Annotated in this window: 49 protein-coding genes, 4 tRNA genes and 1 pseudogene (1 of these 54 running past the window's edge); 48 read left to right on the forward strand and 6 right to left on the reverse strand. The window is 30.5% G+C overall.

The window, feature by feature from the left end:
• Positions 1-35: 35 nt before the first annotated feature.
• The 24 genes and pseudogenes from KQI30_RS09015 to KQI30_RS09125 all read left to right on the forward strand — a co-directional run bounded on the left by KQI30_RS09015 (position 36) and on the right by KQI30_RS09125 (position 21,918).
• Positions 36-119 (forward strand) — tRNA-Leu (locus KQI30_RS09015).
• A 33-nt stretch (positions 120-152) separates the two neighbouring features.
• A tRNA-Gly gene (locus KQI30_RS09020) sits at positions 153-226 on the forward strand.
• 38 nt (positions 227-264) lie between these two features.
• Positions 265-338, forward strand: a tRNA-Gly gene (locus tag KQI30_RS09025).
• Between the two features lie 41 nt (positions 339-379).
• Positions 380-456: transfer RNA gene (locus KQI30_RS09030), tRNA-Arg, on the forward strand.
• A 187-nt stretch (positions 457-643) separates the two neighbouring features.
• Entirely contained in the window at positions 644-1,309 is a 666-nt protein-coding gene (locus KQI30_RS09035) for a leucine-rich repeat domain-containing protein (protein WP_216462975.1), read from the forward strand.
• Positions 1,310-1,615: 306 nt separating this feature from the next.
• Positions 1,616-2,533: pseudogene (gene pyrB / locus KQI30_RS09040) on the forward strand (aspartate carbamoyltransferase); the annotation flags it as partial.
• A gap of 45 nt (positions 2,534-2,578) precedes the next feature.
• Positions 2,579-2,713, forward strand: coding sequence for a hypothetical protein (locus KQI30_RS17350; protein ID WP_294357966.1), 135 nt, complete (start codon positions 2,579-2,581; stop codon positions 2,711-2,713).
• Positions 2,714-2,873: 160 nt separating this feature from the next.
• Positions 2,874-4,061, forward strand: coding sequence for a dihydroorotase (locus KQI30_RS09045; RefSeq protein ID WP_216462977.1), 1,188 nt, complete (start codon positions 2,874-2,876; stop codon positions 4,059-4,061).
• An 18-nt stretch (positions 4,062-4,079) separates the two neighbouring features.
• Positions 4,080-4,943: an orotidine-5'-phosphate decarboxylase gene (pyrF, locus tag KQI30_RS09050; RefSeq protein WP_216462978.1), complete on the forward strand. Its 864-nt coding sequence runs from the start codon at positions 4,080-4,082 to the stop codon at positions 4,941-4,943.
• Positions 4,943-5,674, forward strand: coding sequence for a dihydroorotate dehydrogenase electron transfer subunit (locus KQI30_RS09055; RefSeq protein WP_216462979.1), 732 nt, complete (start codon positions 4,943-4,945; stop codon positions 5,672-5,674). The genes pyrF and KQI30_RS09055 overlap by 1 nt, the downstream gene beginning before the upstream one ends.
• A 1-nt stretch (position 5,675) precedes the next feature.
• Positions 5,676-6,575 carry a dihydroorotate dehydrogenase gene (locus KQI30_RS09060; RefSeq protein WP_216462980.1) on the forward strand — a complete coding sequence of 300 codons (900 nt, stop codon included), beginning with the start codon at positions 5,676-5,678 and terminating at the stop codon, positions 6,573-6,575.
• Between the two features lie 23 nt (positions 6,576-6,598).
• Complete coding sequence (gene pyrE, locus KQI30_RS09065) at positions 6,599-7,174, forward strand: orotate phosphoribosyltransferase (RefSeq protein WP_216462981.1); 576 nt, start codon at positions 6,599-6,601, stop codon at positions 7,172-7,174.
• 206 nt (positions 7,175-7,380) lie between these two features.
• Positions 7,381-8,445 (forward strand): glutamine-hydrolyzing carbamoyl-phosphate synthase small subunit, encoded by a 1,065-nt coding sequence (gene carA / locus KQI30_RS09070; protein WP_216462982.1) that lies wholly within the window; start codon positions 7,381-7,383, stop codon positions 8,443-8,445.
• Positions 8,446-8,464: 19 nt separating this feature from the next.
• Positions 8,465-11,656 carry a carbamoyl-phosphate synthase (glutamine-hydrolyzing) large subunit gene (gene carB / locus KQI30_RS09075; protein ID WP_216462983.1) on the forward strand — a complete coding sequence of 1,064 codons (3,192 nt, stop codon included), beginning with the start codon at positions 8,465-8,467 and terminating at the stop codon, positions 11,654-11,656.
• A gap of 230 nt (positions 11,657-11,886) precedes the next feature.
• The gene (locus tag KQI30_RS09080; protein ID WP_216462984.1) at positions 11,887-12,687 is read left to right on the forward strand and encodes a hypothetical protein; all 801 of its coding nucleotides are present in this window, start codon (positions 11,887-11,889) and stop codon (positions 12,685-12,687) included.
• Between the two features lie 4 nt (positions 12,688-12,691).
• Positions 12,692-13,501 carry a sugar phosphate isomerase/epimerase family protein gene (locus KQI30_RS09085; RefSeq protein WP_216462985.1) on the forward strand — a complete coding sequence of 270 codons (810 nt, stop codon included), beginning with the start codon at positions 12,692-12,694 and terminating at the stop codon, positions 13,499-13,501.
• Positions 13,502-13,577: 76 nt separating this feature from the next.
• Complete coding sequence (gene tig / locus KQI30_RS09090) at positions 13,578-14,864, forward strand: trigger factor (protein ID WP_216462986.1); 1,287 nt, start codon at positions 13,578-13,580, stop codon at positions 14,862-14,864.
• Between the two features lie 158 nt (positions 14,865-15,022).
• Positions 15,023-15,601 (forward strand): ATP-dependent Clp endopeptidase proteolytic subunit ClpP, encoded by a 579-nt coding sequence (gene clpP / locus KQI30_RS09095; protein ID WP_044039035.1) that lies wholly within the window; start codon positions 15,023-15,025, stop codon positions 15,599-15,601.
• Between the two features lie 20 nt (positions 15,602-15,621).
• Entirely contained in the window at positions 15,622-16,899 is a 1,278-nt protein-coding gene (gene clpX / locus KQI30_RS09100; protein ID WP_216462987.1) for an ATP-dependent Clp protease ATP-binding subunit ClpX, read from the forward strand.
• A 190-nt stretch (positions 16,900-17,089) separates the two neighbouring features.
• Positions 17,090-19,408 (forward strand): endopeptidase La, encoded by a 2,319-nt coding sequence (gene lon, locus KQI30_RS09105; RefSeq protein ID WP_216462988.1) that lies wholly within the window; start codon positions 17,090-17,092, stop codon positions 19,406-19,408.
• A gap of 2 nt (positions 19,409-19,410) precedes the next feature.
• Positions 19,411-20,001 (forward strand): ribosome biogenesis GTP-binding protein YihA/YsxC, encoded by a 591-nt coding sequence (yihA, locus tag KQI30_RS09110; protein ID WP_216462989.1) that lies wholly within the window; start codon positions 19,411-19,413, stop codon positions 19,999-20,001.
• Positions 20,002-20,571: 570 nt separating this feature from the next.
• Positions 20,572-20,712, forward strand: a complete 141-nt coding sequence (locus KQI30_RS09115) for a hypothetical protein (protein ID WP_216462990.1) — start codon at positions 20,572-20,574, stop codon at positions 20,710-20,712.
• 205 nt (positions 20,713-20,917) lie between these two features.
• On the forward strand, positions 20,918-21,127 hold the full coding sequence (locus KQI30_RS09120) for a hypothetical protein (protein ID WP_216462991.1): 210 nt from the start codon (positions 20,918-20,920) through the stop codon (positions 21,125-21,127).
• Positions 21,128-21,171: 44 nt separating this feature from the next.
• Entirely contained in the window at positions 21,172-21,918 is a 747-nt protein-coding gene (locus tag KQI30_RS09125; protein ID WP_216462992.1) for a hypothetical protein, read from the forward strand.
• 139 nt (positions 21,919-22,057) lie between these two features.
• Here the strand turns inward: KQI30_RS09125 and KQI30_RS09130 are convergent, their stop codons facing one another.
• Positions 22,058-22,969, reverse strand: coding sequence for a hypothetical protein (locus KQI30_RS09130; protein ID WP_216462993.1), 912 nt, complete (start codon positions 22,967-22,969; stop codon positions 22,058-22,060).
• Positions 22,970-23,039: 70 nt separating this feature from the next.
• Entirely contained in the window at positions 23,040-23,447 is a 408-nt protein-coding gene (locus KQI30_RS09135) for a Fur family transcriptional regulator (RefSeq protein ID WP_216462994.1), read from the reverse strand.
• A 253-nt stretch (positions 23,448-23,700) separates the two neighbouring features.
• Between KQI30_RS09135 and KQI30_RS09140 the strand changes: the two genes are divergently transcribed.
• Entirely contained in the window at positions 23,701-24,573 is an 873-nt protein-coding gene (locus tag KQI30_RS09140; RefSeq protein WP_216462995.1) for a sulfide/dihydroorotate dehydrogenase-like FAD/NAD-binding protein, read from the forward strand.
• 11 nt (positions 24,574-24,584) lie between these two features.
• Positions 24,585-25,958 carry an NADPH-dependent glutamate synthase gene (gltA, locus tag KQI30_RS09145; RefSeq protein WP_216462996.1) on the forward strand — a complete coding sequence of 458 codons (1,374 nt, stop codon included), beginning with the start codon at positions 24,585-24,587 and terminating at the stop codon, positions 25,956-25,958.
• Between the two features lie 599 nt (positions 25,959-26,557).
• Here gltA and KQI30_RS09150 read toward each other — a convergent pair.
• The gene (locus tag KQI30_RS09150) at positions 26,558-27,775 is read right to left on the reverse strand and encodes a 6-phosphofructokinase (RefSeq protein WP_216462997.1); all 1,218 of its coding nucleotides are present in this window, start codon (positions 27,773-27,775) and stop codon (positions 26,558-26,560) included.
• Between the two features lie 216 nt (positions 27,776-27,991).
• On the opposite strand from KQI30_RS09150, the gene KQI30_RS09155 reads away from it, so the two are divergent.
• The 17 genes from KQI30_RS09155 to KQI30_RS09235 all read left to right on the forward strand — a co-directional run bounded on the left by KQI30_RS09155 (position 27,992) and on the right by KQI30_RS09235 (position 49,717).
• The gene (locus KQI30_RS09155; RefSeq protein WP_253287451.1) at positions 27,992-28,651 is read left to right on the forward strand and encodes a deoxynucleoside kinase; all 660 of its coding nucleotides are present in this window, start codon (positions 27,992-27,994) and stop codon (positions 28,649-28,651) included.
• A 149-nt stretch (positions 28,652-28,800) separates the two neighbouring features.
• Positions 28,801-30,579: a M3 family oligoendopeptidase gene (locus KQI30_RS09160; RefSeq protein WP_216462998.1), complete on the forward strand. Its 1,779-nt coding sequence runs from the start codon at positions 28,801-28,803 to the stop codon at positions 30,577-30,579.
• Between the two features lie 32 nt (positions 30,580-30,611).
• On the forward strand, positions 30,612-31,571 hold the full coding sequence (gene dapF, locus KQI30_RS09165) for a diaminopimelate epimerase (protein ID WP_216462999.1): 960 nt from the start codon (positions 30,612-30,614) through the stop codon (positions 31,569-31,571).
• A 286-nt stretch (positions 31,572-31,857) separates the two neighbouring features.
• Positions 31,858-35,619: a phosphoribosylformylglycinamidine synthase gene (locus tag KQI30_RS09170; RefSeq protein ID WP_216463000.1), complete on the forward strand. Its 3,762-nt coding sequence runs from the start codon at positions 31,858-31,860 to the stop codon at positions 35,617-35,619.
• A 261-nt stretch (positions 35,620-35,880) separates the two neighbouring features.
• Positions 35,881-36,249, forward strand: coding sequence for a four helix bundle protein (locus KQI30_RS09175; RefSeq protein WP_216463001.1), 369 nt, complete (start codon positions 35,881-35,883; stop codon positions 36,247-36,249).
• A gap of 53 nt (positions 36,250-36,302) precedes the next feature.
• Complete coding sequence (gene purE / locus KQI30_RS09180; RefSeq protein ID WP_216463002.1) at positions 36,303-36,782, forward strand: 5-(carboxyamino)imidazole ribonucleotide mutase; 480 nt, start codon at positions 36,303-36,305, stop codon at positions 36,780-36,782.
• A 1-nt stretch (position 36,783) separates the two neighbouring features.
• A complete protein-coding gene (gene purC, locus KQI30_RS09185; protein ID WP_216463003.1) occupies positions 36,784-37,497 on the forward strand; it encodes a phosphoribosylaminoimidazolesuccinocarboxamide synthase in 714 nt (237 codons plus the stop codon).
• A 1-nt stretch (position 37,498) separates the two neighbouring features.
• Positions 37,499-38,905, forward strand: coding sequence for an amidophosphoribosyltransferase (gene purF, locus KQI30_RS09190; RefSeq protein WP_216463004.1), 1,407 nt, complete (start codon positions 37,499-37,501; stop codon positions 38,903-38,905).
• Between the two features lie 24 nt (positions 38,906-38,929).
• Positions 38,930-39,934, forward strand: a complete 1,005-nt coding sequence (gene purM, locus KQI30_RS09195; RefSeq protein WP_216463005.1) for a phosphoribosylformylglycinamidine cyclo-ligase — start codon at positions 38,930-38,932, stop codon at positions 39,932-39,934.
• Positions 39,922-40,533 (forward strand): phosphoribosylglycinamide formyltransferase, encoded by a 612-nt coding sequence (gene purN / locus KQI30_RS09200; protein ID WP_216463006.1) that lies wholly within the window; start codon positions 39,922-39,924, stop codon positions 40,531-40,533. Before purM ends, purN begins: the two co-directional genes overlap by 13 nt.
• 308 nt (positions 40,534-40,841) lie before the next feature.
• Positions 40,842-41,198 (forward strand): four helix bundle protein, encoded by a 357-nt coding sequence (locus KQI30_RS09205; protein ID WP_216463007.1) that lies wholly within the window; start codon positions 40,842-40,844, stop codon positions 41,196-41,198.
• Positions 41,199-41,402: 204 nt separating this feature from the next.
• Entirely contained in the window at positions 41,403-42,896 is a 1,494-nt protein-coding gene (purH, locus tag KQI30_RS09210) for a bifunctional phosphoribosylaminoimidazolecarboxamide formyltransferase/IMP cyclohydrolase (protein WP_216463008.1), read from the forward strand.
• 22 nt (positions 42,897-42,918) lie between these two features.
• Entirely contained in the window at positions 42,919-44,169 is a 1,251-nt protein-coding gene (purD, locus tag KQI30_RS09215) for a phosphoribosylamine--glycine ligase (RefSeq protein WP_216463009.1), read from the forward strand.
• 274 nt (positions 44,170-44,443) lie between these two features.
• Complete coding sequence (locus KQI30_RS09220) at positions 44,444-45,928, forward strand: methyl-accepting chemotaxis protein (RefSeq protein ID WP_216463010.1); 1,485 nt, start codon at positions 44,444-44,446, stop codon at positions 45,926-45,928.
• A gap of 39 nt (positions 45,929-45,967) precedes the next feature.
• A complete protein-coding gene (locus KQI30_RS09225) occupies positions 45,968-47,440 on the forward strand; it encodes a methyl-accepting chemotaxis protein (RefSeq protein WP_216463011.1) in 1,473 nt (490 codons plus the stop codon).
• A gap of 35 nt (positions 47,441-47,475) precedes the next feature.
• Positions 47,476-48,963: a methyl-accepting chemotaxis protein gene (locus tag KQI30_RS17550; protein ID WP_216463012.1), complete on the forward strand. Its 1,488-nt coding sequence runs from the start codon at positions 47,476-47,478 to the stop codon at positions 48,961-48,963.
• Between the two features lie 79 nt (positions 48,964-49,042).
• Positions 49,043-49,717, forward strand: a complete 675-nt coding sequence (locus KQI30_RS09235; protein WP_216463013.1) for a uracil-DNA glycosylase — start codon at positions 49,043-49,045, stop codon at positions 49,715-49,717.
• Positions 49,718-49,919: 202 nt separating this feature from the next.
• Here KQI30_RS09235 and KQI30_RS09240 read toward each other — a convergent pair whose 3' ends face one another.
• Positions 49,920-50,126, reverse strand: a complete 207-nt coding sequence (locus KQI30_RS09240; protein ID WP_216463014.1) for a hypothetical protein — start codon at positions 50,124-50,126, stop codon at positions 49,920-49,922.
• A gap of 160 nt (positions 50,127-50,286) precedes the next feature.
• On the opposite strand from KQI30_RS09240, the gene KQI30_RS09245 reads away from it, so the two are divergent.
• Positions 50,287-52,071, forward strand: a complete 1,785-nt coding sequence (locus KQI30_RS09245; protein ID WP_216463015.1) for a bifunctional homocysteine S-methyltransferase/methylenetetrahydrofolate reductase — start codon at positions 50,287-50,289, stop codon at positions 52,069-52,071.
• Positions 52,072-52,141: 70 nt separating this feature from the next.
• Here the strand turns inward: KQI30_RS09245 and dapB are convergent, their stop codons facing one another.
• Both dapB and dapA read right to left on the reverse strand, forming a co-directional pair.
• Positions 52,142-52,897: a 4-hydroxy-tetrahydrodipicolinate reductase gene (gene dapB / locus KQI30_RS09250; RefSeq protein WP_216463016.1), complete on the reverse strand. Its 756-nt coding sequence runs from the start codon at positions 52,895-52,897 to the stop codon at positions 52,142-52,144.
• A gap of 16 nt (positions 52,898-52,913) precedes the next feature.
• Positions 52,914-53,792 (reverse strand): 4-hydroxy-tetrahydrodipicolinate synthase, encoded by an 879-nt coding sequence (gene dapA / locus KQI30_RS09255; protein WP_216463017.1) that lies wholly within the window; start codon positions 53,790-53,792, stop codon positions 52,914-52,916.
• Positions 53,793-54,130: 338 nt separating this feature from the next.
• Here dapA and KQI30_RS09260 point away from each other — a divergent pair, with 338 nt between their 5' ends.
• The 4 genes in view from KQI30_RS09260 to KQI30_RS09275 are tightly spaced (at most 15 nt apart) and all read left to right on the forward strand, a layout consistent with a single transcriptional unit that may run on beyond the window.
• Positions 54,131-55,057, forward strand: coding sequence for an ABC transporter permease (locus tag KQI30_RS09260; protein ID WP_216463018.1), 927 nt, complete (start codon positions 54,131-54,133; stop codon positions 55,055-55,057).
• A 14-nt stretch (positions 55,058-55,071) separates the two neighbouring features.
• Entirely contained in the window at positions 55,072-56,016 is a 945-nt protein-coding gene (locus tag KQI30_RS09265) for an ABC transporter permease (RefSeq protein ID WP_216463019.1), read from the forward strand.
• A 15-nt stretch (positions 56,017-56,031) separates the two neighbouring features.
• Entirely contained in the window at positions 56,032-57,087 is a 1,056-nt protein-coding gene (locus KQI30_RS09270) for an ABC transporter ATP-binding protein (RefSeq protein ID WP_216463020.1), read from the forward strand.
• Positions 57,077-57,671 carry the 5' portion of an ABC transporter ATP-binding protein gene (locus KQI30_RS09275; RefSeq protein ID WP_216463021.1) on the forward strand. It continues 398 nt past the right edge of the window, so the window shows 595 of its 993 coding nt (coding positions 1-595); the start codon lies at positions 57,077-57,079; the stop codon falls past the right edge of the window. Before KQI30_RS09270 ends, KQI30_RS09275 begins: the two co-directional genes overlap by 11 nt.

Below are 57,671 nucleotides of genomic sequence, written 5' to 3' on the forward strand. Positions count from 1 at the left end.
TCCGGGGTTCGATTCCCCGGTGAGCCACCAAATAAGCAGGTGTGGCGGAATTGGCAGACGCACTAGACTTAGGATCTAGCGCCTTTGGCGTGGGGGTTCGACTCCCTTCACCTGCACCATTTATGGTTAAAAAGAAATAAAAAATACATTATGCGGGCATTGCATAGTGGTAGTGCTTCAGCCTTCCAAGCTGATAGTGCGGGTTCGATTCCCGCTGCCCGCTCCATTTTAAGTTTTTTATTTCTTTAGTATAATATGCACTGTGCGGGCATTGCATAGTGGTAGTGCTTCAGCCTTCCAAGCTGATAGTGCGGGTTCGATTCCCGCTGCCCGCTCCAATTTTAACTTAAAAATAGGAAACAAAAAACTATGGGCATTAGCGCTCATAGCTCAGTCGGATAGAGCGTCAGACTCCGGATCTGAAGGTCGTGGGTTCAACTCCCGCTGAGCGCACCAAATAAGGCATTACGTAAAATTAACATAAATCACTAACTTTAGACCTTGAGTTCCCCTCAAGGTTTTTTTTATTTATATTTGTAATTGTTTTCGAAGATAAGAATATAAATATAATAAATCAATAAAAAAGTCACCTTTAAGAGAGTAGTACATATTATATTAGTAAAACAATAATGGGGGGACTCGTATGCTTGAACTTTTTGATAAAACTGACACATATCTTATAGAAGGAGTAAGGTTTAAAAGTTACCATTTATATAAGACGGTTTTAAAAGCAATGAAAGAAAATAATCAGAGTTTAAATAGATTAGAAAAGTTATATTTATATAATGTAAAAATTGATGATTTTTATGAAGTATTAAAGATTCCAAATTTGAAAGCTTTAAGAATGAGAAAATGTAATATAAAAAATATAGACTTCTTATCATTGATGACAAATTTAACTTATTTAGATTTGGGGGAGAATAGTATAGATGATTTAAGGCCTATAGAAAACTTATCTAAATTAGAAAGATTATTTTTAGATGATAATAATATAAAAGATATTAATCCGCTAAAATCATTAAAAGAGTTATATGACTTAGATTTATCGATGAATTTTCTTAAGGGTGAAATCGATTTAAAAATGTTTAGTAATATAGAGTTTTTGAATCTTAGTGACAATCAAATATCTAAATTAACAGGATTTGATAAGCTGTACTATATAGATGAATTAGATATATCTAATAACTTTTTAGAAGATATATTGTTTTTAAAAGATATACCATCAATTACTTACTTATGTCTTTCTAGTAATCCTATTAGTGATTATTCTACTTTAGATAATCTGGAAGTTTATGATTTAGAAGTCTAATTTATTATGGGCTGTAGTTACTTACATTTATTAATAGTTTTAAAATATATCTAAATATAATTAATTTATACATTATTGACAAAGCAGCTTCAGTGTGTTAGTATTTCTTTAATAAATAGAATAGACCTTTAAAGCTAGTCCAGAGAGGCTAGAAAGGGTAGGTAAATAGCAATAAATATGCATTTTTTTGCATACAATTTTAACAGGATAACTATGCCTTCCCTTAGGGAAGGCTTTTTTTATTACCAAAGATATTAATAAAGTATTACTTTTATTGAGAAAAGGTGTCTCAAAAGGAGGAACATTATGTTAAAAGGTAAAGATTTAATTGATCCAAAAGACCTTTCACTAGAAGAATATGAAGAGATATTTAAGTTAGCGGAAGATATGATGGAGAATCGTGAAAAGTATTCAGAGATAGCAAAAGGAAAAATTCTAGCGACGTTATTCTTTGAACCAAGTACTAGAACGAGATTATCTTTTGAAAGTGCTATGCTTAGATTAGGGGGAGGCATTTTAGGATTTTCAGAGGCAGCATCATCATCAGCATCTAAAGGAGAAAGTCTTGGAGATACTATAAAAGTAGTATCTGCTTATGGAGATATTATAGCAATGAGACATCCTAAGGAAGGAGCTGCTTATTTAGCATCAAAGTTTTCAAGATCTCCAGTAATAAATGCTGGTGATGGAGGACACCAACATCCAACTCAAACTTTAACAGATTTACTTACAATAAGAAGAAAATTAGGAAGACTTAAAAATTTAAGAATAGGCTTTTGTGGTGATCTTAAGTTTGGAAGAACAGTTCATTCATTAATAAAAGCACTAGCGAGATATGAAGGTAATTCATTTGTTATGATATCTCCAAAGGAATTAGATATCCCAATGTACATAAAAGAAGAGTTAGACAGAATAGGTAATGTAGAATATATTGAAACAACATCTTTAGAAGAGTATATAGGAGATTTAGATATCCTTTATATGACTAGAATCCAAAGAGAGCGTTTTGTGGATAAAGATGAGTATGAAAGATTAAAAGATAGTTATATATTAACTGTAGATAAATTAGAAAATGCAAAAGATGATATGATAATATTACATCCTCTTCCAAGAGTAAATGAAATAGATTACCATGTTGATGAGGATAAAAGAGCAGCATATTTTGATCAAGCAGAGTATGGAATATATGCAAGAATGGCATTAATAGCTCTTATATTAGGAGTCGCTTCAGATAATGGAGCTAGATGTGAAAAAAGCGATAAAAAAGTAATAGTTAATAAAGAAGTAAAATGTAACAATGAAAATTGTATAACAAATGCTGAAACACAACCGTTTAAAAGAATTTATAAAATTGAAGGAGAAGAGTTTTATAGATGTGGATATTGTGATAAGGCAATATTATAACAATTCAAGCAATTCACAATTCAGATAATTCACAATAAAAACAGTGCACAGTGAAGGAAGAAATTCCAGTGGAATTTCTCTAAAATAGATTTTTCTGTAGGAAAAATTACGAAAACTGTGAACTGATAATTGTGCACTGTGCACTGAAAAAGGAGGATTTATGGATTTATTAATTAAGAATGTAAAGATAGTGGATTACAGTGGGGATTTTTATGGTGATGTTTACATAAAAGACGGTAAGATAAGTGAGATTGGATTAGATATAGAGAAATCTTGTGATGTCATAGATGGAAATGGAAAGACTTTAATGCCTGCTTTTGTGGATTTACATTGTCACTTTAGGGATCCTGGTCTTACTCATAAGGAGGATATTGAGACAGGTAGTAGAGCTGCGGTTAAAGGGGGATATACTACTGTAAATTTAATGGGCAATACTAAGCCAACTGCATCTACTATGGATGTTTATAACTATGTAGTTAATAAAGGAAAAGAAGTTGGGCTTTGTGATTTAAATCAATGTATAACAGTTACAGAGAATTTAGATGGAAAGACATTAAGCCACTTAGATAGTATAGAGCCTAAGGTTAAGTTTTTAACTGATGATGGTAGAGGGGTTCAAAATAATAAAGTCATGTATGAAGCTATGATAAAGGCAAAAGAAATTGGGGTTGGAATTATGTCTCATGCTGAGGATGATGAGATATTACCAATAAGCCATACTTTAGCTGAAAATCTTATGACAATAAGAGATATAGAACTTGCTAAATACACAGGAGCACATTTGCATTTATGTCATGTATCTACAAAGGAAGCGTTAGATTATATAATGAATGCAAAGGATGAAGGTTACGACAATATTACCTGTGAGGTTACACCTCATCATATAGCTTTAAATGATGAAATAAAATATAGAGTAAATCCTCCTCTTAGAAGCGAAGAAGATAGAATGATGGTTATTGAAGCTATTAAAATGGGATATATTGATGGAATAGGAACAGATCATGCACCTCATACGGCAGAAGATAAGGCTAATGGTGCACCGGGAATTTCCGGTATAGAGGTAGCTTTCTCAATGTGTTATAGTGCTTTAGTAAAAGCAGGGCATATAAATCTTAGTGAGCTTTCAGAACTTATGTCAAAGAAGCCATCGGAGCTGATGAAAATTAATAAAGGAGCTATAAAACCAGGATTTGATGGTGATGTAGTTCTTATTGATGAAGATAAGGAAATTACTATAGATAGTTCAAAATTTGAATCAAAAGGTAAAAATACACCTCTTAATGGAATGAAATATTTTGGTGAAGTACTAATGACAGTTAAGGGTGGAAAAATAGTATATAAAAAATAAACTAGTGAGGTATTTATTATGATAATTGATAAATTATATAAAAGAGTTGAAGAATTAGGTCATGTTTGTTTAGGATTAGATACAGATTTAAGTTATATACCAGAAGATATTATAAATGAATCTTCAAGTAATAGAGAAGCTATTGTTAAGTTCAATAAAGGAATAATAGATGCAACATTAGATGTAGTATCAACATATAAGGTGCAAATAGCTTACTATGAAGCTTTAGGAATAGAAGGATTACTTGCTTATAAGGATACTTTAGAGTATTTAAGAGAAAAGGATGCAATAATCATAGCAGATATAAAAAGAGGAGATATAGCTAAAACTGCAGAAATGTATGCAAAGGCACATTTTACAGGAGATTTTGAAGCTGACTTTATTACATTAAATCCATATATGGGAATGGATACAATAGAGCCATTTATGGAATACCTAGAAAAGTATGATAAAGGAATCTTCACATTAGTAAGAACATCAAATCCAGGAGCTAAGGATGTTGAGTATATAGAAACATCTAGTGGAGAAAAAGTTTATGAAGAAGTTGGAGCAATGGTTCAAGAATTAGGTAAGAGAGTAACTGGTACTTGTGGATATTCTTCAATCGGTGCTGTTATGGGATGTACTCATGTTGATGAAGCTGTAAAGATGAGAGAAGCATTAGGAAATACTTTCTTCTTAATACCAGGGTATGGAGCACAAGGAGGAACTGCTAAAGAAGTTGCTTTATATCTAAAGAATGGAAATGGTGGAGTAGTAAATTCATCAAGAGGAATTTTACTAGCATATAGAAAAGATAAATATAAAGGAATGTCATATGCAGAAGCTGCAAGAGCAGAATCTATTGCAATGAGAGATGATATTCTAGGGTGGTGTAAGTAATGGATACGGGGTATTATGAAATATTAGAAAATAGTAAAGTAGCTGAAGGAATATTTAAAATGGTGGTTAAAGGGGATTTTAACTGCAAAGCTGGTCAGTTTTATATGTTAAAGAAAGAAGGGGCTTCTGTATTATTACCAAGGGCTATATCAATTAATGATGTTTCAGAAGAAGGAATAACTTTTCTTTATCATGTAGCTGGAAAGGGAACAGAAGAATTCTCACATATGAGACCAGAAGATAAAATACAGCTAACAGGACCTCTTGGTAACGGATTTAACTTAGAAGAGTTAAAGGGAAAGAAAGTAGGAATTGTAACAGGGGGAATAGGTATAGCACCAATGGTGTATGTATCTAAAAAAATAGAAGGGGCAGCAAAGGTAGATTTCTTTGCTGGCTTCAGAGATGAAGTTTATTATATAGATGAAGTAAAAAAATACGTAGACGAAGTTAAAGTATCTACAGAATCAGGATCACAAGGACATAAAGGATTTGTAACAGAAATATTTAATCCAGAAGATTATGATGTTATTCTTTGTTGTGGACCAGAGGTAATGATGAGAGCTGTAATGGCTATTTGTAAGGAGAAAAACACAAAGATATATGTATCATTAGAAAATAAGATGGCTTGTGGTATTGGCGGATGTTTAGTATGTACTTGTAAGACTAAAGATGGAAACAAAAGAACTTGTAAAGATGGTCCAGTATTCCTTGGGGAGGAGCTAGTGTAGTATGATGAATGTTAACATAAATGGAGTAGAATTTAAAAATCCTATAATAGCTGCATCAGGTACTTTTGGATTTGGAGAAGAATTTAGCAATTTCTATGATGTAGGAAAGCTAGGGGGAATTTCTTCAAAAGGATTAACTATAAATCCTAAAGCAGGAAATGACGGATTAAGAATGTGGGAAACACCAAGTGGTATGATGAACTCAGTAGGACTTCAAAACCCAGGGGTAGAGGCATTTATTGAAAGAGAGTTACCACATATGAAGAGTTATGGCAATGTTGTTATTGCTAATCTTGGTGGTGGAACTATTGATGATTATATAAGAGGTACTGAATCATTAACAAAAACTGATGTTGATATAATAGAATTAAACATATCATGCCCTAATGTAAAGCATGGAGGTATGGCATTTGGTACTAAGAGTGATGTAGCCTATGAAGTAGTTAAAGCTGTTAAGGAGGTTTGCACAAAGCCATTAATGGTTAAATTATCACCAAATGCTGAAAATATTCAAGATATGGCGATAAAGTGTGTGGAAGCTGGGGCTGATTCATTATCTTTGGTAAATACATTTAAAGCAATGGCTATAGATATATATAAGAAAAAACCAGTATTTAATAATGTGACAGCAGGGCTTTCAGGTCCAGCAATAAAGCCAATAGCTCTTAGAATGGTTCATGAAGTGTGTAATGTTGTTGATGTTCCAGTAGTAGGTCTTGGTGGAATAAGCAACTGGATGGATGTAATAGAATTTATAATGGCAGGGGCAACTGCTGTGCAAATAGGTACTGCTAACTTCTTGAAGCCAGATATTGCTTTAGATATAATTAAAGGTGTAGAAGATTACATGGAAAATCAGGGAATAAATGATTTAAGTGAAATCAGAGGAATAATTAAATAATTTATATAATGGAGGATTTTAAAATGGAAAACAAACAAGTTATCGAGACATTAAAGGAAGTTGATGCATTATTAGAAGGACATTTCTTATTATCATCAGGAAAGCATTCTAATAGATATTGCCAATGTGCAAAGTTATTACAATATCCTGATAAGGCAGCACCAGTAGTTAAGGTTATAGCTGATAAAATAAAGGATATTGATTTTGATATAGTTGTTGGTCCAGCAATGGGTGGTGTTGTTGTTGCTTATGAACTTGCAAGACAAGTAGGAAAACCAGGTATATTTGCTGAAAGAGTAGATGGAGTAATGACTATAAGAAGAGGATTTGAAATAACTAAAGGAATGAAATGTATAATTTCTGAAGATGTTGTTACTACAGGAAAGTCTTTTAAAGAAGTTGCTAAAGTTTTAGAAGAATTAGGAGCAGAAGTTGTAGGTGTAACTTGTATCGTAGATAGAAGAGTACCGAATGCTGAAATACCATATCCATTATATAGTGCAGTACAATTAGAAGTTGAAACTTATGATAAAGATGAATGTCCACTTTGCAAAGCAGGGGTTGAATATGTAAAGCCAGGTAGTAGAAATATTAAATAAAGTTTACAAAAATTAGGTTGACACAAGCGCTTTAAGGTGATAAGATATAATAAAATTTGCTTACCTTTAAGTACAGTCCAGAGAGGCTGAGAAGGTATTTGGGAAATACGGTAAACAATATAGACCTTCTGCGGCGCAGGAGGTCTTTTTATAAGCTGTATAAATATTCCAAATACTCTAGAAATTCGATTTAAGAGGTGGATTAAATGAATGGAATATTATATTTAGAAGACGGAAGAAAATATGAAGGAACTGCTTTTGGAACAGTAGGAACCTTTGTAGGAGAAATAGTCTTTAATACATCCATGACAGGATATCAGGAAATTCTTACAGACCCTTCATACGCGGGACAAATAATAACAATGACTTATCCTTTGATAGGTAACTATGGGGTTTCATCATTATTTCAAGAAAGTAGAGGAATTTTTGCAAAGGGATTTGTAGTAAAAAGCCTTTGTACGGATCCATCAAATTGGACTAATGAAAAAGATTTAGATCAATATCTAAAAGAGCAAGGAGTAATAGGTCTTTCTGGAATTGATACAAGAAGTATTACAAGAGAGATAAGAGATAAAGGTGCTATGAAGGCACTTATTACTTCAGAAAATTTAACTGACGAAGAATTAAAAGATATATTAGAGAATACTAAAATAGATACAAAAGTAGTAAAAGAAGTATCTAGAAAAGAAGTTGAATATATTTATGGACCAGGGAAAACCGTTGCAGTTTTAGATTATGGTATAAAGAATAATATATTAGAAAACCTTAAAGCAAGAGGATGCAACTTAAAAGTATATCCTTATAATACAAGTGCAGAAGAAATATTAAAAGATAATCCAGACGGAATATTCTTATCAAACGGACCAGGGGATCCAGAAGAAGTTCCAGAAGCTATCGAGACCGTTAAAAAGCTTATTGGAAAGAAGCCTATTTTTGGTATATGTTTAGGACATCAAATAATAGCATTAGCTATAGGAGCTGAAACATATAAGTTAAAGTATGGTCATAGAGGGGGTAACCATGGTGTATATGATATAGATAGAGATAGAGCTTATATAACATCACAAAATCATGGTTACGCAGTAAAAGATGAATCTCTTGAAGGTAAGGGTATGGTAATTACTCATAGAAATCTAAATGATAATACTGTAGAAGGAATGAGACATGAGACACTTCCTTTATTTTCAGTACAATTCCATCCAGAAGGTGCTCCAGGACCAGAAGATTCAGAGTATCTTTTTGACAAGTTTATAGCACTTATGAATGAATAGTTAGATAGGGAGGATTATTATGCCAAGAAATCAAGAACTTAAAAAGGTTTTAATTTTAGGATCAGGACCAATAATTATAGGGCAGGCTGCTGAGTTTGATTATTCAGGTACTCAAGCTTGTAAAGCGATAAAAGAAGAAGGGATTGAAACAATTTTAGTAAATTCAAATCCCGCTACAATAATGACAGATTCAAATACCGCAGATAAGGTTTATATAGAGCCATTAAAAGAAGATGTAATAGAAGAAATTATAAAAAAGGAAAAGCCAGATGGTATACTAGCAGGTTTCGGTGGGCAAACAGCATTAAATCTTGCAATGAACTTAAGAGATGATGGTATCTTAGATAAGTATTGTGTTAAGCTTTTAGGTACAAATGCAGATGCTATAAAGAAGGCTGAAGATAGAGAAGCTTTTAAGGAGCTTATGCTTGAAATTAATGAGCCAATTCCAGCAAGTATAATAGCTACACACTTAAAAGAGTGTGAAGAGTTTGTTGAAAAGACAGGTTTTCCAGTTATCATAAGACCAGCGTACACACTTGGTGGTACTGGTGGTGGTATAGCTAACAACATCACTGAGCTTAAGGAGATATGTACTAGGGGACTAAAAATGAGTCCTATAGGACAAATACTTTTAGAGCAATCAGTAGCAGGTTGGAAAGAAGTTGAGTATGAAGTTATAAGAGATGGAAAAGATAACTGTATTATAGTATGTAATATGGAAAACTTTGATCCAGTAGGAGTTCATACAGGAGATTCTATAGTTATAGCGCCTTCTCAAACATTAACAGATAAAGAATATCATATGCTTAGAAGTGCAGCTACTAAGATTATAAGAAACTTAAAGATAGAGGGTGGATGTAATATTCAATATGCATTAAACCCAAATAGTCAACAATATGTTGTAATTGAAGTTAATCCAAGAGTTTCACGTTCATCTGCTCTTGCATCTAAAGCAGCAGGATACCCAATAGCAAAAATAGCTGCTAAGATAGCAATTGGGTATTCATTAGATGAACTTAAAAACTATGTAACTAAAAACTCATCAGCTTGTTTTGAACCAGCTCTTGATTATGTTGTAGTTAAGATACCAAAATGGCCATTTGATAAGTTTGTAACAGCAGAAAGAAAGCTTGGAACACAAATGAAAGCTACTGGAGAAGTAATGAGTATTGACAGAAGCTTTGAAGCCGCACTTTTAAAAGGAATTACATCTCTTGAAGGTGGTCTTACAGCTATAAGACTTGAAAAGTTCATATATATGAGAAAAGATGAACTTATTGAAAAGATAAAAATGCAAGACGATGAAAGAATTTTTGCTATAGCACAAGCAATGAGACAAGGTGCCACTGTAGATGAAATTCATGAAATCACAAAGATTGATAAATGGTTTTTAAATGGACTTAAAAAGATAATTAAGATGGAAATGGCATTGAAAAATACTAATTTAGTAAAGAGACCTATAAGAGAAGCGAAAGAAATGGGCTTTACTAATAAAGAAATTGCTGCTTTAACAGAAAAATCAGAAGAAGAAATTGAAGAAATTTTAGAGAAAAATAATGTAAAGCCAGTATATAAAATAGTTGATACATGTGCAGGAGAATTTGAGGCAGCAACACCTTACTATTATTCTTGCTATGATTCAGAAGATGAAAATGAAGTTACTGATAATAAGAAGATTATTGTTATTGGATCTGGTCCAATAAGAATAGGTCAAGGAATTGAATTTGATTATTGTTGTGTTCATGGTGTTTGGGGTATAAGAGAAGCTGGATTTAAATCAATAATTATAAATAATAACCCTGAAACAGTAAGTACAGATTTTGATACTTCTGATAAATTATATTTTGAATCTTTATATATAGATAGTGTTCTAGATATAATAAATAAAGAAAAACCATATGGAGTTGTGGTACAATTTGGTGGTCAAACAGCAATAAATCTTGCAGAAAAATTAGATGCTAAAGGTATTAATATATTAGGAACAGGATTTAATGCTATAGATCTTGCTGAAGATAGAGAAAAGTTTGATGAATTCTTATCTGGTGTGGGAATAGAATCACCAAAAGGATATGCAGCAACATCAGTAGGAGAAGCTTATGATGCTGTTGATAAATTAGGATATCCAGTAGTAGTAAGACCATCATATGTTATTGGTGGTAGAGCAATGCAAGTTGTTTATGATAGACCAACACTTCAAAGATATATGAGTGAAGCTGTAACATTATCAACAGAACATCCAGTATTAATAGATAAATATATTCAAGGAACAGAAATAGAAGTGGATGCGCTTTGTGATGGAGATAATATATTAATTCCTGGAATAATGCAACATATTGAAAGAACAGGGGTGCATTCAGGGGATTCAATAACTGTTTATCCAGAATATAGTCTTCCAGATAATATTGTTGAAGATTTAGTAACTTATACAGAAAAGATTGCAAAAGGGTTAAATATAAGAGGACTAGTAAATATTCAATATGTATATGATGGAGAAAAAGTTTTAGTTATTGAAGTTAATCCAAGAGCATCAAGAACAGTACCAATATTATCTAAGGTTACAAATATTCCAATGGTTAAGGTAGCAGTTAAGATAATGCTTGGTATGAAACTTGCTGATATGGAATATGGCACTGGATTAAATAAAGAAGCTAAACTTCATGCTGTTAAAGTACCAGTATTCTCTAACGAAAAGTTAGTTAATGTTGACACTTACTTAGGACCTGAAATGAAGTCTACTGGGGAAGTTTTAGGTGTTGATAAAGATTTAGATGTAGCTTTATATAAAGGTTTTGTTGCAAGTAATATTAATATATGTACAGAAGGAAACTTATTTGTTTCTTTAAGAGATGTAGATAAAGAAGAAGGTATAGATCTAGTTAAAAAATATATGGAATTAGGATTTAAGGTTTATTCTAATGATGAGACATTAAATTACCTAAGAAACAAAGGTATTGAAGCAGATGAAATGTCATTAAGTGAAATTATTGATACAATACCTGAAGGAAATATAAGTATAATAATAAATACTCCAACAAAAGGAAACAATGTTGGAACAAAAGGATTTAAAATAAGAAGAAGAGCAGCAGAATATAAGATTCCTGTGTTTACTTGTATTGATACAGCAGAAAGTTATTTAAAAGCTATAAATGTTAAAAAAGTAGGAAAAAAAGTAGAATACAAGGCAATGAATGAGTATTTTGATAAATAATTTATTTAAAGGAGCTGTTGCACGAAAGTGTAGCAGCTTTTTTCATAGGATGTAACTATACATTGATGGAGGGATTTTCATCATAATTGTGAATTGAAAAATATATTAAAATACGATAGAGGCTTTAACTTTTATAAAAAAATATTGTATAATCATAAAATATAGTATCATTTATAATGATTTATAGTATAATTAAGATAATTAACAATAATACTGGGGGAGGAAATCCGATGGCGAAACCAAGTATATTTAGTAGCAATTATAGAAAAGAAGTAAAAAGAAAACGAAATAGGAGAATTGCCTTAATTATAATTATTATTTTAATAGTTACTGGTGGGGGATTGTTCATTATTAAAAAATCTGATATAAAATCTATGATGCAATCTTTTAAGTCGCATAAGAGTGAAGAAAAAGAAAGTAAGGAATCACCAAAAGACAATACAAAAGATGAAAAATCAGAAGAAAAAGATAAAGTTGAAGATAAGAAGGAAGAAAACAAAAAAATAGAAGCAACTCTTCCAAGTAATGAGCAGATAACATTAGAAATAGATAAAGATAATAAAATAGTATCAATAGAAAGTAATAATTCTAATTTAGAGAGTATACTTAATGAAAGTAGTAATAAAGCTGTTTTATATGATAAAAATGAGCAAACTATGGCTTTAGTTGATAACTTAGGAAATGTTTCAGATATAACATATAAACAATATAAATCAACAAGAGGAAGTATTACAACAAGAGAAAATATGCTTTCAGGTAATAGTGATTTCGATTGGACTAGAGACCCTAAATTTGCAGGTGATAATCTAATAATTTATTCTAGTGCTTTACCTTGGTTTAAAGATGAACTATATTTATGGAAGTATGATATAACTACAGGAGAACATAATACATTAAGTGTTCAAGGATCTTCATTATTTGGAGGCAGCAGTGTATCTATCGATGAATATGTAGAAGGAAAAGGTCTAAAAGTTATAGTAAATAATGTTACTTATTATGTAGATGATACAGGAATAGTTAGTGGAGAATAAGGTTATGAAAATAGGTATGTCTAGTGCATGTTTTTATCCAGATCTTTTATTAGAAGATCAGATAAGAAAAATAGCTAATTTATCTTTTGATGTATGTGAAGTGTTTATTAACACTTTGTCTGAGACCAAAGAGGATTTTGTAAAAAGATTAAATGAAATAGCAGTAGAGAACAATTTGCAAGTTAATTCTATTCATGGATTTTCTTCATGGTTTGAACCATATCTTTTTGATCCTTATAAAAGAAGAAGAGAAGATATGCTAGACTACTTTAAAAGCTTATGCAAAGCAAGTAAAATATTAGGTAGTAATATATATACATTTCATGGAATGAGGTTAACTGAATTTGAAAATCTCAATATGAGTTTGATAATGGATGTTATGAAGGAAATGTATTATATAGCAGGAGAAAATGATGTTAAAATTGCTATGGAAAATGTGTCTTGGGCAATGAGTAGTAAAACTTCATATTTAGAATATTTAATAGAAAATTCTAAAGTACCTATTTATTTTACTTTAGATGTAAAGCAGGCCTATAGAGCTAATATAAATCCTTTAGATTATATATCCATAATGAAAGATAGGATAATTAATCTCCATCTTAATGATAGAGATGAGGAAAATTCATGTCTTTTACCAGGAGTAGGAAAGGTAGACTTTCATGAAATACTTAAGGAATTAAAAAAAGTTGGATATAAAGGTAATGGGATTATAGAAGTTTATAATGAAAATTTTAAAACTGATGAAGAAGTAATAGCAAGTAAGAAATATATGGAGTCAATTGTTAAGATGGCTAATAGACGAGTTATAGAATAACTACGTTGTAATAGATAAAAAAACTATGTTATAATAATATGGTTAATAGGTAATTAGGTTTAGGAGGAAGAAAATAATGAAAACAACTTTGGAAAACATAGAAAAAAATATAGTAAAGGTAACGGTAACTGTAGAAGCAGAACAATTAGCTACAGCTGTTAACGAAGCTTATAAGAAAAATGTTAAGCAATTTAACATCCCAGGATTCAGAAAAGGAAAAGCTCCATTAATGATTATAAAGAAAATGTATGGAGAAGATATCTTCAATGGTGAAGCAGGAGAAATAGTTGTTAATAAGACTTTACATAACGCAGTAATAGAAAACAACTTAAAGGTTGTAGAAATTACAAATGTTAATATAGAACAATGTGAAACTGGTAAGGAATTCATATATACTGCAGAAATAGTTACATTACCAGAAGTAACTCTTGGTGAATACAAAGGTGTAGAAGTAGAAAAATCAGCAGTAGAAGTTACTGATGAAGAAGTAGAAGCTGATATAAATGCAATGAGAGAACAAAATGCTAGAATCGAAGTTAAAGAAGGAGAAATCGCTGATGGTGATATCGCAGTAATTGACTTCGAAGGATTTGTTGATGGTGTTGCTTTTGAAGGTGGAAAAGGAGAAGATTATTCACTAACAATAGGATCACATACTTTCATTGATACTTTTGAAGAACAATTAGTAGGATTAAAAGCTGGAGATTCAAAAGACGTTGTAGTTACTTTCCCAGAACAATATGGAAAAGAAGAATTAAACGGAAAAGAAGCAACTTTCAAAGTTGTAGTTAAAGAAGTAAAGGTTAAAGAATTACCAGAAGTAGATGATGAATTTGTAAAAGAAGTTTCTGAATTCAATACAGTTGCAGAATTAAAAGAAGATACAAAGAAGAAAATGTTAGAGTATAAAGAACATACTGCTAAGCACGAATTTGAAGAAAAAGTTTTATCAGCAGTAACTGAAAATGCAACAATTGATATTCCAGAAGTTATGATAGAAAAAGAAATCGATGCTATGGTTAGAGATTTAGAACAAAGATTAAAGTATCAAGGATTAGACATGGAAGGATACTTAAAGTACACTAACTCAACAATGGATAAAGTTAAAGATTACATGAAAGAAAGTGCTGAAAAGAGAGTTAGAACTGATTTAGTTATCGGTGAAATAGCAAAAGCAGAAGATATTAAAGTAACTGATGAAGAAATAAAAGAAAAAGCTACAGAACTTGCAAAACAATGGGGTGCAGGCGAAGTTGAAAAGAATGCTGAAATGCTAATGAACATGCAAAAACAATACTTAACAGTTGATATAATCAACAAAAAAGTAATTGACTTATTAGTATCAAATGCAAAAGCTGTTTAATTTTTTAATAAGTGATTAAAATAATACAATTTGTATAAAATATATAGTAGAGTTAAAATTGCTGGAGTTAATCTGGCAATTTTATTACCTATTTAAAAAATATATAGATTATTTTGACAATGTTGTTTAAAATATATATTAAGGAGGAGGGAAATATTATGAGTTTAGTTCCTATGGTAGTTGAGCAAACAAGTAGAGGCGAAAGATCTTATGATATATATTCTAGATTATTAAAGGATAGAATTATTTTCTTAGGTGAAGAGGTAAATGATGTATCTGCAAACTTGGTAATTGCTCAGTTATTATTTTTAGAAGCAGAGGATCCAGATAAGGATATATGCTTATATATTAACAGTCCTGGAGGATCAATAACAGCAGGTATGGGAATATATGATACTATGAATTATATAAAACCAGATGTATCAACTATTTGTGTTGGTATGGCTGCGTCTATGGGTGCATTTTTATTAGCAGCTGGTGCTAAAGGAAAAAGATTTGCATTGCCAAATAGTGAAATAATGATTCACCAACCATTAGGTGGTTTCCAAGGGCAGGCTACAGATATAGGCATTCATGCTGATAGAATATTAACTATAAAGAAAAACCTTAATAAAATATTAAGTGAAAGAACTGGTCAAAGTTTAGAAACAATAGAAAAAGATACAGAAAGAGATAACTTTATGAGTGCAATAGCGGCAAAGGAATATGGCCTTGTTGACGAAGTAATCTCAAGGTAATAACCTAGCGAGGTGTAGATATGGCTAAAGTTGACGAAAAGAAAAATTTAAAATGTTCCTTTTGTGGCAAAAATCAAGAGGCAGTAAGAAGATTAATCGCTGGACCAGGAGTTTATATTTGTGATGAATGTATAGAACTATGTTCAGAGATAATAAGTGATGAATTAGAAGATGCAACTACTTCAGCAGACTTATCTTCTCTTCCAAAGCCTGTAGAAATAAAAAGTTATTTAGATCAATATGTAATTGGTCAAGAAGAAGCTAAAAGATCTCTTGCAGTTGCAGTATATAATCACTATAAGAGAGTAAATTCAAATCTATCTACAGATGATGTAGAGTTACAAAAAAGTAACATATTGTTTTTAGGACCTACTGGAAGCGGTAAAACATATATGGCACAAACTCTTGCTAAGTTTTTAAATGTACCTTTTGCAATAGCTGATGCTACTACTCTTACTGAAGCAGGATACGTTGGAGAAGATGTTGAAAATATTCTTTTAAAACTTATTCAAAATGCTGATTATGATATAGAAAAAGCTGAAAAAGGTATCATATATATAGATGAGATAGATAAGATTGCTAGAAAGTCTGAAAATCCTTCAATAACACGTGACGTGTCTGGAGAAGGTGTACAACAGGCATTACTTAAGATATTAGAAGGTACTACAGCATCAGTACCACCACAAGGGGGAAGAAAACATCCTCATCAAGAATTTATACAAATAAATACAACTAATATATTATTTATTTGTAGTGGTGCTTTTGATGGTATAGAAAAAATAATAGAAAAGAGAAACAGTAAAAGTTCTTTAGGATTTGGTGCTGAAATAGCATCAAAAAAAGAAAAGGCTGTAGGAGAAGTTTTAAAAGATGTTATGCCAGGTGACTTACTTAAATTTGGTTTAATCCCAGAGTTTGTTGGAAGATTACCAATAGTGGTTACATTGGAATCATTAGATGAAAAAGCTTTAGTGAAAATACTTCATGAGCCTAAAAATGCTTTAGTTAAACAATATAAGAAGCTACTTAAAATGGATGATGTTGAATTAGAATTTAAGGAAGATGCATTATATGAAATAGCTAAAGAAGCAATTAGTAGAAATACTGGTGCTAGAGGGTTAAGAGCGATTATTGAAGATGTAATGAAAGAAATAATGTATGATATACCTTCAAGAGGAGATATAGCTAAGGTTGTAATTACAAAAGAAACAATAAAGAATAAAAAACCAGAGCTTATTTATAAAGATGGTACAGTTAAACTTAAAGAAGGCAATGGCGATGGTACAGAGACAGCATAATAAGTACTATAGATGATATAAATTTTATTAACACTGTGTATATAAATAAATACACAGTGTTATTTTGTTAAGTAGGATTTGAAATATTTTATATTTATATGTATAATTAATAACACTAATAATTATTAAAAATTTATTTAATTGTAAATTGTTTATTGAGCATAAGATTAATAAAGACAGGAGTGAGATTATGGAAAGAGAAAAGAGGGTTCTCCCTTTAATCCCACTAAGAGGTTTAACTATTTTTCCTAATATGGTTATTCACTTTGATGTAGGTAGAGAGAAATCAATTGCAGCACTAGAAAAAGCGATGGTGAATGGACAGTACATAGTTTTATGTACTCAAAAGGATGTTAGAACAGAAAATCCTAAAGCCGATGAAATTTATGAAGTAGGAACTCTTGCATCAATTAAGCAAATATTAAAACTACCAGGCGAAGCTGTTAGAGTTTTAGTTGAAGGTGAAAAGAGAGTTAATATTTTAGAATATAAACAAGATGATCCTTATATAAAAGTTGAAGTTGAAGTTGTTGAAGAAGATGAGTGTGAAATAACAGATGAACACGAAGCTTTAATGAGAATGGTTAAAGATCTTTTTTCACAATATGTTAAAGTAAGTGGTGTACTTCCACCAGAAGTCATTACAAATATTGAAGACATAATGGAACCAGGTAGATTAGGGGATGTTATTTCTTCTTATATATCTTTAAATGGAGAAAAGAAACAAGAGATTTTAGAAAGTATTGATGAAAAAGTAAGATTAGAAAAGATAATTGAAATCTTAAAGAAAGAAATAGATATAGTAAGATTAGAAAAGAAACTAAATCAAAAAGTTAAGAAGAATATAGATAAAGTCCAAAAAGAATACTACTTAAAAGAACAATTAAAAGTTATACAAGAAGAATTAGACGAAGATGATGAAGATAAGAAAGCTATAAAAGCATATAAAGCTAAGATTAATAAAGCAAAGATGCCTAAAGAAGTGAAAGAAAAGGCTTTAAGTGAAGTAAATAGATTGAAAACTGTCGGTGGATATTCATCTGAAGGCGGAGTTATAAAAAGTTACTTAGATTGGTTAGTAGAATTACCATGGTCTAAAGAAACAAAGGATATTTTAGATGTTAAAAAGGCTAAAGAAGTATTAGACAATGAGCATTATGGACTAAAAGATGTTAAAGAAAGAATTTTAGAATATATAGCAGTAAAGAGTATGTCTAAATCTTCAAAAGGACCTATTCTTTGTTTAGTTGGACCTCCAGGAGTTGGTAAGACATCTATTGCACGTTCTATTGCTAAGGCTGTTAATAGAAACTTTGTAAGAATGTCTTTAGGTGGAGTTAGTGACGAAGCAGATATAAGAGGACATAGAAAAACTTATATAGGAGCTATTCCAGGAAGAATTATATATGGTTTAAAACAAGCTGGAAGTAAAAATCCATTATTCTTATTAGATGAAATAGATAAGATTAGTAATAGCTATAAAGGAAATCCTGCAGATGCTTTATTAGAAGTATTAGATTCAGAGCAAAATTCAACTTTTAGAGATCATTATTTAGAAGTAGATTTTGATTTATCAAAAGTTATGTTTATAATAACAGCAAATACTTTAGAAACTATTCCAAGACCATTGTTAGATAGAATGGAAATAATCGAAGTATCAGGGTATACTACAGAGGAGAAGTTTAATATTGCTAAAAAGTATTTAGTTCCGAAGGAATTAAAAGAACATGATGTTGAAGGAAAGATATTATTTAGTGATAAGGCTTTATATAGCATAATTGAGAATTATACTAGAGAATCTGGAGTAAGAAGTTTAGAAAGAAAAATTGCCAGGGTAATAAGAAGAGCTATTAAGGAAATAGTTGAAGGTAAAAAGAAGAAGATAAATATAACTGTAAATCACATAAAGAAGTATTTAGGTGAAGAAATTTATAGAATAGATGAAGTTGATAATAAAGATAAAGTTGGAGTAGTCAATGGAATGGCTTGGACTGCATATGGTGGAGACACATTACCAGTAGAAGCTGTAGCAATGCCTGGAAATGGTAAATTGATTCTAACTGGTCAATTAGGAGATGTTATGCAAGAATCTGCAAAAGCAGCTTTCTCTTATGTAAGAGCAAATTGTGAAAAGTATGGAATAGATGTGGATTTCTATAAAAATAAAGATATACATATCCATGCACCGGAAGGGGCAGTTCCAAAAGATGGACCATCAGCAGGTGTTGCAATGATAACATCTATGGTATCAGCTCTTAGTGGAAAACTAGTAAGACACAATGTTGCAATGACTGGAGAAATAACACTTACAGGAAAAGTTTTACCTATAGGTGGACTAAAAGAAAAGACATTAGCATCATATAGAGCAGGAATAGATACTATCATTATTCCTAAAAAGAATGAAAAAGATTTAGATAAGATACCTAAAAATGTATTAAACAATATTAAGGTAATAGCAGCAGAAGAAATAAGTACAGTGCTGGAAAATGCAATTATTGGAGGAAAATAAATATGGAAATAAAAAAGGCAGAATTTGTTATTTCAGCAGTAAAACCAACAGGATACCCTGAGACAGATATGTCAGAAGTAGCTTTTGTTGGAAGATCAAATGTAGGAAAATCATCACTTATAAATACTATTACCAATAGAAGAAAATTAGTAAAAGTATCACAAACACCAGGAAAGACTAAGTTAGTTAACTTTTTCATAATAAATGATGCAATGCATTTTGTTGACTTACCAGGTTACGGTTATGCTAAAGTATCTAAGAAAGAAAGAGAAAGTTGGGGTAAAACTATAGAGATGTATCTTCACTATAGACCACAATTAAGTAAGGTAGTTCTTTTATTAGATTGTAGAAGAGTACCAAATGAAGATGATAAGTTAATGTATAAGTGGATACAACATTATAACTATGAACCAGTTATAGTAATGACTAAAATTGATAAGTTAAATAGATCAGAAATAGTAAAAGCAGAGAAAACAATAAGAGCTACATTAAATATTCCAAAGGAAATAAAAATATATAATTTTTCATCGCTAAAGAAGATAGGAAAAGAAGAACTTACTGATAAACTATTAGAAGATATAGCAGAGAAATAATAAATATAGAATTTATAAAGGAGATATCGCAATAACAAATGAAAAGTTGTTAGCGATATCTCTTTTTCAATTCAATCAATTTACAATTCACAATTTCAGGACTTAGATGGCACAAGGTGCAATTCAGTGCACAGTTTCGGTTGATTTTCCCTAAAGGGAAAAAATTTTAGTCCTTAGGGCGGCAAAGGACAATTGTGTTTAGTGGATATATAAAACTGTTGTACTTAAGTGTTGTTTTTCTATAAATCATGGGTTCTCCCTACAAGCTACATGAAGGAATATGATTTCGCTAAGAAACTATTAATTATTATCTATTGTGTATAAGAAATTAAAATTCTTGATTTATTTTGTGTGTCAAAGTGAAGTACTAATCATACTATATACTATAGATTTAAATAAAACAAAGTATCTTAGGGAGGTCAAATAACATGAATGGATTTGGAAATTGTGGCGGTAACTGTGGAGGTAACATTAACAACTCTTGGTGGTGGATCATTTGGATCCTATTAATATTCAGCTGTGGCGGATGTGGCAATGGCTTCGGTGGAGGAGGCAATAACAACATGGGATATGGTGGCGGATGCTGTAATTGTTGCTGCAGAAAGAGAAAACGTCATGACTGTTGCTGCTGCTGCAACAATGGCGGATATGGAAACGGATTTGGAGGATTCGGTGGTAATGGCTACTGGTGGTGGATCTGGATCCTATTAATATTCTTCTGTGGATTTGGTAATAACTGTGGAAACAATTGTGGAAACAGTTGTGCTCCTGTGGCTTATTACCCAGTATCTCCAGTATCAGATGATTGCTGCTGTTAAGATTAAATAGGAGGGAGATCCCTCCTATTGAACATAAAAGTGTTATCACTTTATGTAAACATTAAGAAGTAATGTAAATAACTTGGAGGTGACTTGTAATGGGTCTAGGATGTACAAATCAATGTTTTAACAGTAATATAGTATGCTTAAATGGAAGAAAGTACTATATAAATCCTTCATATCCTGTATATGTAGCTGCAAATAATTGCGGAGGAAATTGTGGAGGAAATTGTGGGTGTTGGGGACAAAACAATGGTAATTTTGATTTATTTGCTTTATTGCTATTGGGATTCCCTTTCTTTTTCTAATAAAAAATATGGGGGCTATGCCCCCAAAATTATAGAGGTGTAATATGGGAAGGCATAGAAGCAGACATAGTAGGTCAGGAAATGGACCAAATTTTATGGATTTTTTGGCTGGATTAAGTGGAAATGGTGGAAACTCAAATGGTAATAATATGGGAAATATTATGAATATGATGCAAGGGAATAACAATGGAAATGGTGATATGATGAATATGCTATCAACTATGATGGGACAACAAGGGAATAATGGTGGAGGTCCAAGTGACTTAATGAACATGTTCTCTAATGTTATGAATCAAAACCCAATGCAAAATTTATCTGGAGGAGCTAATCCACTTGCAGCGATGATGGGAGGAGGCAATCCACTTACAGCAATGATGGGAGGTGGTAATCCGCTTGCAGCGATGATGGGAGGCGGTAATCCATTGACATCAATAATGAGTGGGTTATTTAATAATAATCAACCACCGATGATGGGGCAAGGACCAATGCAACCAACGATGCAACAGCCAATGGGGCAACAAATGTATAGACAACATATACCAAATTATAGACAAAGACCAGTGAATAATGGAGCAAAAAGACCAGTGCAATCTATGGCAGATAATAAAAAGCAGAATAATAATGTTTCAGGAGAACCTGTGGTTGATAAATTTGAGGATGTAGAAATAAAGAATGTTAATAAGGGAGAAGATATTATATATTTATTAAAGATACTTTCAAGGTTTGTTACTCCTGATAGAGGTAGAGTTTTAAAAGAAATGATTTCATATTATGAAGAATGTAAAAAGTAATGTATAAAAATCTAAATAGTTGGCAATATTATAAATACATTGAAGTTTTATCAATGTGTAAGTAATAAATTACTTACTAAACCCCCCATCCCCCTTGGGACCATAATGGTCCCACTTTTATTTTTTTGAAATATATTATTTAACTAAGAGATATAAGCTTGATTTTATAACAATTAGGAGAAGTAATCTTATCATCTAAATCTAGAATTATATTAAAAGTATATAAGTTATCACTGTTACTGTCATCTTTACCATGGAAAGATAAACACCACTTTATAGAAGATAATTCTCCGTCTCTATTATATTTTAGATCAGAGAAAGAGCCTTTATCAAAAATGAGACTAATGTTATCATCTAAACTTTGAAAGGCATTATAACTTTCACCTCTAAAATCATGAGATATTAAAGATAAATCCATTGGAGTATGTTTGTAATATGCATTTTCAATATAAGATATAAGAGCTGATATTGTATCATTTCCAAAAATATAATTAGAATTTATATTTAGTTTTTTTTCTTCTCCATTTATTAATAGATAGGTTGATAATATAAGATTATTATCTTTTTTTTCACCAATAGTCAAAAGAGGTGTTCTGTTATTGGTAGAGTTTGATATACCAACAATATTTCCGTCTTTAGAAAAGATTTTATTCATTTTTCCTTCATATGACGAAAAAATCTCAACTTTTGAGTTAGATTTGTTATGTACGTTTACAATAATTTCTGGGATAGAATTCTTTGTTAGGTCACAAAAAAATAAATCCATTGATTTGAAGTAAGAAGTTTTAGAAAGTTTACTTAAACATTCTTCCTTATTATAATATTTTATTAAAACTCCTACATCATCACCATCATTAACTTTAGATAACTCTTCTTTTCTGCCATCACCATTAATATCTAAAGAAGTGGAATTTATTAAGTTGTTTACGTAGGTAGAAGAGTCTTCAGTTGGTTTGGTTATTATGTATATAGAAAATAAAATTGAGATAAGTACAGCAAAGGTGACTAAAAAGAGAGTTTCTTTTTTTATAAATAAGATTCTAAATTTCATATGTATACCTCCTTATATAATAAAGTCTATGAAGGAGACATAAAAAAAATAACCTCATTATTTAATGAGATTATTTACAATCCTTACAAATTCCAAACATGTATATTTTACTGCCTAGAATTTCATAATCCGTATATTCAGCAGCCTTAATCAATATATCATCAAGAGGCATTCCACAGATATCATCCACTTTACCACAATTTAAACATTGAATATGTGGATGAGCATTTGTATTAGCATCATATCTAAAACTACCTTCACCTACATTTAATTCTTGAATAAGGTTCACTTCAGTAAGAGTTTTTAAAGCTTTATATACAGTAGCAAGACTCATTGTAGGATAATCTTCTTGAATTGCTTTGTATATAGTTTCAGCTGATGGATGTTCATTAGTAGAACATAAATATTTATATACGGCGATTCTTTGAGGAGTAAGTTTAAGTTTTTTTTCTTTAAATACGGCAGATATATTCTCCATAGTTAACACTCCTATTATTTAATTAATAATATTATACAATAAGTATTATTGATTGTAAACTTGATAAAAGTTACATCTACACTAATATAACAAATTTTGCAAAACATATCCATGATAAATTATCTTTAAAATCAGTAGGAATATATTTAAAATTGTTCTTGAAATGGAATAAGATGTCTTATAAAATAAAATATAGTATATAAAAATATGAAAGAATATTTGATAGATTTACGGGAAATATGGAGGGAAACATATGTATGAAATAGTTAAGAAAATAGAATTAGCACCAAAAATATTTTTGATGGATGTGAAAGCACCAAAAGTAGCTAAAGCTGCGAAACCTGGTCAATTTATTATTCTTATTGCTGATGAAAAAGGTGAAAGGGTACCTCTTACAATATGTGATTATGATTTAGATAAAGGTACAGTAACAATAGTTATTCAAGCTGTTGGTTATTCAACCAATAAGATTGTATCTTTAAAAGAGGGGGATTCTTTTAAAGATTTTGCAGGCCCTCTTGGAAGACCATCTGAATTTATAAATGAAGAAATAAATAAGTTAAAAGATAAAAAGATTTTATTTGTAGCTGGTGGAGTTGGAGCAGCACCAGTATATCCTCAAGTAAAGTGGCTAAGTGAAAGAGGAGTTAAAACTGATGTAATAATTGGTGGTAGAAGCAAAGAGTATGTAATATTAGAAGATGAAATGAAGAAACTAGGTGCAAATGTGTATCCTTGTACTGATGATGGAAGTTATGGATTTAATGGAAGAGTTACAGATAAAATAAAGGACTTAGTTGACAGTGGAAATACTTATGATGAAATTATAGCTATTGGTCCAATGATAATGATGAAGTTTGTATGTAGCCTAACAAAGGAATTAGGTATACCTACTATAGTTTCTTTAAATACTCTTATGGTAGATGGAACTGGAATGTGTGGTGCTTGTAGAGTAACTGTAGGAAACGAAACAAAATTTGCTTGTGTAGACGGACCAGAATTTGATGGACATCTTGTGGATTTTAATGAAGCTATGAAGAGACAAGCTATTTATAAGACAGAAGAAGGACAAAAGTTGGCTAAGGCAGAAAAAGATCATACTTGTACTTGTAAGAAAAATATTTAGGGGTGATTAATATGAATTTAAATAGAGTACCAGTAAGGGAACAAGATTCAAAGGTTAGATCAACTAATTTTGAAGAAGTTTGTTTAGGATATAATGAAGAAGAAGCAGTAGAGGAAGCAAATAGATGTTTAGGATGCAAGAAACCTATGTGTGTTACAAAATGTCCAGTATCAGTTGGAATTCCGCAGTTTATTGCACAAGTAAAGAAAGGAAATTTTGAAGAAGCTGCTAAGGTTTTAAATAAATATACTGCATTGCCATCAGTATGTGGAAGAGTATGTCCACAAGAAGTTCAATGTGAATCTAAATGTGTTTTAGGAATTAAAGGAGAAGCAGTATCTATAGGTAAGCTTGAAAGATTTGTTGGAGATTGGGCGAGAGAGCATAATATAGATTTATCTTCAAAGAAGGAGTCTAATGGAAAAAAGGTAGCAGTAATAGGATCAGGCCCATCTGGATTAACATGTGCTGGTGATTTAGCAAAAGCAGGATTTGATGTTACTATATTTGAAGCACTTCATGAAGCAGGGGGAGTTTTAGTATATGGTATTCCTGAATTTAGATTACCAAAAGACACAGTAGTTAAAAGTGAAATTGAAAATTTAAAGAAGATTGGAGTAAAAATTGAGACTAATGTTTTAGTTGGAAGAACTATAACAATAGATGAACTTATAGAGCAAGGTTTTGAAGCAGTATTTATAGGATCAGGAGCTGGACTTCCAAGATTCATGGGTATACCAGGTGAAAATGCCAATGGTGTATTTTCAGCTAATGAATTTTTAACAAGAAACAATTTAATGAAAGCATTCAAGGAGGATTATGCTACTCCAATAGTTAAAGGAGGAGTTGTAGCAGTTGTTGGTGGCGGAAATGTTGCTATGGATGCAGCAAGAACTGCTAAGAGACTTGGTGCTGAAGTTCATATAATATATAGAAGAGGTGAAGAAGAACTTCCAGCAAGAAAAGAAGAAGTTCATCATGCTAAAGAAGAAGGAATAATTTTTGATGTTTTAACAAACCCTGTAGAAGTAATTCAAAATGAAGATGGATGGGTTTCAGGAATAAAATGTGTAAGAATGGAGCTTGGAGAACCAGATGAATCTGGAAGAAGATCACCAAAGCCTATTGAAGGATCTGAATTTGTAATGGAAGTTAATACTGTAATAATGAGTTTAGGAACACTTCCAAGTTCATTAATTCCAAGTACTACAGAAGGGTTAGAAGTAAATAAAAGAAAGTGTATAGTAGTACATGAAGGAACAGGAGAAACTACTAGAGAAAATGTATATGCTGGTGGAGATGCTGTAACAGGAGCTGCCACTGTAATATTAGCAATGGGAGCAGGAAAAACTGCAGCAAAATCTATAATAGAGAAAATAGGATAAAAATAAACAGTGCATAATTCAGTGCACAGTTTTGGTTAAGGAACTGTCGTATTAACAAATGAAAATTTGTAAGTGATAGTTCCTTTTTATAGTAAATAGGTAAGAGTGAAGGGAGAAATCCGATAGTGAAGGTTAATTTTCCCTATGGGGAAAATATTATAGTCCTGCGGACGGCGAGAGTTACAATTGTATTTGTAGATGTATTTAGTGCATATATAAAACTGTTATACTTAAGTGTTGTTTTTTATAAATCATGGGTTACCTCTCCAAGCTATATGAAGGTGCAACCTTCATTAGCCCCCTGTAATAGTTCTATATAAAATACAAATATCTTAAGGGAACTATATCATTCTATACATAAATTATCACACTTAAAATCTCAGAAATTCCCCAAAGGGAATTTCATCCATAACTGTGAACTGACACCTGTGCACTGATATATACCTGTGCACTAAAAAAAGCACTCAGTAAGTATAGAGTTCTATACCTACCAGTGCTTTTTTAGTTTAAATTTTCCCGTGGCAAATCAACATTAATTGCCAATTGCCTAAGTTGTGAAATGTCCGAATTGCAAATTGTTTGAATTGATAAATGTTATCCTATCTAATTAATGAGAATTTAGGCATTCCAAGTTCAGTATAAATATTTGGTTCTCCTTGAACTAAAGGTCTAACATATTCAATAGCATCTTCTGTAACATGATTATGAGTTTCGTTTATCCAATCTGTTGGGAAATATTTAATTTTATTAGCAATTTCACATACTGGAATTGCAGATGTAGTTGAAACATAAGGAGAATTATTTACTCTCTTTATTGCTACCATTATTCCTGTTTCACCATCGATAGAATAATTAATAGCATCTCTTCCAACCATATGAGCTTCTTCTATATCCCTATCAGATGCACAGTGCATAGCGCATCTTTGTATAACTCCAAGTTCTAGTGTTTTAACTCTAGATGTTATGCCTGCATTTATAATTAATTCTTTAAGGGTATTGCAGACACCACCTAATTGAGCATGACCAAAGTTGTCATGAGATGAAGTTGGTTGTGTATCAGCAATAAAAACTCCATCAGCATTTTTTATACCTTCAGATGCAACGATATATACTTGATTTTGTTCTTCAAATTTAGCTCTAACGTCTTCTAAAAATTTATCAACATCAAAAGCTACTTCTGGAAGATATATAAAATCAGCAACTGGTTTACCATCAATTTGAGCTAGAGCAGCAGATGCCGCAAGCCAACCAGTATCTCTTCCCATAGTTTCTAATATGAATATACCATTATTAGTATAAACAGATGAGTCAAGATAAGTTTCAAGAGTAGTTGTTGCAATTATCTTTGCTGCAGATCCAAAACCAGGAGTATGATCAGTTATATAAAGATCATTATCAATAGTTTTAGGAACACCAATAAATTTTATATCAGAGTTAACAAGTTCTGCGTACTTAGAAAGTTTATCTACAGTGTCCATGGAGTCATTACCACCAACATAAAAGAATGTAGTAATATTCATAGAAGTTAATAAATCAAATAGTTTATTATATTCAGCAGGATTTTCTTCTGGGCTCTTTAGTTTATATCTACAAGATCCTAAGCCTGATGAAGGTGTATATTTTAGGTTATGTAATGTAGCATAATCCATCTCTGACAGATTTCTAATATCACCTCTTAAAATACCTTCAATACCATTTAATCCACAATAAACATTATTGTAATATTGAGTTTTTAAATTTTCGTCAAATATCCCGATAACTGAAGAATTAATAACAGCAGTTGGGCCGCCTGATTGGGCAACGATGCAGTTTCTCATAGGAACACTTCTCCTTCTAACTATTTTTTTCTTAAAATTTCGTAAAAAACCATATTAATTATACTATAATGCAATATTATATTAAAGGTTTTGAAGGGAGAATGATAAAGTATATTTATGTGGAATAAAAATCTACTTGAAAATAACCTTGTATTTTGTAATAATAAAAGAACTGATTTTGTAGTGAATAAGTCATTACAGTGGGAGAGCTAGATTATGAAATATAGAGAATACTTAAAAAAGATAGAGGGAAAGGAGTCTTGGCCAATGATAGTAGTTGATGGAGTAGTTGGTGTCGGTAAAACAACACTAATGAATATTTTAGTAAAGGAATTTGGATATACGGCTTTTTTGGAGCCAGTTGTAGACAATCCTATATTAGATAAGTTCTATTATGATAGGAAAAGATATTCATTTCCACTTCAAATATTCTTTTTGAATAATAGATTTAGATATATAAAAGAAGCTTCTTTAATAGATAAGGCAGTATTAGATAGAAGTATTTATGGAGATTTGATTTTTGCAAAGCTATTAGTGGAAAATGATGAAATGGATGAAGAGGAATATAATATCTACTTGGACTTATTTGAAAATATGGTAGAACATCTATCTCCTCCTAAACTTATGATTTATTTAGAAACTAGTGTTGATGATGCTATAAAAAAGATTAATAAAAGAGGAAGAGACTACGAACAAGTAGTAGAGAAAGATTATTGGTTAAGGCTAAATAAGCAATATACAGAGTATTTTAAGGATTATAGCATATCACCGCTTTTAAAAATTAATGTAGATTCTTTAGATTTTGAAAATAATCCTAAAGATAGAGAGTACGTATTAGGCTTAATAAAGGATGCATTGGACAAAATTGAAAAGTAAAAAAATTTTAGGTATCGTGTAAACAAAGAAAAAGAGTTGTTAGCGATACCTATTTTTTATAATTACACCTATGTGCTGTATAATGTTTACTTTACATTGCATTGGTTTATAATAGATATATATAACAGAATGTTTGGAGGGATATGAATATGGAGGGAAAGTGGAGTTTAAAAGAAATTTATCTTGGATTTGATGATGATAAATTTAAAGAAGATATAAATAAAGGAAAATTAATTATAGAAGAGTTTAAAGCATTAGCTGATAAATCTGAGACATTAGATAATAAGAAGTTACTAGAAGAATATATTAACTTAAATTTAAAATGTAATGATGTTATAGGAAAAGCATATGAGTTTTGTAATTTAACTTATGCAGTAGATACCAAAGATATTAATGCTCAAAGATATATGGACGTTTTAGAAAATCAATTATCTAGTATCACAGAATATGATTCAAGGATAAAACTACAAGTAGGAAAGGTTAAAAATCTTTCTGAATTAGTAAAAGAAAGTGAACTTATAAAAGAACATAAATTTTTTATAGAAGAAATAATAAATAATGAAAAATACATATTATCTCCAGAAGTTGAAAATGTCATTGCAAAAATGAAAAATACAGGTTCTATAGCTTGGGCAAAACTTAGAGATGGAGAAACTTCTGTAGTAAAAGTTAAGCTAGATAATAATGGGAAAGAAGAGGAAGTACCTCTTACAGTAGCAAGAAATTTAGCTTATGATAAAAGTGAAGAAGTTAGAAAAAGTGCTTATGAAGCTGAACTTAAAGCATATAAATCTATTGATGAATCTGTAGCTGCTGCGTTAAATGGAATAAAAGGAGAAGTTATAACTGTAACAAATCTTAGGGGATATGATTCTCCACTTCAAGAAGCATTATTTTCATCAAGGATGAGTGAAAAAACATTAGAAGCACTTATATCTGCAATAGAAGATTACTATCCTGTATTTAGAAAATATTTAAAACGTAAAGGTGAGATTTTAGGACATAAAAATGGTCTTCCTTTTTATGATTTGTTTGCACCTATAGGAGAATTAACTAGAGAAATTCCTTTTGAGGAAGGAAAGAAAATTGTTTTAGATAACTTTTATAGTTTCTCAAAAAAATTAGGGGATTTTGCAAAGAATGCTATGGATAATAATTGGATAGATGTTTATCCAAGAGAAGGTAAGGTTGGTGGAGCATTTTGTTCTACTATAACATCTATAAAAGAAAGTAGAGTAATGTTAAACTATGGTGGAAACTTTACTGATGTAGTAACAATGGCGCACGAGTTAGGTCATGGATATCATGGATCAGTATTAAAAGATGAGTCTGCTATAAATAATGAATATCCAATGCCACTAGCAGAAACAGCATCTACTTTTTGTGAAACACTTTTAAAAACTAATATGATTAATACCCTTCCAGAAGACGAAGCATTAACAGTATTAGAAGGAGAAATTAGTGATGCTACTCAAGTAATTGTTGATATAATGAGCAGGTTCAAATTTGAAAAAGAAGTATTTGAAAGAAGAAAAGAGGCTGCTTTATCTGTTGAAGAATTATGTGATATTATGATAGAAGCTCAAAAATCTACATATGGAGATGGATTAGATGAAAATTATCTTCATCCATATATGTGGATTTGTAAGCCACATTATTACGACGGTGACTATAATTTCTACAATTATCCATATGCTTTTGGTCAATTATTTGCAAAAGGGCTTTATAAAATATATGAGGACAAAGGCGAAGCATTTGTTGAAGAATATGATAAGCTATTAAAATCTACAGGTAAGATGAACATAGTAGATGTAGGTAAGACAATAGGAATAGACTTTGAAGATAAGAGTTTCTGGGTAAATTCATTAAAAGTAATGGAAAAAGATATAGAAAAATTCTTAAAGTTAACTGATAATATTATTAAGTAGATTTTATTTAAGTTTTTGGGTAGGAGGGCGAAATGAAGTTTAATATTATAAAATGTCATGGTGCATGTAATGATTTTGCACTTATTGATGAGATAAATAACAATTATAATTTTACGGAAGAGGATAGAAGAAAATTAGCTATTTTACTTTGTGATAGAAATGGTGCTGTTGGTGGTGACGGTATTGTATTTATGAGCAATAGTGAAAACTGTGATGGAAAGATGAGAATATTTAATGCTGATGGTACAGAACCAGAAATGTGTGGAAATGTTCTAAGAAATGTTGGAAGATTTGTTATGGAAAACTTTAAAAAAGATGCAGTTACTATTGAGACAATGAAAGCCAACTATAATGTTAGAAAGGTAAAAGATATTTTTGATGGTGTATATACTGATGAAATAGAACTTAAAGCTATTTCTTTTAATCCAGATGATTTGCCATTAGTATCTAAGGAAGATAAGGTGGTATTTCAATCTATACCTGAATTATCATCTAAAGAAAAATTTACAGCAATAGCATGTCCAAATCCACATTTAGTAGTACTAACTGACGAAATTAAAGAAGAGGAAATAAGGGAAGTTGGTATAAAAGCTAATTCTACAAAATCAGTATTGCCTCAAGGATCAAACGTAAATTATTTAAAAGTATTAGATAAAGATACGGTATATGTAAAAACTTATGAAAGAGGAGTAGGATTTACAAAAGCTTGTGGTACAGGAATGACAGCTTCTATAGTAGCTTGTACTATAGCACATCCGGAAATGAAAAATAGACCTATAAAAATATATAATGATGGTGGAATGATTATTAATACTGTAGTAGAAAATGAAGAAGGATTAAAAGTGATAATGGTAGGTAATGCTACATTTGTTTATACAGCAGAAGTAGAATACGAAAATAATACTATATCAGTATCCAATAAGAAAGAATTTGTAGAAGAAAATAAGAGTTATGATAAGTTTTTAGCATTTACTAATTCTATTGAAAAATAAGTTTAATGGTGCCACATTAGCGATTGAGTTTTCGCTAATGGGCACTTTTTTATTTACTTTTGTGTAGTGATATGCAAGGTAAAGTAATATTAATAAATGAATTTTGTAAAATGACACCAAAATAAAGATAAAAATGGTATAATAGAAATGATGTGAAATTTACAGTCAATATTTTCTTAAAAACCCTTTAAATATATGAAAAGTTATATTATAATTAGATTAACGAAGTATATATACACTTCAATGGGGAATGTTCGTATGTATACGTATGAAAGGGGAAAAATAAATGTCTTATATACGTACTGTGTATGTTGAAAAAAAGGAAGGATTCAATTCTGAAAATGAGCATTTATTAAAAGATTTCAAGATAAATCTTAATCTTGCAAATCTAGAAAAGGTTAGAATCATTAATAGATATGATTTAGCGGGACTTTCAGATGATGCTTATGATAGAGCTAAGAAGTTAATATTATCAGAAGTTAATGTTGATAATGTATATGATGAAGAGTTTCCATTAAATGATGGAGAAAATTATTTTCTAGTACAATACCTACCAGGTCAATTCGATCAAAGAGCAGATTCAGCTCGCCAATGTATCCAAATTATCACTGAGGATGATAGCTGTGAAATTACTTCTTCAAAGGTTGTAATTTTAAAAGGAAAGTTATCAATAGATGAAATAGAAAAAGTTAAAAGTTATTTTATTAACTCAGTGGATTCTAGAGAAATTTCAATTGAAAAACCAGAAACATTAATGCCAAAGGTTGAAAAACCAAGTGCAGTTAAAATATTAGATGGATTTATAGATTTAGATAGAAATGGATTAGAAAGTTTTTTAAATGAAAATGGACTAGCTATGACATTAGATGATTTAGCTTTCTGCCAAGAATATTTTAAGAACACAGAAAAAAGAAATCCTACTATAACAGAAATCAAAGTTATAGATACTTATTGGTCAGATCACTGTAGACATACCACTTTTGAAACAATAATTGATGAGGTTTCTTTTGAAGAAGGAAAGTATGCAAATCTTGTTAAAGCTTCTTATGAAAATTATTTAGAAGGAAGAGAATTTGCTTATAAAGACAGAAAGAAAAAGAATATATGTTTAATGGACCTTGCAACTATAGCTGTTAGAGAGCTTAAGAAAAAAGGTGTATTAAAAGATTTAGATGAAAGTGAAGAAATTAATGCTTGTTCAATAAATATTAAAGTTGATGTTGATGGTAAAGATGAAGATTATTTATTGATGTTTAAAAATGAAACACATAACCATCCAACTGAAATAGAACCATTTGGTGGAGCAGCTACATGTATTGGTGGAGCTATAAGAGATCCGCTTTCAGGAAGAACTTATGTATACCAAGCAATGAGAGTATCAGGAGCAGCAGATCCTACAGTTCCTGTAGAAGAAACACTTGCTGGTAAGTTACCACAAAGAAAGATAACTCAAGGAGCAGCTCATGGATATTCTTCTTATGGTAACCAAATTGGACTTGCTACAGGTCAAGTTGCAGAAATATATCATCCAGGATATGTAGCTAAAAGATTAGAACTTGGAGCGGTTATTGCAGCAGCACCAAAAGATAATGTAGTTAGAAGAAGACCAGTGCCAGGAGATATAATTGTTTTAATTGGTGGTAGAACTGGTAGAGACGGATGCGGTGGAGCAACAGGTTCTTCAAAGGAACATACTGAAACTTCTATTGATACATGTTCATCAGAAGTACAAAAAGGTAATGCTCCAACTGAAAGAAAGATACAAAGATTATTTAGAAATCCAGATGTATCAAGAAAGATTGTTAGATGTAACGACTTCGGAGCAGGTGGAGTATCAGTAGCAATTGGTGAACTTGCAGATGGATTAGATGTAGATTTAGATCTAGTACCAAAGAAGTACGAAGGATTAGATGGAACAGAACTTGCTATCTCTGAATCACAAGAAAGAATGGCAGTAGTCATAGAAGAAAAAGATAGAGATGAATTCTTAAGATTATGTAATGAAGAAAACTTAGAAGCTGTAGTAGTTGCTAAAGTAACAGATAAAAACATAATGAGACTAAAATGGAGAGGAGACACAATTGTAGAATTAAGCAGAGACTTTTTAAATACAAATGGTGTGACTTCTCATACAAAAGTAAAGGTTGTAGAACCAAAAGAAGATAATTACTTTGAAACTGCTGTTAATAATTACAAAGGAAAAGACTTTAAGGATATAGCAAAAGAAATATTAACAGATTTAAACGTATGTTCTCAAAGAGGATTAGTTGAAATGTTCGACTCTTCTATTGGAAGTAATACAGTACTTATGCCTTATGGAGGTAAAACACAAGGTACACCACAAGAAGGTATGGTAGGAAAGATTCCAGTTCTTAATGGAGAAACAAATACAGTTTCATTAATGACTTTTGGATATAATCCATATCTTACAACATTTAGTCCATTCCATGGTGGTATGTATTCAGTAATTGAAGCATTAGCTAAGATTACAGCTCTTGGAGGAGATGCTAGTAAGGTAAGACTTTCTATGCAAGAGTATTTTGAAAGAATGCATAATGCAGAAGCATTTGGTAAGCCATTTGCTGCATTACTTGGAGCATATGAAGTACAAAGAGCTTTTGAAATACCAGCTATCGGTGGTAAAGATTCAATGTCAGGAACATTTAAAGATTTAACAGTTCCTCCAACAATAGTTACATTTGCAGTAGTTGCAGATAAAGTACAAAATATTGTATCTTCTGAATTTAAAAAGGCAGGAAGTAAATTAGTAGAAGTTCTTCATGATAGAAAAGATGGAGATATGCCAAACTTAGAACAACTTAAAACTAATTTTGCTAAAGTTAAGGAATTGATAAATAAAGGATTAGTATTATCATCATCATCAGTAAGATTCGGTGGATTAATAGAAAACTTAGCTAAAGGATCTTTTGGTAATGAAATTGGAGTTAAGATAGATAGCAAATTAAAAATAGAAGATTTGGTAGAACCAAGTTATGGATCAATAGTCCTTGAAGTAAATGAAGATACTATAAAAGAATTAGAAGGAGTTTCATATAGAGTAATCGGTGAAACTACAGAAGATTATTCATTAGTTTACGGTAACGAAAAACTTGATATTAATGAATTAAGAAAAGAATGGGATTCTACACTTGAATCAGTGTTTAGAACAGAAGCAAAGATAGAAGAAACTAATATTGATATTCCATTGTATGAAGCAAAAGAAAAAGTTTCTCCTGTTATAAAAATAGCAAAACCAAAAGTATTTATACCAGTATTCCCGGGTACAAACTGTGAGTACGACACTTCAAGAGAGTTTAAAAAGGCAGGAGCAGAAACAGATGTATTTGTATTTAGAAATGGAAATGCTCATGAAGTAGAAGAATCAATTGAAGAAATGGTTAAGAGAATAAATACATCACAAATGATTATGTTATCAGGTGGATTCTCAGCAGGGGATGAACCAGACGGATCAGGTAAATTTATATCAGCAGTATTTAGAAATGAAAAGATAAAAGAAGCTGTTCATGAAATGCTTAAAAATAGAGATGGATTAATGTTAGGTATCTGTAACGGATTCCAAGCACTTATAAAATTAGGTTTAGTACCATATGGTGAAATAAGAGATTTAGATGTAAATTCACCAACACTTACATTTAATAAAATTGGTAGACACGTATCAAGAATGGTTACAACTAAAGTAATTTCAAATAAATCACCATGGATTTCTAATGATGACTTAGGAAAACTTCATAGCATAGCAGTTTCTCATGGAGAAGGAAGATTTGTAGCTAATGATGAAGTAATGAAATCTTTAATTGCAAACGGACAAGTAGCTACACAATATGTTAACTTTAAGGGCAAAGGAACTTATGATATTGAATTCAATCCAAACGGTTCTGTATACGCTGTAGAAGGAATAACAAGTCCAGACGGAAGAGTATTCGGTAAAATGGGACACTCAGAAAGAATAGGGAACGGTGTTGCTAAGAATATTTTAGGTGAGAAAGATCAACAATTGTTTAAGAATGGAGTTAATTACTTTAAGTAGTAGTCAGTGCACATGTATCAGGGCACAGGGCACAGGTAAGGTTGAAATTCCTCCACTGGAGGAATTTCATTGTAGTCCTGCGGACGGCTTGTGTTGTTTGCAGCTGTGCTACAAAAGTGCTAAGTGTGTATAGGATATTTGTAATTGTGACACAATTTGATTTAATATAAGAAGTTTTAAATAATTTATAATTACTGAATAAATGTTCGTATCTTTGGTAATTAATTAAATAAATTAATTACTCAGGGGTGTGATACTAAAATGACTAATAGTGTGATAGTTAATAAGTCTTTTAATTTTGCTTTAGATATTATAAGGACATACCACTTTCTTACATGTAAAAAGAGAGAGTTTATATTATCTAAACAATTGCTAAGAGCTGGTACTAGTATTGGGGCTAATGTTCGAGAGGCTTTTCGTGGAGAGTCTAGGAAAGATTTTGGTCACCAAATGAATATAGCTTTGAAAGAGGCTAATGAAACTGAGTACTGGATAGAATTATTGATAGCTTTATCATACTTAGAAGATGAAGTAGCTAATGAAATGCTTAATAAATGTAAAGAGTTATGCAAAATATTGAATTCAATTGTAAGGAAGGTGCGAGAAACACAAGAAGTTCAGGACGCATAAATACTTGTGCCCTGTGCCTTGTGCCTTGTGCCATAAAAAACGGAGGTTTTTTTATGAAGGTAGCAATCATATTTGGAAGTAAATCTGATACAGAGGTAATGAGGGGGGCTGCTAATGCTTTAAGAGAGTTTGATATTCCTTTTGAAGCGTATGTATTGTCAGCTCATAGAGTACCGGAGAAGTTAGAAGAGGTTATTAAGAAGTTAGAGGAAACTGGTTGTGAGGCAATTATTGCTGGTGCTGGGCTTGCAGCTCATCTTCCAGGTGTAATAGCATCAAAGACAACTCTTCCTGTAATAGGTGTGCCTATAAAGGCAGCAGTAGAAGGAATGGATGCATTATTTTCAATAGTTCAAATGCCAAAGGGTATTCCAGTTGCTACTGTAGGTATTAATAATTCTTATAATGCTGGTATGATAGCGGCTCAAATTTTAGGAGTTAAGTATCCGGAAGTTAAGGATAAGCTAGAAAAATATAGAAAAGATATGAAAGTTAAATTTATTAGGGATAATGAAGAAGGAGTGGAACTATAAAATGGAAAAGCTAGAAATGATGTATGAAGGTAAGGCAAAACAAGTATTTAGAACAAGTGATGATGATAAGGTAATAGTTCATTATAAAGATGATGCTACTGCTTTTAATGGAGAAAAGAAGGGACAAATTGATTCTAAAGGTGAATTAAATAATGCAATAACTTCAATGTTATTTGAACTTTTAGCAAAGAAAGGTGTTAAAACTCACTTTATTAAAAAGTTAAACGAAAGAGACCAACTTTGTAAGAAGGTAAAAATAATACCTCTAGAAGTTATAGTAAGAAATGTTGCTGCTGGTTCAATGGCTAAGAGATTAGGTCTTGAAGAAGGAACTCCATTAAAGACAACAGTATTTGAACTTTCTTATAAAAATGATGATTTAGGAGATCCATTAATCAATGATTATCATGCAGTAGCAATTGGAGCTACTACATTTGAAGAATTAAAGACAATTTATGATATGACAGCAGTTATTAATAATACATTAAAAGAATTTTTCTTAAAACAAAATATAAATCTTATAGACTTCAAGATAGAATTCGGTAAGACTGCAGATGGAGAAATCTTACTTGCAGATGAAATCTCACCAGATACATGCAGATTCTGGGATGCTACAACTGGTGAAAAGCTTGATAAAGATAGATTTAGAAGAGATATGGGAAATGTTAAAGAAGCTTATATAGAAATATTTAAGAGAATAAGTGAGGAAATCTAATATGACAATTAGAGAGTGTGATAAGTTCAAAGACGAGTGTGGTGTTTTCGGGATATACTCAAACAAAAAAACAACAATTGCCCATTATGTTTATTATGGATTATATGCACTTCAGCATAGAGGACAAGAAAGTTCAGGAATATGCGTTAATCAAGATGGAAATTTGATTCTTGAAAAAGGTATGGGTATTGTTCCGGATGTATTTGATGATGAAACATTAAATAATATGACAGGTAAGGCAGCTATAGGTCATGTAAGATATTCTACAACAGGAGATACTAGACTTATAAATGCACAACCATTACTTTCAAAATTTAAATTAGGACAAATGGCTATAGCTCATAATGGAAACTTAGTTAATACTGATGTTATAAGAGAACTATTAGAAGAGTCAGGTTGTAATTTCCAAACAACAATTGATACAGAAGTTATTTTAAATATGATAGCACGAAAAGCTTCTAAAGGAATAGAAAAAGCTTTAGTAGATACAGTTCAAGCCGTTAAGGGATCATACGCTATAGTAATATTAACAAAGGATAAGCTTATTGGAATAAGAGATCCTCATGGAATAAGACCATTATGTATAGGAAAAATAGACGATGGTTATGTACTATCATCTGAAAGTTGTGCTCTTGATGTTATAGGAGCTGAACTTATTAGGGATGTAGAACCAGGTGAAATAGTAATAATAGATGATGAAGGATTAAGAAGCATAAAGTTAAATGAAAAGGCAATAACTAAGGCATGTGCTTTTGAATATATTTATTTCGCAAGACCAGATTCTATAATGAATGGAATAAATGTATATGAAGCTAGAGTAAAAGCAGGGGAACTTTTATATAAAGATGCTCCAGCAGAAGCAGATTTGGTAATAGGAGTTCCTGATTCAGGAATACCATCAGCAGTAGGATATTCAAAGGCTTCGGGAATACCATATGCTATGGGTATTGTTAAAAATAAATATGTTGCAAGAACATTTATTGCACCAACACAAGAATTAAGAGAAAAAGCAGTTTCTATTAAGCTTAATGCACTTAGATGTTTAGTTGAAGGAAAGAGAGTAGTTCTTATTGATGACTCTATTGTAAGAGGAACAACTTCTAAAAAATTAGTAGATATAATGAGAAGAGCTGGAGCAAAAGAGGTGCACTTTAGATCAGCAGCACCAGCAGTTAAGTATCCTTGCTATTTTGGTATAGATACTCCATATAGAAGTGAACTTATTGCAGCTCAAAGAAACTTAGAGGAAATTAGAGAATTTATTGGAAGTGACTCTGTAGGATATTTATCAATTCCTTCATTAGTAGAAGCTTTAGGTGGAGAAAACCATTTTTGTTTAGGATGTTTTGCTGGTGAATATCCAGTATCAGCACCAATGGAAATGAGCAAGGTTCGTTTAGAAGATTAAAATTATGAAAGCGAGGAAACTTAAATGAGTTTATATAAGGAAAGTGGCGTAAATATAGAAGAAGGCTACAAAAGTGTACAATTAATGAAACAATACACAGAAAAAACTTTCATACCAGGAGTTTTAAATGGTCTTGGATCATTTGCTGGAATGTTTGAACTTGGACAAGGATATAAAAATCCAGTATTAGTTTCAGGAACAGATGGAGTTGGAACAAAGCTTGAAATTGCATTTAAGATGAATACTTATGATACAGTTGGAATAGATTGTACAGCAATGTGTGTAAATGACATACTTTGTCACGGAGCAAAACCAGTAGTATTTTTAGACTATATGGCTTGTGGAAAATTAGAAGCAGAAAAAGCAGCTGACATAGTTAAAGGTGTATCAGAAGGATGTTACAGAGCTGGATGTGCCTTAATTGGTGGAGAAACAGCAGAAATGCCTGGCTTTTATAAAGAAGGAGAATATGATATAGCAGGATTTGCAGTTGGTGTTGTAGAAAAAGACGAAATTATTGATGGGAGTAATATAAAATCTGGAGATGTTTTAATAGGATTAGAGTCTTCAGGAATTCATTCAAATGGATATTCATTAGTAAGAAAACTTATTACTAATTTAGATGAAGAATTTGAAGGAAAGAAAATAGGAGAAGTTTTATTAACTCCAACAAGAATATATGTTAAGCCAATACTTGATTTATTATCAAAAGTAAATATCAATGGTATGGCTCATATAACTGGTGGCGGATTTATTGAAAATATTCCAAGAATGTTCAAAAATAAAAAACATAGAGCAGTAATAAACAAAAATTCTTATAAAGTTCCAGCAATATTCAAAGAACTTATGAGACGTGGAGTTAAAGAAGAAGAAATGTACAATACATTTAACATGGGAATCGGATTTGTTGTTTGTGTTGCTAAAGAAGATGTAAATAAAGTAATGGAAATCTTAGTTGGACATGGAATAGTAGCTCATGAAATTGGATATGTTGATGAGAATGAAGGGGAAAATATATGCTTAAAATAGCAGTGTTAGTATCTGGTGGCGGAAGTAATCTTCAAGCCATCATAGATAAAGTTAGTGATGGTTACTTAGATAAAGTAGCTATAGAATATGTAATTAGTGACACAAAAGGTGCTTATGCCTTAGAAAGAGCAGAAAAAGTAGGAATAAAAACTTTAACATATGATAAAAAAGAATATGGTGATTCACTTAGTAAAAAAATTCTTGATACATTAAAAGGTAAAGTAGATGTAATAGTTCTAGCAGGTTTCTTTTCTATTATAAAAAAAGAATTAATAGATGAATTTAGAAATAGAATTATTAACATTCATCCATCACTTATACCAAGCTTTTGTGGAAAAGGTGCATACGGAATTCACGTCCACGAAAAAGCTATCGAATATGGGGTAAAGATATCAGGATGCACAGTACATTTTGTAGATGAAGGAACAGATACGGGGGCTATTATTCTTCAAAAATCAGTACCGGTATATGGAGAGGACACTCCAAAGAAATTACAAGAAAGAATACTTGTAGAAGAACATAAAGCATTACCAGAAGCGCTAAAGTTAATTAGCGAAGGAAAAGTAAGAGTAGAAGGAAGAAAAACCATAATAAAATAATTCACAGTTCACAATTCACAATTCACAATTAATGTTAATTTTCACCGATGGTGAAAATATTATAAGTATGTGGAGAGAGAAAATAGATAATGAAATTTATATTGAAAATTCAAAAGATTAACAATGGTAAATTCTATAATAGTTATAAATTGCCTGAATTGTAATGATTATTCGAAGGAGTAAAATGTTTTTCTGAAAGAAAAACCACCACAATTGTGAAATGTGAATTGTTTGAATTGTGAATTGAATAAATGTTTGTATAATTGTTAATTAATTTAATAAAGAGGATTAGTTAGAGGTAAAAAGATATGAATGAAAATATACTTGAGAATAAATCATTTGATTTTGCACTAGATATTATGAAATTATATAAACGGTTAACTTCTACAAATAATGAGAATGTGATATTTAAACAATTAATAAGATCATCTACCAGTATCGGAGCAAATATAAAGGAAGCTTTAAGAGGAGAATCAAGAAAAGATTTTACACATAAACTGAGCATATCTTTAAAAGAAGCTAATGAAACTGAATATTGGTTAGAATTATTAATTGCATCTGAGTATATAGAGTATAGAGAAGGAAAAGAACTTCTTGCTAAGTGTAAAGAGTTATGCAAGATACTATATTCAATAGTAAGAACATTAAATAAAAATAAAAGTTAATGTATAAATTGAAAAATACTTGAGTTGTGAACTGACTGAATTGCAAATTGATTGAACTGTGAATTGATTGAATTGCGAATTGCAAATTAATATGCCGTCCGCAGGACAATAATAATTTTCCCAATAGGGGAAAATTCACCACAATTGTGAACTGTGAATTGTTTGAATTGTGAATTGAAAATATGTGCACTTGGAGGTTAAAAAATGAGAGCTTTAATTAGTGTTTTTTATAAAGATGGAATTTTAGAAATGGCACAATTTCTTGAGAGTAAGGGTGTTGAAATAGTTTCAACTGGTGGTACTTATAGATATTTAAAAGAAAATGGTGTTAAGGTAATAGATATTACTGAGGTAACTGGATTCCCAGAAATTTTAGATGGAAGAGTTAAGACTTTAAATCCATATATCCATGGTGGAATATTAGCTATAAGAAATAATAAGGAACATATGGCTAAGATAGCTGAAAAAAATATTACACCAATAGATATAGTTATTGTAAATTTATATCCTTTCTTTGATAAGGTTAATGAAGATTTATCTTTTGAAGAAAAAATTGAGTTTATTGATATCGGTGGACCTACTATGCTTAGAGCAGCAGCAAAGAATTTCCAAGATGTTATAGTAATTTCAGATACTAAAGATTATGCTGAAGTTAAGAGACAAATGGAAGAAGGAGAAGTGTCATTAGCATTTAAGAAGAAGTTAGCTGGTAAGGTATTTAACTTAATGAGTGCTTATGATGGGGCTATAGCAAACTTCTTATTAGATGATGAGTATAACGAGTATTACAATATTTCATATAAAAAGAAAATGGATTTAAGATATGGAGAAAATGGACATCAATCAGCAGCTTATTATGTGTCAACAACAGATAATGGTGCGATGAAGGATATAGAACAATTAAATGGTAAGGAACTTTCATATAACAACTTTAAGGATATGGATATAGCTTGGAAAGTTGTTAGTGAATTTGATGAAACTGCTTGTTGTGCTTTAAAGCATAATACTCCATGTGGTGTGGCAGTGTCAGATACAACTTTAGATGCTTACAATAAGGCTTTTGAATGTGATCCAACATCAATTTTTGGAGGTATCGTTGCTTTCAATAGAGAAGTAGATGTGGAAACTGCTGAAAAGCTTACAGAAATATTCTTAGAAATAGTTATTGCTCCAGGATTTACTGCAGAAGCTCTTGAGGCATTTAAGAAGAAGAAGAATTTAAGAGTAATAAAATGTGGAACTAAACCATGTGATACTCATGAATTAGTTAAGGTTGATGGTGGTCTTCTTGTTCAACAATCAGATAGAAAATTAGTTGATGAGTATAAGGTTGTTACAGAAAAGGCACCAACAGAAGCTCAACTTAAAGATATGGAATTTGGAATGAAGGTAGTTAAATATGTTAAGTCTAATGCCATCGTTGTTGTTAAAGATGGTAAGACTTTAGGAATAGGTGGAGGACAAGTTAATAGAATTTGGCCTGCAAAGGATGCTTTAAAGAGAGCAAATACAGAAGGTGCAGTTCTTGCATCTGATGCATTCTTCCCATTTGGTGATATTGTTGATGAATGTGCTAAATATAAAGTAGGTGCAATTGTACAACCAGGTGGATCAGTAAATGATAAGTTATCAGTTGAAAATTGTAATAAGTATGGAATACCAATGGTCTTCACAGGAATAAGACACTTTAAACATTAATATAATAAGGAGCGTATTATATATGAAAGTTTTAGTTTTAGGTAGTGGTGGTAGAGAACATGCAATTGCTTATAAGTGTGCCGAGAGTTCAAAGGTAGAAAAGGTATATGTGGCACCTGGAAATGGTGGGACAGCTATTGAAAAGAAATGTGAAAATGTTAATCTAACTAAAATAGATGAATTTGTAGCTTTTGCAAAAAAGGAATCTATAGATTTAACAATAGTAGGACCTGAAGTATATCTTGTAGATGGTGTTGTAGATACATTTAAAAAAGAAGGCTTAAAGATTTTTGGACCAGGTAAAGTTGGTGCTCAGTTAGAAGGAAGTAAGTCTTTCTCAAAGGATTTCATGAAAAAGTATAATGTAAAAACTGCTGCATATGAAGTGTTTACAGAAGTTGAACCAGCGGTAGAATATTTAAAGAATGTAGATTATCCAATAGTTATTAAGGCAGATGGATTAGCAGCTGGAAAAGGTGTTGTTATAAGTGAAACTTATGAAGATGCTGTTGCTACTGTAAAGTCATTTATTATTGATGATGTATTCAAAGGTGCAGGACAAAAAATTGTTATAGAAGAATTTTTAACAGGACCAGAAGCATCAATTCTTGCTGTTACTGATGGTAAGACAATGCTACCATTTATATCTTCAAAGGATCATAAGAAAATTTATGAAGGAGAAACAGGACCTAATACAGGGGGAATGGGCGTTATAGCTCCAAATCCATACTTTACAAAAGAAGTAGAAGAGGATTTTATAAATAATATAATGAATCCAACATTAGAAGGTATAAGAGAAGAAGAGTTTGATTTTACAGGAATAGTATTCTTTGGTGTAATGATAACTCCAAAAGGTGTTTATGCTCTAGAGTATAATGTAAGAATGGGAGATCCTGAAACACAAGCAGTACTTCCGCTTATGAATAGTGATTTTGTAGAAGTAATTGAAAAGGCTTTAGATGGAAAGTTATCAGAAGTCACTTTAGATTGGAAAGAAGGATATTCTTGTTGTATAACAGGAGCATCAAAGGGATATCCTGCAAGTTATCCTACTGGTTTTGAGATTACTGTTAACAGTGATTTTAATTCAAAGTTATTTATAGCAGGGGCAAAAGAAGAAAATGGTAAGCTTCTTACTACAGGAGGAAGAGTTTTAAATGTAGTTGCTACAGATAGTACATTAGAAGGTGCTAGAGCTAAAGCTTATAATGATATAAAAAATGTGGACTTCCAAGGACTTTATTATAGAAAAGACATCGGTGAAATAAAATAAATTTGTTAATAAAATAAAAACTGTCACGATACGATTAAATTTCGTAAGTGGCAGTTTTTTTTTTTTTAAATAAAGAGAGAGATTTTAGTCTAAGTTTTATTTTTGTATTTTTAGAAGTTTCTAAAGAAAATTTTTCTACCAATATGAAGCGGAGAAATACTCTTATTTAATAGTATTTTTTATATTATTTACTGAAGTTTGATAATTAAAGTAAACTTTAAAAAAAAAGTAACGATATTATATAGTACTACATTAAAAAAAAGGGGAGATTTTGATGAATGAAAGTACTAAATTAGTAATAAAATCTGCGCATAAAAAAGCTGTAATTTTAAATTGGATAATATGTGTGGTAATGGATTTAGCTTTAATTATGAATTGTTTTCAGCAGGGCGTTAAGTGGTGGATTAATGTATTTATTGTTGTTTTAATACAAATTCCTATGATATTGGCTACAATAGCTTATAAAAAGAATAAAGAAAATAATTTTACGGGGATGTTATCATTTTTAGCATCATATATGGCATGGGTATCTATATTTATAAGAACAGGAAAAGTAGAAGTATATGTTTTTGTACTAATAATTTCTACAATATACGTTGTTTATTCAGAGAAAAAGTTTATAGATATTATTGGAGGAATAGCGGTATCATTAGAAGTTATAAAAACAATATGGGATTATAATAGATTAGATAATATTAATCTTTCAATATATATTACAATGATTATTGCATCAGTGGCATTTTATGTTGTTTTAGGGATTGTAACTAATGAAATGAGTAAAACCATTAATAAGTCTATAGATAATTTAAAAGAAGTTGAGGAAGCAAGAAAAAAACAAGAAGAAGTTTCAAGTGAAATAAAGAAAACTGTAAAAGTAGTATCAGAAAACTCAAGTGAGATAGATAAAATTGTAGAAGAGATATCAACTTCTTCAAAGTCAATAGCTTTTGCAATTAATGAAATATCAAAAGGTGCAACTACTACAGCAGAAGATATACAAATGCAATCTAGCCATTTAGATAAGATAAATGCAGATATAGAAGAATCATCTAATGCCTGTGATCTTATGGAAAAATCTTCAGGAAATGCTTATGACGTAATTAAGCAAGGAGAAAGTATTTTAAAAGAGCTTATTGAAGAATCTAATATAGTTACTGACAATACAAAAGAAGTACATAGTATTATGAAGGAACTTTTAGAAGAATCAAGAGAGATAGCAAATATAACTGGTGTTATATCAGGAATAGCAAATCAAACAAATCTTTTAGCATTAAATGCATCTATAGAAGCAGCTAGAGCTGGAGAAGCTGGAAAAGGATTTAGTGTTGTTGCTAATGAAGTAGGATTATTAGCAGATCAATCTAAGGAAGCTACTAAAAATATTGATAATATCGTTGTGAAACTTCAAAACAAGTGTAATAAGTCTAGTGAAGTAGTGGAAAAACTTACTATAAGTAATGGAAAACAAAATGATTTAGTAAAGAAAACTGATAGTGCATTTAATGAAATAAATAAAGAAATTATTGAAATAATGGATAAAAACAATTTAGTTAAAAATAGTATAGGTGAGGTTGTAAAGTCAAGTGATGTAATTACTGGATCAATAACAAGTATATCAGCTGTTTCAGAGGAAACAATGTCTAACTCAGAGGAAACTGCTGCAATGTCTAGTGAATATATAGTAAGTGCTAATCATGCAAGAAAATTAGTTGGAGAATTAGTGAAAGTTATAGAACGATTAGAAGAAATAAGTGAGTAATTAATATAACAAATAACAGAAGAGGGGAAAAAACTAAAGATGAATTCTAATGATAAGTATTATTTATACGCTAATAAAATGAATTTAATTGTTTCATGGGTATTAGCAATTATATCAGATTTAGGTTTATTATTATCTGTTTGTATGGGGAGAGTCAACCCAATAGTTGTTATAGCAATACTTTCATATTTACAGATAACATTAATTATAGCTACTATGATTTATAGAAAAGATAAATTAAATAATAGAGTAGGAATACTTTCTATGTTTTCACTGTATGTACCATGGATACTAACTATGTTTGCTAGTAAAGAACTAATAGTATACGTATTTGCAGTTCCATTATTAACAGTGGCTGCTTTATATGCAAAAAGGAGTAGAATTATTTTTTTAATTTCTCTAACTTCAGTAATAGAAGTTATTAAGACAATGTTAGATGGAATTGTAAAGGTAAAAGGAAATCTTGTAGCATATGTAGTTATGTTTGCAGTTTCAGCAGCATTCTTTATAAGTATATATATAGTTGTTAGGGTTATTGAAAAATATATGACAGTATCAAATGAAAACTTCAGTGAAATTATGGAAGCAAAAGCTAAACAAGAAGCTGACCTTGAAAGAAATATAAGAGTATCACAATCAGTAAGTTCTAATTCTAATACAATAAGTAATTTAGTTGAAGAAATAAAAACTTCAACAGAGACTGTTACTTGTGCTATTGAAGAAATAGCACAAGGAGCTAGTACAATTGCAGAAGATATACAAAGTCAATCTGAAAGTGTAGAAGAAATACATTCTATGATAGAGGGTACTGTTAAAGAATGTAACGTTATGGATGAAGCATCAAATAATACATCTTTAGTAATAAATGAGGGAACAGAAATAGTTAAAAAACTTACAGAGGAATCAGATATAGTTACGAGAAATACAGAAGAAGTATCTAATCTTATGAAAGAATTACAAGATGAGTGTAATGAAATAGCTACAATAACATCTGTTATTGAAGGAATAGCAAGTCAAACAAATCTTTTAGCGTTAAATGCATCTATAGAAGCAGCTAGAGCAGGAGAGATGGGAAAAGGTTTCAGTGTAGTAGCTAATGAAGTGGGAAATTTAGCAGGTCAATGTAGTGATGCAACGAAAAGCATAAGTAATATTATAGCTAACCTTCAAAAGAAGGCTAATATGTCTACGGATGTAGTAGGTAAATTAAGTGTTAGCAATAGTGTTCAAAATGAATTAGTTAATAGAACAGAATCTATATTTAATAAAATTGATAAAGATGTAGAGCGTATAATATTAGGAAATGAAAAGGTAAAAGAAAGAATTGAGGATATATTAAAATCTAATGATAATATTGTAAAATCTATAACCAATATATCAGCAATATCTGAAGAAACAATGTCAAATACAGAAGAAACATTAGCTATGTCTAATGAAAATATTGTTCAAGCTAACAAGGCAGATAATTTAATAAAAGAGTTAGTTGAGATTGCAAATGAATTAACACAATAATGTATAATAAAAATGCAACTAAGGAAGGACATAAAGTGAAAGATAGTAAAGTGAATATAATAAAATTTGCAAATAAGTTTGCAATAATAATGACATCAATAATGGTACTTTTAATAGTATCATTGTTGACAATATCATCAAGTATGGGGAGATTTGATAAAGGATTTTCCATAATATTCTCAGTAATAGTTTTACTAATACATGGGTATTCAATATTTTCTTACATAAAAGATAAAAGTAATCCATATATAAAATATACTACATTTTTTACTTCATTTATACCAGTAAGTGCATCTGTAATAAAAACAGATCAGCTTATACTTATATGTTGTTTGTTTTGCGTAATTATTACTTATGTTAGTTATGCAAATAGAAAGTTATTATTAGTATATATGGTGTTAGGTTTATTAGTTGAATGTATAAAAGTAATATATGATGTTAGTACTGGTAATATGGTTGAAATTATTGCTTATATAATTATGGGATCTATAACTATTTTATTTTACATTGTAGTTTACTTTATACAAGTTTTAACTAGTCTATATACGAAAAGTATAACTTCAAATTTAAGTAAAGTTATGGAAGCAAAAGAAAAACAAGAAAAAGTAACAGAAAAGATTTTTGAAACTAGTAATGTAGTTATAGAAAATTCAGATAGAATAAATACTATAATGAAGGAAATATCAGAGTCATCTAATTTGGTATCTACAGCTATTGAAGAAATTGCTACAGGAACTAATGGAATGACTGTAGATATTCAGAGTCAATCTGAAAATATAGTTAAGATACAAAGAGAAATAGAAGAATCTATTAAAGCTTGTGATGATATGAATAGTGTATCTATTACTACATCTAATGTTGTAGATAAGGGAGCAGATATAGTTGATAAATTATTCAATGAATCAAAAATAGTTACAGAGAATACTAATGAGGTATATCAATTAGTTAGTGAATTTATAGAAGAATCTAATGAAATAGCTAAGATAACATCAGTTATTACAGCAATAGCGAATCAGACAAACTTATTAGCATTAAATGCATCAATAGAAGCTGCAAGAGCAGGGGAACTTGGAAAAGGATTTAGTGTTGTTGCAGAAGAGGTAGGGAATTTAGCGGAACAATCAAAAGAAGCTACTGAAAATATAAATGAAATAATAAGAAGATTACAAGATAAAAGTAATAAGTCTAATAAAATGGTTAAAGTTCTAAGAGAAAGTAATGAGATTCAAAATTCATTAGTAGAAGAAACTAAGAGCGTGTTTGAAGATATAGATAGTAATGTTAGTAATATAATTGATAGAAATAACAAAGTAAAAGATAGTGTTAATGAAGTTAAGGCCTCTAATGAAATGATAAGCAATGCTATGACTAATATATCTGCTGTTTCAGAGGAAACTATGGCAAATACAGAAGAAACTTTTGCTATGTCTAATGAGCATATAGAGCAAGCTAAAAAAGGTGAAGTAATAATAGAAGAATTAATAAATGCAATTAATGATCTAAAAGTTATTAGTGAACAATAAAGTTTTAGATCCTCTTGAATAAGTTAACTTATTATGAAAGAATAATATATATGAAGTTAATTATATGAGGAGTGGAACTATGGTTGAATTTAGCAATAAATGGAATGAAGTCTTAGCAGGAGAATTTGAAAAAGATTATTATGTAAATCTTAGAAAGTTCCTTATACACGAATATAAAACTAAAAAGATATATCCCAATATGTATGATATGTTTAATGCATTAAAATTAACATCTTATGAAGATGTTAAAATAGTTATATTAGGTCAGGATCCTTATCATGGTGAAAATCAAGCTCATGGTTTAGCTTTTTCAGTGAATAAAGGAATTAAAATTCCACCATCTTTATTGAATATGTATAAAGAATTGCATAATGATTTAGGGTGTTTTATACCGAATAATGGTTATTTGGTACCTTGGGCAGAGCAAGGAGTCTTGCTTTTAAATACCGTTTTAACTGTTAGAGAAGGAGAACCTAATTCTCATAAAAATAAGGGATGGGAGATATTTACCGATAAAGTTATCTCAAAATTAAATGAGAGAGAGGATCCTGTGATATTTATTTTATGGGGAAATAATGCTAAGGAAAAGTTAAAACTTATAACAAATAAAAATCATTTTATTTTAACTGCTCCACATCCAAGTCCTTTATCAGCATCAAGAGGCTTTTTTGGATGTAAGCATTTTTCAAAAGCTAATGAGATTTTAAAATCATTACATAAGAAAGAAATAGACTGGCAAATAAATAATATATAATTAGGAATAGAAAAATAATATTGAGAATATAATAATATTATTACGTAAGGTTTTTTTAGAGTGGCTGTCACGCAAAAAAAGTGTGGCGGCTTTTTTCATTAAAATAGAGTATAAAAGGTACAAGTATAAGGGAAGTTAAAAAAAGCAGAAAATAAAAAAAGGGGTGCGCAAGGCACCTGTTTGGAAATTCGTGGGTTAGAAATTAACTAAAGCTAGAATTTTCATTACAGAGAATTTTGTTTTTCAGATGATTAATGGCATCTGCTCTTCTTGCTTGAATATCCTTAGCTTCTGCTAGTTTGTTAGGAGAAGAAATATTATTACTATGGGTTTCAAGGTGTTTAGCTGTTCGAGTATAATTTTCTACCAAATTAATCATTTCATTTAATCGTAGTTCTTGATTATTCAAATTAAACACCTCCCTAGTACAATAATATTATTTCAGAGGAGACAATAAATAATACTATAATAATAATGGTATATTAACCAAAATTAAAAATTTATTATATACCAAGTAAAGGATATGATAAAATTATATAAATATTAAATTTTATTACATGGGGGCTAAAATGATAAAAGATTATTTAAAAGATAATATATTAGTAACTGATGGAGCAATGGGAACTTATTATATGAAAGATAAGGTAAATAGTGTTTCTTGTTGTGAATTAGCTAATATAACAAATCCAGAAGAAATAAAGAAAATTCATATGGAATATATTGATGCAGGGGCAAAAATTATAAGAACAAATACTTTTGCTGCCAATAGAGAAGCATTAGATGTTACTGATGAGGAATTAAAAAAGATAATAATTAATGGATATAAAATAGCAAAAGAGGTTGCAAAAGATAAGGATGTATTTGTGGCAGCATCTATAGGTCCAATAAGGGCAAATGTGGAAAAAGATGTGGATATTTTTTCAGAATATAAGTATATTGTGGATAACTTTCTAGAAATTGGAGCAGATATATTTGTTTTTGAGACATTTAGTAAACTAGATTATTTAAATGAAATTTCTACGTATATTAAAAGTAAAAATGAAAATGCTTTTATAATAACTAATTTTGCTATTATGGGTGACGGCTTTACTAGAGATGGAGTTAGTTTGAATAAAATTGTAAGTGAGATAAAAAGTTATAGATCTGTAGATATTTATGGATTTAATTGTGGATCTGGTCCAACACACTTGTATAAATTATTAAAAGGAATAGATATTAAAAATGATATAGTAGCAGTATTACCTAATACAGGATATCCAGAAGTAATAAATGAAAGAACAATATATCCTAACAATCCTGAATATTTTGCACATAAGATGATGGATTTTAAAAGATTAGGATTTAGAATTCTTGGTGGGTGTTGTGGTACAAGTCCAGAACATATTAAAAAGTTAGTTGAGGCATTAAATAATAATGATAAGTTAGAAATAAAAAGATACAAAAAAGAAGAAAGTTATAACAATAGGATATTAAAAAAAGAAAATAAATTTTTAAACAAATTAAAAGAAGATAAGTTTGTTATAGCTGTAGAATTAGCGCCTCCATTTGATACAAATATAGATAAGATGATGCATTGTGCAAAGGTATGTAAAGAGAATAATATTGATTTAGTTACGATACCTGATTCACCAATGTCTAAAGTTAGAGTAGATTCAACGATACTAGCAACAAAGATAAAAAGAGAAATTGGTATAGATGTTATGCCTCATGTATGTTGTAGAGATAAAAATACTAATGCCATAAGATCTGGGCTTATGGGGGCTCACATTGAAGACATAAGAAATGTGTTAGCACTTACAGGAGATCCAATGTCTGATATTAATAAGGTAGAGACTAAGAGCGTATTTAATTTAAATTCATTTAAGCTTATTAATTTAATTTCAGAGATGAATAATGAAGTTTTTGAAGGAGATAGTATAACTATTGGTGCAGCGTTAAATTTAAATGTTAGAAATAAGGATATTGAAGTGGCAAGAATGAAAAAGAAGAAGGAAAATGGAGCTAACTTCTTTTTAACACAACCAATTTTTGATGATGAAACTTTTAAGTATCTTAAGAAAGTGAAAGAAGAAAATAACGTAAAAATACTAGGGGGAATTCTACCAATAGTAAGCTATAAAAATGCACAGTTTTTAAATAACGAATTACCAGGGGTAAACATTCCTAAAGAATATATAGATAGATTTACTCTAGATATGGATAAAGAAGAAGCTGAAAAAGTTGGTATAGATATCGCAGTAGAATTAGGAAACAAGATGAAAGACATTGTAGACGGATTTTATTTTATAACACCATTTAAGAGAATAGAAATGATAATGAAGATTATAGATGGAATTAAAAATTCACATTGTTAGTTCTTTTTACCTAAAAAAGCTGCCGTACTCATTTGTACGACAGCTTCTTTAATATACTGATTATATTTAATTAACTATTTAAGACATCGTCCATATTGTAAAGACCAGTTTCTTTGTCTGCCATAAATTGAATTGCCTTCATTGTACCTACAGCAAAAACTTCTCTTGAAGTGGCTGTATGTTTAAGTTCTATTGTTTCACTAGCACCGGCAAATATAACTTCATGCTCACCAACAATAGAACCACCTCTTATTGCATGAACACCGATTTCTTTCTTTTGTCTCTTGCAGTCATTACCGCTTCTTCCGAATACATATTCAGTTTCAGCTTGTATTGCTTCTCTTATTGTATCACCAAGAAGAAGAGCAGTACCACTTGGAGCATCTACTTTTTGATTGTGATGCTTTTCTATTATTTCTATATCATAATTTTCAAATAATGTATTTGAAATTTGTTTTAATATGTTGTTTAAAACATTTATACCTATAGACATATTACCAGATCTAAATAATGCTACAGTTTTTGAAGCTTCCTTAATTTTATTTACTTGATCATCAGAAAGACCAGTAGTACAAATTATTGCAGGAACTTTTTTGCTAGTAGCAAAATTTAGTAAGTCGTTTAATGTTTCAGGTCTAGAATAATCTACTATTACATCAACATCTAAATTAACGTCATTTATAGAATCGAAAAGTGGAAATTTGATTTCTGGATCTTTATACTTATCAACACCACCTACAACTTCGATATTGTCATATTTTTTTGATTCTGCATAGACAGCCTTACCCATTTTGCCGCTAGCACCAACAATTAATATTTTTATCATATATAATATACCCCCCTTAAATTAATCCATGCGATTTTAATGCAGTTTCAAGTGATTTTAAGTTATTTTCCTCCATATCAACAAGAGGAAGTCTTAAAGGACCTACATTGAAATTCATTAAGTTTAATGCAGTTTTAACTGGAATTGGATTTGTTTCAATAAATAAGTTTTTACATAAATCTAAAGTGTCTACTTGAATTTTTAAAGCTTCTTTAGTTTTACCTTCCATATAAAGAGCACACATATTATGAACCTCTTTTGGTACTATGTTAGCAAGAACAGATATAACTCCAGCACCACCTAAAGAAAGTATAGGAATTATTTGGTCATCATTACCACTATATATTAAGAAATCTTCTCCACATAAAGCTCTGATTTCAAGTACTTGAGATAAGTCTCCAGATGCTTCTTTAACACCTACTATATTAGGAAGCTTTGATAATTCTTTTACTATAGAAGGTTTAAGATTTAGTCCAGTTCTACTAGGAACGTTATATAGTATTATTGGAATATTGATATTAGAACTTATAGCTTTAAAATGTTCTATAACTCCTTTATCTGAAGATTTATTATAATAAGGAGTTATTACAAGAACTCCATCTACACCTATTTTTTCACACCAAACACTCATAGCTATTGCAGCAGCAGTGTTATTACTTCCACTACCAGCAATTATAGGAATTCTTCCATTAGCTTTTTCTACAGTAAATTTAATTGTAGATTTCTTTTCTTCTTCTGTCATAGTAGTTGCTTCACCGGTTGTTCCACATATTATTATGGCATCAGTATCATTTTTTATATGATACTCAATTAACTCCTCTAATTTATCAAAATCAACACCATTATCATTAAAAGGGGTTACTAGTGCAACTCCACTACCTGTAAATAGTTTCATATATCATTCTCCTTTGAGATAAAATACTTTTAATTACCTATTATATTATATAACGATATTAAAAAGAATTGTAGGTATTTTTAATAAAGAGATAATTTACATATGAAATATATTATTACAGGGTGCTATAAATAATATTATAAAAAAAGAAAGATTATAGTAATTAATATTTTGTTAATAAAAATCCTGCAAAATTATCTATTCTATAAATAATTATATGCAGTTTTGTGATTGTTGGTTGACAAATTGCAAAATTTTAATATAATAATTCATATACCAAAAAACGATAAAAACACTTGTTTTTTTACGTAAAACAAATAGAACATGGGGGAAAGGATATGGCAAAATATATTTTTAAGAGATTTTTTAGTAGTATTTTTACTATATTTGTAGTAATTACTTTGACATTTTTCTTAATGAGATTAATGCCAGGTGGACCATTTGATGGTGAAAAGGTAACACCTGAGATAAAAGCAAATTTAGAAGCAAAATATGGGATGGACAAGCCACTTGGAGAACAATACATTATGTATTTAAAAAATTTAGCAAAAGGTGACCTTGGAGAGTCAATGATATTTAAAGGAAGAAAAGTTACTGATACAATTGCTAATTCCTTTCCGAATTCTGCTAAGGTTGGATTAGTTACAGTTTGTTTTTCTGTGATAGTGGGAGTTGGACTTGGAATTTTAGCAGCACTTAAGAAGGGAAGATGGCCTGATTCATTATGTATGATTATTGCAACATTAGGGATGACAATACCTAGTTTCGTAATAGGTACAGGAATGATATATATTTTGGGAGTTCAACTTAAGTTACTTCCACCAACAGGATTTAGTTCATGGGAACATTATATAATGCCAGTTATAGCTCTTGCAGGAAGTTCGATGGCATTTATAACAAGACTTACAAGAAGTAGATTGTTAGATGTTATGAAAGCAGATTATATAAGAACTGCAAAAGCAAAAGGACTTAGCCAAGGTAAGATTATTTTTAAACATGCATTGAGAAATTCACTAATACCAATAGTAACTTACTTAGGACCATTAGTAGCAAGTATTCTTACTGGAAGTTTTGTAGTTGAAAAGATATTTGCTATTCCAGGGCTTGGAAATGAGTTTATTCAATCAGTTACAAATAGAGATTACTCTATGTTATTAGGAGTTACAGTATTCTATTGTACATTAATTATAGTATTTAACTTTATAGTAGATATTCTTTATGTGGTAATTGATCCAAGAATTAAATTAGAAAATACTGAAGGATAGTTAGGAGAAAAATAATGAAAAAAGATATAAGCATTGACAAAGAATTATTTACTCCACTTACAGCAGAAGAAAAGAAAGTTAATTCTGTAGTAAGACCTAGTGTAGGGTATTGGAAAGATGCATGGAGTAGACTAAAAAGTAACAAAATGGCTTTAACATCATTAATTATAATAATAGTTATTATGTTTTCAGCATTTATTTTACCACTTTTTCTACCATACACATATGATGGAACAAACTTAGAAATAGCAAATCAAAGCCCATCAAAGTCACATTGGTTTGGAACAGATCAACTAGGAAGAGATATTTTGGTAAGAGTTTTATATGGAGCTAAGTATTCATTAATTATAGGTATAGCTGCAGCAATAATTAATTTATTTATTGGTGTATTATATGGGGGTATTGCAGGATTTTTAGGTGGAAGAGTAGATTCTATTATGATGAGAATAGTAGATGTCCTTTATTCTATACCACTTACTATATATGTAATAATATTAATGGCAATTTTATATGATCCTAATGCTGGGAAAAGTGGGCTTGGAACAATAATTTTAGCACTTTCTATATCTTATTGGATAGGGATGGCTAGAATTGTAAGAGGAGAAGTCCTTCAGTTAAAACAACAAGAATTTGTTCTTGCAGCAAGAGCTCTTGGGGCATCAAAAATAAGAATACTTTTAAGACACTTAATACCAAACTGTGTTGGATCAATTATAGTAACAATGACATTACTTATACCTGAGGCTATATTTACTGAAGCATTTTTAGGATTTATAGGTATAGGTCTTGTACCACCATTAGCATCTTTAGGTACATTGGCTAGTGAAGCACAAAAAACAATTTATACTTATCCATATCAATTATTATTCCCATCAATTATGATTTGTTTAATAATTTTAGCATTTAATTTATTTGGTGATGGATTAAGTGAAGCACTAGATCCTAAAAATAAAAAGTAGGGGGAACTGATATATATGGAGAGATTGTTAGAAGTTAAAGATTTAAGAACCTCCTTTGCCACAAAGTTTGGAGATGTACAATCTGTAAGAGGGGTATCATTTCACTTAGATAAAGGTGAAGCACTTGGAATAGTTGGAGAATCTGGCTGTGGTAAAAGTGTAACTATGATGACACTTATGAGACTACTTGCTGACAATGGTAAAATTGTAAGTGGTGAGATTCTTTTTAATGGTAAAAATTTAACTGAGATATCAGAAAAAGAAATGCAAAAGGTTAGAGGAAATGAAATTGGTATGATATTTCAAGATCCAATGACATCTTTAAATCCTTTATATACAATAGGAAATCAACTTATAGAACCATTAATAAAACATAAAAATATGTCAAAAAAAGAGGCCGAAGAAACTGCTATAAAGATGCTGAAGATGGTTGGAATACCTAGTCCAGAAAATAGAATGAAACAATATCCACATGAATTTTCTGGTGGTATGAGACAAAGAGCGATGATAGCTATGAGTCTTATTTGTCAGCCAACTATGATAATAGCTGATGAACCAACAACAGCTCTTGATGTTACAATTCAAGCTCAAATTCTTGATTTAATGAAAGAGTTAAAAGAGACTTTAGGAACATCAATAATTCTTATAACTCATGACCTTGGAGTAGTAGCAGATGTTTGTTCTAGAATAAATGTTATGTATGGTGGAAAAATTGTAGAAACAGGAACAACAGAAGATATATTCTATAGAGCAAAACATCCATATACTTGGGGACTTTTAAATAGTATTCCAAATCCAAAAAGTGATGTAAGAGAAAAATTAAGACCGATAGAAGGTCAACCACCAGATTTACTTAAACCACCAACAGGATGTGCTTTTGCAGCAAGATGTGATTATGCTATGAAAGTATGTTTAGAAAAACAGCCACCAGAATTTAATGTAGGTGAAGGTCATAAATCAGCTTGTTGGTTATGTCATGAAAATGCACCAAAGGTAGAAAGTCCGATAAAGAGATATGACTTTAGTAGAGAAGATACTACCGATAAAGGAGTGAATAAAAATGACGAATAAGGGTAAACAAAAAAATAATGATATAGTTCTAGAAGTACAGGATTTATGTAAATATTTTACTGCGAAGAAGGGGTTCTTAAGCAAGAAAAGTTATGTAAAGGCTGTAGATAGAGTTTCATTTACTCTTAGAAGAGGGGAAACTTTAGGATTAGTTGGAGAATCTGGTTGTGGAAAAACTACAACAGGAAGAACAATATTAAAATTATATAATCCAACATCAGGAAAAATAATTTTTAATGGACAAGATATAACAAATTTAAGTGAAAAGCAAATGGTACCACTTAGAAGAAAAATGCAAATGATATTCCAAGATCCATATGCATCACTAGATCCAAGAATGACCGTTGGAGATATTATTGGAGAAGCAATAGATATTCATGGGCTTTATAAAGGAGAAGCAAGAACAAAAAGAATAAGAGAACTTTTAGAAAGAGTTGGACTTGTGGGAGATCATATCAATAGATATGCTCATGAATTTTCAGGTGGACAAAGACAAAGAATCGGTATTGCAAGAGCATTAGCGGTAGAACCTGACTTTATAGTATGTGATGAACCAATATCAGCGTTAGATGTATCAATACAAG

Source organism: Clostridium bornimense, from assembly GCF_018917145.1.
GTDB classification, from domain to species: domain Bacteria; phylum Bacillota; class Clostridia; order Clostridiales; family Clostridiaceae; genus Clostridium_AN; species Clostridium_AN bornimense_A.

Coding starts and splice junctions, on each gene's coding strand:
- KQI30_RS09035 (WP_216462975.1), top strand. CDS start 644: ATGCTTGAACTTTTTGATAAAACTGACACATATCTTATAGAAGGAGTA.
- KQI30_RS09045 (WP_216462977.1), top strand. CDS start 2,874: ATGGATTTATTAATTAAGAATGTAAAGATAGTGGATTACAGTGGGGAT.
- pyrF (WP_216462978.1), top strand. CDS start 4,080: ATGATAATTGATAAATTATATAAAAGAGTTGAAGAATTAGGTCATGTT.
- KQI30_RS09055 (WP_216462979.1), top strand. CDS start 4,943: ATGGATACGGGGTATTATGAAATATTAGAAAATAGTAAAGTAGCTGAA.
- KQI30_RS09060 (WP_216462980.1), top strand. CDS start 5,676: ATGATGAATGTTAACATAAATGGAGTAGAATTTAAAAATCCTATAATA.
- pyrE (WP_216462981.1), top strand. CDS start 6,599: ATGGAAAACAAACAAGTTATCGAGACATTAAAGGAAGTTGATGCATTA.
- carA (WP_216462982.1), top strand. CDS start 7,381: ATGAATGGAATATTATATTTAGAAGACGGAAGAAAATATGAAGGAACT.
- carB (WP_216462983.1), top strand. CDS start 8,465: ATGCCAAGAAATCAAGAACTTAAAAAGGTTTTAATTTTAGGATCAGGA.
- KQI30_RS09080 (WP_216462984.1), top strand. CDS start 11,887: ATGGCGAAACCAAGTATATTTAGTAGCAATTATAGAAAAGAAGTAAAA.
- KQI30_RS09085 (WP_216462985.1), top strand. CDS start 12,692: ATGAAAATAGGTATGTCTAGTGCATGTTTTTATCCAGATCTTTTATTA.
- tig (WP_216462986.1), top strand. CDS start 13,578: ATGAAAACAACTTTGGAAAACATAGAAAAAAATATAGTAAAGGTAACG.
- clpP (WP_044039035.1), top strand. CDS start 15,023: ATGAGTTTAGTTCCTATGGTAGTTGAGCAAACAAGTAGAGGCGAAAGA.
- clpX (WP_216462987.1), top strand. CDS start 15,622: ATGGCTAAAGTTGACGAAAAGAAAAATTTAAAATGTTCCTTTTGTGGC.
- lon (WP_216462988.1), top strand. CDS start 17,090: ATGGAAAGAGAAAAGAGGGTTCTCCCTTTAATCCCACTAAGAGGTTTA.
- yihA (WP_216462989.1), top strand. CDS start 19,411: ATGGAAATAAAAAAGGCAGAATTTGTTATTTCAGCAGTAAAACCAACA.
- KQI30_RS09115 (WP_216462990.1), top strand. CDS start 20,572: ATGGTGGCGGATGCTGTAATTGTTGCTGCAGAAAGAGAAAACGTCATG.
- KQI30_RS09120 (WP_216462991.1), top strand. CDS start 20,918: ATGGGTCTAGGATGTACAAATCAATGTTTTAACAGTAATATAGTATGC.
- KQI30_RS09125 (WP_216462992.1), top strand. CDS start 21,172: ATGGGAAGGCATAGAAGCAGACATAGTAGGTCAGGAAATGGACCAAAT.
- KQI30_RS09130 (WP_216462993.1), bottom strand. CDS start 22,969: ATGAAATTTAGAATCTTATTTATAAAAAAAGAAACTCTCTTTTTAGTC.
- KQI30_RS09135 (WP_216462994.1), bottom strand. CDS start 23,447: ATGGAGAATATATCTGCCGTATTTAAAGAAAAAAAACTTAAACTTACT.
- KQI30_RS09140 (WP_216462995.1), top strand. CDS start 23,701: ATGTATGAAATAGTTAAGAAAATAGAATTAGCACCAAAAATATTTTTG.
- gltA (WP_216462996.1), top strand. CDS start 24,585: ATGAATTTAAATAGAGTACCAGTAAGGGAACAAGATTCAAAGGTTAGA.
- KQI30_RS09150 (WP_216462997.1), bottom strand. CDS start 27,775: ATGAGAAACTGCATCGTTGCCCAATCAGGCGGCCCAACTGCTGTTATT.
- KQI30_RS09155 (WP_253287451.1), top strand. CDS start 27,992: ATGAAATATAGAGAATACTTAAAAAAGATAGAGGGAAAGGAGTCTTGG.
- KQI30_RS09160 (WP_216462998.1), top strand. CDS start 28,801: ATGGAGGGAAAGTGGAGTTTAAAAGAAATTTATCTTGGATTTGATGAT.
- dapF (WP_216462999.1), top strand. CDS start 30,612: ATGAAGTTTAATATTATAAAATGTCATGGTGCATGTAATGATTTTGCA.
- KQI30_RS09170 (WP_216463000.1), top strand. CDS start 31,858: ATGTCTTATATACGTACTGTGTATGTTGAAAAAAAGGAAGGATTCAAT.
- KQI30_RS09175 (WP_216463001.1), top strand. CDS start 35,881: ATGACTAATAGTGTGATAGTTAATAAGTCTTTTAATTTTGCTTTAGAT.
- purE (WP_216463002.1), top strand. CDS start 36,303: ATGAAGGTAGCAATCATATTTGGAAGTAAATCTGATACAGAGGTAATG.
- purC (WP_216463003.1), top strand. CDS start 36,784: ATGGAAAAGCTAGAAATGATGTATGAAGGTAAGGCAAAACAAGTATTT.
- purF (WP_216463004.1), top strand. CDS start 37,499: ATGACAATTAGAGAGTGTGATAAGTTCAAAGACGAGTGTGGTGTTTTC.
- purM (WP_216463005.1), top strand. CDS start 38,930: ATGAGTTTATATAAGGAAAGTGGCGTAAATATAGAAGAAGGCTACAAA.
- purN (WP_216463006.1), top strand. CDS start 39,922: ATGCTTAAAATAGCAGTGTTAGTATCTGGTGGCGGAAGTAATCTTCAA.
- KQI30_RS09205 (WP_216463007.1), top strand. CDS start 40,842: ATGAATGAAAATATACTTGAGAATAAATCATTTGATTTTGCACTAGAT.
- purH (WP_216463008.1), top strand. CDS start 41,403: ATGAGAGCTTTAATTAGTGTTTTTTATAAAGATGGAATTTTAGAAATG.
- purD (WP_216463009.1), top strand. CDS start 42,919: ATGAAAGTTTTAGTTTTAGGTAGTGGTGGTAGAGAACATGCAATTGCT.
- KQI30_RS09220 (WP_216463010.1), top strand. CDS start 44,444: ATGAATGAAAGTACTAAATTAGTAATAAAATCTGCGCATAAAAAAGCT.
- KQI30_RS09225 (WP_216463011.1), top strand. CDS start 45,968: ATGAATTCTAATGATAAGTATTATTTATACGCTAATAAAATGAATTTA.
- KQI30_RS09235 (WP_216463013.1), top strand. CDS start 49,043: ATGGTTGAATTTAGCAATAAATGGAATGAAGTCTTAGCAGGAGAATTT.
- KQI30_RS09245 (WP_216463015.1), top strand. CDS start 50,287: ATGATAAAAGATTATTTAAAAGATAATATATTAGTAACTGATGGAGCA.
- dapB (WP_216463016.1), bottom strand. CDS start 52,897: ATGATAAAAATATTAATTGTTGGTGCTAGCGGCAAAATGGGTAAGGCT.
- dapA (WP_216463017.1), bottom strand. CDS start 53,792: ATGAAACTATTTACAGGTAGTGGAGTTGCACTAGTAACCCCTTTTAAT.
- KQI30_RS09260 (WP_216463018.1), top strand. CDS start 54,131: ATGGCAAAATATATTTTTAAGAGATTTTTTAGTAGTATTTTTACTATA.
- KQI30_RS09265 (WP_216463019.1), top strand. CDS start 55,072: ATGAAAAAAGATATAAGCATTGACAAAGAATTATTTACTCCACTTACA.
- KQI30_RS09270 (WP_216463020.1), top strand. CDS start 56,032: ATGGAGAGATTGTTAGAAGTTAAAGATTTAAGAACCTCCTTTGCCACA.